Annotated in this window: 47 protein-coding genes (1 of these 47 running past the window's edge); 8 read left to right on the top strand and 39 right to left on the bottom strand. The window is 42.9% G+C overall.

Annotation, left to right across the window (positions count from 1 at the left end; translation table 11 throughout):
• Nucleotides 1-1,356, top strand: the 3' portion of a protein-coding gene (locus OHT75_RS00235) for an Ig-like domain-containing protein (protein ID WP_264724423.1). Its footprint begins 1,128 nt before the window's first position; the window shows 1,356 of its 2,484 coding nt (coding positions 1,129-2,484); its start codon lies beyond the left edge, outside the window; its stop codon occupies nt 1,354-1,356.
• Nucleotides 1,357-1,580: 224 nt separating this feature from the next.
• Here OHT75_RS00235 and OHT75_RS00230 read toward each other — a convergent pair whose 3' ends face one another.
• The 36 genes from OHT75_RS00230 to OHT75_RS00055 form a co-directional block, all read right to left on the bottom strand.
• A complete protein-coding gene (locus OHT75_RS00230; protein ID WP_264724422.1) occupies nt 1,581-2,738 on the bottom strand; it encodes an ABC transporter permease in 1,158 nt (385 codons plus the stop codon).
• Nucleotides 2,738-3,895, bottom strand: a complete 1,158-nt coding sequence (locus tag OHT75_RS00225; RefSeq protein WP_264724342.1) for an ABC transporter permease — start codon at nt 3,893-3,895, stop codon at nt 2,738-2,740. The genes OHT75_RS00230 and OHT75_RS00225 overlap by 1 nt, the downstream gene beginning before the upstream one ends.
• 8 nt (nt 3,896-3,903) lie before the next feature.
• On the bottom strand, nt 3,904-4,884 hold the full coding sequence (locus OHT75_RS00220; RefSeq protein ID WP_264724341.1) for an HlyD family secretion protein: 981 nt from the start codon (nt 4,882-4,884) through the stop codon (nt 3,904-3,906).
• The gene (locus tag OHT75_RS00215) at nt 4,871-6,367 is read right to left on the bottom strand and encodes a TolC family protein (protein ID WP_264724339.1); all 1,497 of its coding nucleotides are present in this window, start codon (nt 6,365-6,367) and stop codon (nt 4,871-4,873) included. The genes OHT75_RS00220 and OHT75_RS00215 overlap by 14 nt, the downstream gene beginning before the upstream one ends.
• Before the next feature lie 175 nt (nt 6,368-6,542).
• On the bottom strand, nt 6,543-7,991 hold the full coding sequence (tldD, locus tag OHT75_RS00210; RefSeq protein WP_264724338.1) for a metalloprotease TldD: 1,449 nt from the start codon (nt 7,989-7,991) through the stop codon (nt 6,543-6,545).
• Nucleotides 7,992-8,029: 38 nt separating this feature from the next.
• Nucleotides 8,030-8,863: a carbon-nitrogen hydrolase family protein gene (locus OHT75_RS00205; protein WP_264724337.1), complete on the bottom strand. Its 834-nt coding sequence runs from the start codon at nt 8,861-8,863 to the stop codon at nt 8,030-8,032.
• A complete protein-coding gene (locus OHT75_RS00200) occupies nt 8,787-12,992 on the bottom strand; it encodes a YhdP family protein (protein WP_264724336.1) in 4,206 nt (1,401 codons plus the stop codon). The genes OHT75_RS00205 and OHT75_RS00200 overlap by 77 nt, the downstream gene beginning before the upstream one ends.
• Entirely contained in the window at nt 12,992-14,482 is a 1,491-nt protein-coding gene (rng, locus tag OHT75_RS00195) for a ribonuclease G (RefSeq protein WP_264724335.1), read from the bottom strand. The genes OHT75_RS00200 and rng overlap by 1 nt, the downstream gene beginning before the upstream one ends.
• A gap of 86 nt (nt 14,483-14,568) precedes the next feature.
• Nucleotides 14,569-15,153 (bottom strand): Maf family protein, encoded by a 585-nt coding sequence (locus OHT75_RS00190; protein WP_264724334.1) that lies wholly within the window; start codon nt 15,151-15,153, stop codon nt 14,569-14,571.
• Between the two features lie 70 nt (nt 15,154-15,223).
• Nucleotides 15,224-15,715 carry a rod shape-determining protein MreD gene (mreD, locus tag OHT75_RS00185; RefSeq protein ID WP_264724333.1) on the bottom strand — a complete coding sequence of 164 codons (492 nt, stop codon included), beginning with the start codon at nt 15,713-15,715 and terminating at the stop codon, nt 15,224-15,226.
• Nucleotides 15,712-16,683, bottom strand: a complete 972-nt coding sequence (gene mreC / locus OHT75_RS00180; RefSeq protein ID WP_264724332.1) for a rod shape-determining protein MreC — start codon at nt 16,681-16,683, stop codon at nt 15,712-15,714. Before mreC ends, mreD begins: the two co-directional genes overlap by 4 nt.
• 78 nt (nt 16,684-16,761) lie before the next feature.
• Complete coding sequence (locus OHT75_RS00175) at nt 16,762-17,811, bottom strand: rod shape-determining protein (protein ID WP_261299007.1); 1,050 nt, start codon at nt 17,809-17,811, stop codon at nt 16,762-16,764.
• A 180-nt stretch (nt 17,812-17,991) separates the two neighbouring features.
• Nucleotides 17,992-22,509, bottom strand: a complete 4,518-nt coding sequence (locus OHT75_RS00170) for a DUF6701 domain-containing protein (protein WP_264724331.1) — start codon at nt 22,507-22,509, stop codon at nt 17,992-17,994.
• A gap of 58 nt (nt 22,510-22,567) precedes the next feature.
• A complete protein-coding gene (locus tag OHT75_RS00165; protein ID WP_264724329.1) occupies nt 22,568-23,017 on the bottom strand; it encodes an MSHA biogenesis protein MshP in 450 nt (149 codons plus the stop codon).
• The gene (locus OHT75_RS00160; RefSeq protein WP_264724328.1) at nt 23,007-23,846 is read right to left on the bottom strand and encodes a PilW family protein; all 840 of its coding nucleotides are present in this window, start codon (nt 23,844-23,846) and stop codon (nt 23,007-23,009) included. The genes OHT75_RS00165 and OHT75_RS00160 overlap by 11 nt, the downstream gene beginning before the upstream one ends.
• The gene (locus OHT75_RS00155; protein WP_264724327.1) at nt 23,846-24,406 is read right to left on the bottom strand and encodes a prepilin-type N-terminal cleavage/methylation domain-containing protein; all 561 of its coding nucleotides are present in this window, start codon (nt 24,404-24,406) and stop codon (nt 23,846-23,848) included. The genes OHT75_RS00160 and OHT75_RS00155 overlap by 1 nt, the downstream gene beginning before the upstream one ends.
• The gene (locus tag OHT75_RS00150) at nt 24,396-24,881 is read right to left on the bottom strand and encodes a prepilin-type N-terminal cleavage/methylation domain-containing protein (protein WP_264724326.1); all 486 of its coding nucleotides are present in this window, start codon (nt 24,879-24,881) and stop codon (nt 24,396-24,398) included. Before OHT75_RS00150 ends, OHT75_RS00155 begins: the two co-directional genes overlap by 11 nt.
• A gap of 205 nt (nt 24,882-25,086) precedes the next feature.
• Entirely contained in the window at nt 25,087-25,569 is a 483-nt protein-coding gene (locus OHT75_RS00145) for a type II secretion system protein (RefSeq protein WP_264724325.1), read from the bottom strand.
• Between the two features lie 375 nt (nt 25,570-25,944).
• On the bottom strand, nt 25,945-26,463 hold the full coding sequence (locus OHT75_RS00140; protein WP_264724324.1) for a type II secretion system protein: 519 nt from the start codon (nt 26,461-26,463) through the stop codon (nt 25,945-25,947).
• Nucleotides 26,464-26,588: 125 nt separating this feature from the next.
• Nucleotides 26,589-27,104: a type II secretion system protein gene (locus OHT75_RS00135; protein WP_264724421.1), complete on the bottom strand. Its 516-nt coding sequence runs from the start codon at nt 27,102-27,104 to the stop codon at nt 26,589-26,591.
• A gap of 88 nt (nt 27,105-27,192) precedes the next feature.
• On the bottom strand, nt 27,193-27,798 hold the full coding sequence (locus OHT75_RS00130; protein ID WP_264724323.1) for a prepilin-type N-terminal cleavage/methylation domain-containing protein: 606 nt from the start codon (nt 27,796-27,798) through the stop codon (nt 27,193-27,195).
• A 112-nt stretch (nt 27,799-27,910) separates the two neighbouring features.
• Complete coding sequence (locus tag OHT75_RS00125; protein WP_264724322.1) at nt 27,911-28,486, bottom strand: hypothetical protein; 576 nt, start codon at nt 28,484-28,486, stop codon at nt 27,911-27,913.
• 33 nt (nt 28,487-28,519) lie between these two features.
• Nucleotides 28,520-29,734 carry a type II secretion system F family protein gene (locus OHT75_RS00120; RefSeq protein ID WP_264724320.1) on the bottom strand — a complete coding sequence of 405 codons (1,215 nt, stop codon included), beginning with the start codon at nt 29,732-29,734 and terminating at the stop codon, nt 28,520-28,522.
• A 2-nt stretch (nt 29,735-29,736) separates the two neighbouring features.
• Nucleotides 29,737-31,497 carry a GspE/PulE family protein gene (locus OHT75_RS00115; protein ID WP_264724319.1) on the bottom strand — a complete coding sequence of 587 codons (1,761 nt, stop codon included), beginning with the start codon at nt 31,495-31,497 and terminating at the stop codon, nt 29,737-29,739.
• The gene (locus OHT75_RS00110; RefSeq protein WP_264724318.1) at nt 31,494-32,801 is read right to left on the bottom strand and encodes a tetratricopeptide repeat protein; all 1,308 of its coding nucleotides are present in this window, start codon (nt 32,799-32,801) and stop codon (nt 31,494-31,496) included. Before OHT75_RS00110 ends, OHT75_RS00115 begins: the two co-directional genes overlap by 4 nt.
• Nucleotides 32,798-33,751, bottom strand: a complete 954-nt coding sequence (locus OHT75_RS00105) for an ExeA family protein (RefSeq protein WP_264724317.1) — start codon at nt 33,749-33,751, stop codon at nt 32,798-32,800. Before OHT75_RS00105 ends, OHT75_RS00110 begins: the two co-directional genes overlap by 4 nt.
• Before the next feature lie 24 nt (nt 33,752-33,775).
• Nucleotides 33,776-35,452, bottom strand: a complete 1,677-nt coding sequence (mshL, locus tag OHT75_RS00100; protein WP_264724316.1) for a pilus (MSHA type) biogenesis protein MshL — start codon at nt 35,450-35,452, stop codon at nt 33,776-33,778.
• A gap of 13 nt (nt 35,453-35,465) precedes the next feature.
• The gene (locus OHT75_RS17970; RefSeq protein ID WP_319803619.1) at nt 35,466-35,660 is read right to left on the bottom strand and encodes a hypothetical protein; all 195 of its coding nucleotides are present in this window, start codon (nt 35,658-35,660) and stop codon (nt 35,466-35,468) included.
• Nucleotides 35,661-35,766: 106 nt separating this feature from the next.
• The gene (locus tag OHT75_RS00090; protein ID WP_264724315.1) at nt 35,767-36,429 is read right to left on the bottom strand and encodes a type II secretion system protein M; all 663 of its coding nucleotides are present in this window, start codon (nt 36,427-36,429) and stop codon (nt 35,767-35,769) included.
• The gene (locus OHT75_RS00085; RefSeq protein ID WP_264724314.1) at nt 36,426-37,031 is read right to left on the bottom strand and encodes a PilN domain-containing protein; all 606 of its coding nucleotides are present in this window, start codon (nt 37,029-37,031) and stop codon (nt 36,426-36,428) included. Before OHT75_RS00085 ends, OHT75_RS00090 begins: the two co-directional genes overlap by 4 nt.
• Nucleotides 37,028-37,909 carry a biogenesis protein MshI gene (locus OHT75_RS00080; protein ID WP_264724313.1) on the bottom strand — a complete coding sequence of 294 codons (882 nt, stop codon included), beginning with the start codon at nt 37,907-37,909 and terminating at the stop codon, nt 37,028-37,030. Before OHT75_RS00080 ends, OHT75_RS00085 begins: the two co-directional genes overlap by 4 nt.
• Before the next feature lie 213 nt (nt 37,910-38,122).
• Nucleotides 38,123-40,045, bottom strand: coding sequence for an RNase E specificity factor CsrD (gene csrD, locus OHT75_RS00075; RefSeq protein WP_264724312.1), 1,923 nt, complete (start codon nt 40,043-40,045; stop codon nt 38,123-38,125).
• Between the two features lie 342 nt (nt 40,046-40,387).
• Entirely contained in the window at nt 40,388-41,626 is a 1,239-nt protein-coding gene (locus OHT75_RS00070; RefSeq protein WP_264724310.1) for a malic enzyme-like NAD(P)-binding protein, read from the bottom strand.
• A gap of 729 nt (nt 41,627-42,355) precedes the next feature.
• Nucleotides 42,356-42,568 carry a 50S ribosomal protein L31 gene (rpmE, locus tag OHT75_RS00065; RefSeq protein WP_264724308.1) on the bottom strand — a complete coding sequence of 71 codons (213 nt, stop codon included), beginning with the start codon at nt 42,566-42,568 and terminating at the stop codon, nt 42,356-42,358.
• Between the two features lie 148 nt (nt 42,569-42,716).
• Nucleotides 42,717-43,997, bottom strand: coding sequence for a FimV/HubP family polar landmark protein (locus OHT75_RS00060; protein ID WP_264724307.1), 1,281 nt, complete (start codon nt 43,995-43,997; stop codon nt 42,717-42,719).
• A gap of 179 nt (nt 43,998-44,176) precedes the next feature.
• Nucleotides 44,177-44,962: a FimV/HubP family polar landmark protein gene (locus OHT75_RS00055; RefSeq protein WP_264724306.1), complete on the bottom strand. Its 786-nt coding sequence runs from the start codon at nt 44,960-44,962 to the stop codon at nt 44,177-44,179.
• Nucleotides 44,963-45,061: 99 nt separating this feature from the next.
• Here OHT75_RS00055 and priA point away from each other — a divergent pair, with 99 nt between their 5' ends.
• The 6 genes from priA (at nt 45,062) to OHT75_RS00025 (ending at nt 52,318) form a co-directional block, all read left to right on the top strand.
• Entirely contained in the window at nt 45,062-47,257 is a 2,196-nt protein-coding gene (priA, locus tag OHT75_RS00050) for a primosomal protein N' (RefSeq protein WP_264724305.1), read from the top strand.
• 146 nt (nt 47,258-47,403) lie between these two features.
• On the top strand, nt 47,404-49,149 hold the full coding sequence (argS, locus tag OHT75_RS00045; protein ID WP_264724304.1) for an arginine--tRNA ligase: 1,746 nt from the start codon (nt 47,404-47,406) through the stop codon (nt 49,147-49,149).
• A 2-nt stretch (nt 49,150-49,151) separates the two neighbouring features.
• The gene (locus OHT75_RS00040; RefSeq protein WP_264724303.1) at nt 49,152-49,751 is read left to right on the top strand and encodes an SPOR domain-containing protein; all 600 of its coding nucleotides are present in this window, start codon (nt 49,152-49,154) and stop codon (nt 49,749-49,751) included.
• Nucleotides 49,752-49,912: 161 nt separating this feature from the next.
• Nucleotides 49,913-50,437, top strand: a complete 525-nt coding sequence (hslV, locus tag OHT75_RS00035) for an ATP-dependent protease subunit HslV (RefSeq protein ID WP_188842477.1) — start codon at nt 49,913-49,915, stop codon at nt 50,435-50,437.
• Between the two features lie 20 nt (nt 50,438-50,457).
• Nucleotides 50,458-51,783 carry an HslU--HslV peptidase ATPase subunit gene (gene hslU, locus OHT75_RS00030; RefSeq protein WP_264724302.1) on the top strand — a complete coding sequence of 442 codons (1,326 nt, stop codon included), beginning with the start codon at nt 50,458-50,460 and terminating at the stop codon, nt 51,781-51,783.
• A 148-nt stretch (nt 51,784-51,931) separates the two neighbouring features.
• Nucleotides 51,932-52,318 (top strand): DUF971 domain-containing protein, encoded by a 387-nt coding sequence (locus OHT75_RS00025; RefSeq protein WP_264724301.1) that lies wholly within the window; start codon nt 51,932-51,934, stop codon nt 52,316-52,318.
• Between the two features lie 69 nt (nt 52,319-52,387).
• Here the strand turns inward: OHT75_RS00025 and OHT75_RS00020 are convergent, their stop codons facing one another.
• The 3 genes from OHT75_RS00020 to acnB all read right to left on the bottom strand — a co-directional run bounded on the left by OHT75_RS00020 (nt 52,388) and on the right by acnB (nt 56,480).
• A complete protein-coding gene (locus OHT75_RS00020; RefSeq protein ID WP_264724300.1) occupies nt 52,388-53,236 on the bottom strand; it encodes a hypothetical protein in 849 nt (282 codons plus the stop codon).
• 78 nt (nt 53,237-53,314) lie between these two features.
• On the bottom strand, nt 53,315-53,680 hold the full coding sequence (locus tag OHT75_RS00015) for a hypothetical protein (protein ID WP_264724299.1): 366 nt from the start codon (nt 53,678-53,680) through the stop codon (nt 53,315-53,317).
• 202 nt (nt 53,681-53,882) lie between these two features.
• Complete coding sequence (gene acnB, locus OHT75_RS00010) at nt 53,883-56,480, bottom strand: bifunctional aconitate hydratase 2/2-methylisocitrate dehydratase (protein WP_264724298.1); 2,598 nt, start codon at nt 56,478-56,480, stop codon at nt 53,883-53,885.
• 401 nt (nt 56,481-56,881) lie between these two features.
• Between acnB and hxpB the strand changes: the two genes are divergently transcribed.
• On the top strand, nt 56,882-57,571 hold the full coding sequence (gene hxpB, locus OHT75_RS00005) for a hexitol phosphatase HxpB (protein ID WP_264724297.1): 690 nt from the start codon (nt 56,882-56,884) through the stop codon (nt 57,569-57,571).
• Nucleotides 57,572-57,671: the final 100 nt, after the last annotated feature.

Below are 57,671 nucleotides of genomic sequence, written 5' to 3'. Positions count from 1 at the left end.
GCTAATTTAGCCTTCACCTTAAGCCGTCAAACCTTGGCAAGTTTAAGCTTTATCTCAGCCGAGCCGAATCAAATTCGCATTAAAGGCGCTGGCGGAACCGGCTCAAGTGAGTCCTCACTAGTGACTTTTAGGGTAACCAGTGCCAACGGTCAACCTACTGCACAGCAAACCGTTAACTTCACGCTGGACACGGTTATTGGAGGCTTAGCATTTGCCAACGGTAAACCAACAGATAGCAGCATCACCAATGCACAAGGGTTAGTCAGTGTGCGAGTGTTATCAGGTACGGTACCAACACCAGTAAGGGTGGTAGCAACAGCTACGGACAAAGATACCACGGATGTGATTACCAGCCAGTCGGAGCAATTGACCGTCAATACCGGATTGCCGCAACAATTAGGTTTTAGTATTTCACCTTCAACCTTCAATCCTGAAGCAGGAAATAAAAATGGCGAAACGGTCACGATTTCCATTTATGCTTCAGACAGTTTTGGTAATCCTGCACCGGATGACACTGTGGTTAACTTCACCGCTGAAGGCGGCCAAATACAACCTTCATGTACAACATTAAACGGCACCTGTAATGTCACCTGGACATCTGCTAATCCACGAGTATCAGACCACCGAGTAACCATTTTAGCTTACGCCCTAGGCCATGAAACCTTCTTTGATACCGATGGCGATAACATGTTTGGTGATGCCGACGGTAACGCTATCGCCTTAGGCTGTTTAGGCGCCAACAATACTCCTATTGCCTGTAGTGGCAACGGCATGGATATCGATACCTACCATCCTAATGGGTTTATCGATTTAGGCGATGCTTATAGAGATGATGATGAAACAGGCATTTATAGCACTGGAGAAAAGTTTTTTAGTGCCACGGCTGCTAATAGCTACGGTGGCCCCGACGCTAAATTTAATGGCCCACAATGTTCACGCAGCGACGGCAGCTGCGGTACGGGTCAAGCTAACAAAACCTATATTCGAAAAGCGTTTGTCCTCACTATGTCAGGCTCAACCGCGGTTATGCGGTTTAACCAGGACGGTACTGATTTAGTCACTGATTTTAGTAATGTCACCCCCATTGCTACCAATGATCGTTCAACGTTTGTTGTGCGCTTAACCGATGGCGCAAACCAAATATTACCCGCCAATAGTACTGTAACGGTAACTGCGACCGAGGGCAGTTTGTTATTTAATACTTACACGGTTCCGAATCGCACCCAGTCTGGCGGTACAAGCACGTCATTCACCTTAGAAAACACCGGCACTGCGGGTATAAGTACCGTAACAGTAACCGTCACTACACCAAGCGGCGTAAAAACTGAGACCCGCTTTAATGTGACACTGCTATAGATTAGCCCGATATAATGAAACGTTTATAAGGCAACTGAGACTTTAAAGCCCACTTTTGTGGGCTTTTTCTTGGCGGTGGTTTGATGCATGTAAATACATATGACTACCTATGCAGACGCAGGGCAAACCATTGCTGTCGACAAAACCTGAGTGCTCAATTGGCTATGCCCAACGACAAACAAACGTCAAATAATGGTCTTGGCAAAGTGTGTTGTTAATGCCAATTATTCGGTGAGATGGCGATTGGCTAATGATTGCTGTTGACGGTATTTAATCCCTACTAAAGCCAAGCCGCTAAACACCACAAACAAAGCCCAAAGCTGGAGCCATTGCGGCAAAACAGCCAACCAACCACTCCCCATTTGATTTAGATTTAACATGCCACTAATCGCCGGCACAGCTGGAATAATTTGTGACAACAGCACTAATGGCTCAGGAATTAATGCCAACGGCCATACAAACCCTGCCACAAACAATATTGGCATAGAAATCAATAAAAAGAACTGCGTGGGCAAGTCTCGACGCACAAACAGACTGCTGATGGCCGTGCCTAATGCGGCGGTGGCGAGAATAAACGGCAGCATAAATAAACTGACTTCAGAGATTGTCGCTAACACACTCACATCATAAAAATAATAACAATAACCTAGATAGAATGTCGCTAAAACCGCATAAATACTGCTAAAGGTCAGCACTCGTGCTGACACAAGTAAAAGCGGTGACACCGACTGCCAATAACCTGATTTTCGCCACTGACTGGCACCCAATATACAAATGCCTATCAGCATAGTTTGATGTAATATCAATAGGAATAACCCTGGTACCACATATGGCGTGTAACCTAAGCTGGGATTAAATGCAGGTACTGAGTTGATGGTGATTGAATCTAAAGACTTTTCAACTTGTGCAGCCGTTTGACCGCGCGCTAACAGCCCCACCATTTGAATTTGCTTACTGGCGTCCATACCCGCGCTAACTAAACCTTCAACGACAGCAGAATAAATTAAAAAATAACTGGCATCACCACCGTAACTTAATGTAGCTCCTTTACCTAATAACAAGTTACGTCGAAACCCTTCAGGAATAACCAGTAAACCGTGTGCTTCACCTGAGGTGATCCATAGCTGCGCTTCATCTACACTGGGCAGTACCGCCTGCACCCTGATTTTCGCACTGGCATCAGCATGGCGGATCACCCGCCGACTTAATGATGAATGGTCATGATCAACAACCACTATGTTCTGTTCGGTCGGCACCTGATGTAGGTATGGCAGTGGATATAACACTGAATAAAATAATACCGCACCAAAAATCGTCAGTACCAAGTCTTTATCAGAAAGTATCGATTTTAAATCACGCCACATTAGTTGCCATAACGTCATCATTGCCCTCCCTCAGGTTCAATGGAAGAACGCTCAACAGCAAAACGGCTGAATATAAAAATAAGTGGGATCAGTGGTAGAAAAATCCAATACGATCCTAGCTGAGTCAACAGTTGTGGTAAGGCTTCGCCATAACTGACAATACCCACATGGGAGTCGATGTAATGACTCGATGGCATAATTAAGCGCCACCACTGGGCTAATAATGGCATATCATTGACTGGAAAGGTGATCCCCATAAAGGCAAATGCGGGGGCGAACAAGGCCGTACAAATACTAATACAACTGGCTTTTTCTCTTATTATCAAAAAAATAAAACAGGCAATGACCCACAGTATTATCAACATCGCTAACTGAGCAATCAGCAATAAGCCCATCGAGCCTGCTATTGGTAAAGCTAAATAAAGGTATAACCACACCAAAATAAAGCTGCCATGCACTAACATTATTGGGGTGAGTACGAGTACTTTTGCTATTACGGATTGCCAAAAATCAGCGGCTAACTTGGGCTTACCCTCAGCGGGCTTTAACTCGGCATTCAGTGAGTTCATAAACACAAATACCGAGAGTATTTGCCATAAGGCTATCAATACTGGTGGGACTAAAAATCCTACGTAGTTGTTGTTGCGATTAAACAGCGCAGTGGTTTGACTGGTGACTGGGGATAAACTGGCAGCAAGACTTTCGCTATGGGTGCCGCTAAGCAAGAGTTTTTTGGCACCGAGTGTGACTAAACCATTGCCTAAACTCAGCTGAATTTGACTAGATAACAGCTTGCCCACTAATAAAAACTGACTGTTATAACGGATATCTATCAAAGGTTTATTGGCGGTAATTAAGTCTTTATTCATGCCAACAGGAAACACCACTAAGGCGTACACCTTTGCCTGACGCATATCGGCTTCAGCTGTGGCCAAATTGGCGTAAGATTGCGGCGAAATCACCGAGTTTGCTTGTAAGTTTCGCGTCAACATACGCGACACCTGGCTGTTGTCCTGATCGACCACGGCAACTGGAAGTTGTCTTGGTAAACCTGCACTGAACAACCACCACAAACACAGCATGCTTATTAAAGGAATATAGCTCACCATAGCAAGTTGCCATGGTGAACGCCAAAGTTGAGTTAGCTCAGAGAGACAGCGCTGTTTGACAGTCATCGTTGCACTTATGCTGCATCTGGAAGATACAATACCGACATACCAACACGTAAATCGGCAATGGGTTGATTAGGATGCAATAACACCTCAAAGGTGCGCATATCAAAATCATGACCACTTTCGGTTGAGCGCCAAGTGGCAAAGTTTCCCATCACACTAACGTGCTCCACGGTAAACTCTGCGGTTTGATCTAATGCAGGTAAGCGTAACGTTACCACAGTACCTTGTTTAAACTGCGCTAATTGATCTTCACGCACTTGCATCACCGCCCAAGCATCTGACATATCAATCAGGCTAACCACAGGAAAACCACTGGGCGCCAGTTCACCTGCTTGCAATAGCACTTCACTGACTTCCGCATTTTTAGGTGAGCGCATTTGGCTATCGGCTAAAATCGCACTGACCTCTTTTACAGCACCTTCTGCCATTCTGGCATTGCCTTCGGCTGCTGCTTTGGTTTCAACTCGGGCGCCTTCTTGTGCCATTTGGTACATAGCAAAAGCAGCTTGATCAGTATATTTTGCCGCTTGCCATTGGGTGTAAACCTCATCACGCTTTTGGCGCGGCACCACACCTTCATTAAACAAATTTTCAATACGTTGATAGGTTTTTTGCATTAAATCGGTAGCGGCTTTCGCTTTTAACCATTGTTCTTTCGAGGCGGTGATTTGCTGTTGTCTGGCGCCATTATCAGCTTCCTGCTGCAACGCTTTCGCAGCATCACGGCCGCCCTCTGCCTGCATCAGTTTGGCGTCTAGCTCAGGGCTATTTATAACAAATAAAATGTCATCAACGGCCACTTTATCGCCTTTACGCACCATCACCTGCTCAATGCGACCAGGCACTTTAGATGAAATATTGTATTCACGGGCTTCAATCTGTCCCTGTAAAAATACCGGTTTAGGTGTAAACGCTAAATTAACACCATAAGCTAAAACCATAGCCAAAATGATTACCGCTAACACGGCTAAGATTTTATTCGCTTGCATGTAAATTCTCCTGCTGTGTTCGTCCAATAAACTCATCTAACTGACCACTGATTGCCATTAACTTGGCATAGGCTTGTAAATAACGGTACTGAGCACCCAATTGCTGCGTTTTAACGGCGTTTAGCTTTAACTCGGCATCCACGCGATCAACTGAGGTAGATAAGCCTTGATTAAAAGCTAATTCACGCAAGCGTAAATTCTCAGTTGCTAACGCTAATGAAGTATTCAATGCTGCTACTTCTTCATGGGCTTGTAACAGTTGTCGATAACTTTGCTCAACTAACAAGCCTAAATCTTGCTGGGTTTGCGCCTTAGTATGACGCGCCTGAAGTAAGGCACTTTTAGCCGCTTTGACTTTACCACTATGACCATCTCGACTGAGTAATGGCACTTTTACCCCAACACCTACCATCCAATTTGGCTCAATTTGAGAAAACAAACTGTCATCTTCATATAAGGTGTAATTACCGTATAAAAACACAGTTGGGTAATGCCCACCCTTTTCTAAATCAACCAGTCCTTTAGCTTGTAACTCTTTTGCTTCCAACAGTTTTAAGGCGGGATGTTGTGTCATAGTCAACTGGCTTAATGGCCCTAATGCTGGCTGGTGTTCTAACATGAATAACGGAGATAAGGGCTCTACATGACTTGCTTGTAACATGCGGCTTAACGCAAGGGATGCCATTTCGAATTGGCGGCTGGCACTGCGTTGTGAAACCTTGGCATTTTCTAATGCCACTTGTGCATTTAAACGCTCAACGGTTGCGATTTGGCCTTCACGCTCTAGTTTTTCGGCATGACTGGCATGAACGGTCAATGAATCAACCAGTTGCTGCTGAGTCTCGGTTAACACTCGTGTAACGGTTACCGCATAGTATCTATCGACTAATAAGGTGAATAAATCTCGTTGTACTAAAGCAAGCTCTTGCTGTTTTTCAGCCACTTGCGCGGCTTTTATCCCTTGAGCTGCCGATATTCTGCCGCCAGTGTAAATAGGCCACATGGCTTGTAAACTCGCGCGAAAAACATCTTGTTCCGTAAAAGGCGTCACAAACATTGAGCCTGGAATTGCAGCAAGCGCTTGACCTAATTGAGGCGGCAAGGCGCTAGGATCTATCGCAGCTAACGGGTTTAAATCACGTAAATCAAGTTCAATGGGCTTTTCAAGGTGCGTATAACTGCCTGCAATATCAAGCGCAGGGTAGCTTAGCGAATGACTGGCCTCTTGCTCTGCTTGAGCACGATTAACTTGCTGAGTTTCCGCTTTGAATTTATCACTAACCTGTTGTAACTGTTGCCAAGCTTGAGCAAAGGTCAACGAAGAAGCGGGTTGGCTATATTGTGCAGTTTGCGTGTCAGCATACACAGTGGGCGCAATGAACACACAACAGAGTGATATTGGCGCAATTAAACAGCGTATTAATGCCTGTTTGGTTTGCTGTAACGTTAGATTTAAACCTTGTCGATTAAACGATATTTCCATGCCACCACCGTAAATAGAGTTTTAACTCTAATGTTGTCTGAAGTATAAATGACTTACGTTTAATTACCCAGACAATATATCAGACTCAAATCAATATTAGCCTTGATCAAGGGGGTCTGTTATCACAAAATTTTTTCAGCTTAGGCTCTATTGGCCTAAGCTGAATGTCGATCACTTATGCTGTGCCGCCCACGGTGAGTTTATCAATTTTCAACGTTGGCTGGCCGACACCCACAGGGACGCTTTGGCCATCTTTACCGCAAACACCCACGCCTTTATCTAAAGCCAGATCATTACCAACCATAGATATTTGGCTCATTGCTTCTGGACCATTGCCAATTAACGTGGCGCCTTTGATGGCTTGGGTAACTTCACCGTTTTCAATTAAATACGCTTCAGATGCCGAAAAAACAAATTTCCCAGAGGTAATATCCACTTGCCCGCCACCAAAGTTTGGCGCATAAATGCCTTTTTTCACTGACTTGATGATTTCGCCAGGGTCTGATTGGCCAGCCTCCATGTAGGTATTGGTCATTCGCGGCATAGGTAAATGGGCATAGGATTCACGGCGACCGTTACCGGTTGATGCCTGCCCCATTAAACGCGCATTGAGTTTGTCTTGCATATAGCCTTTTAAAATGCCGTTTTCAATTAAGGTCGTCTTTTGCGCAGGCACGCCTTCATCATCAATACTGAGTGAGCCGCGACGATTTGGCATGGTGCCATCATCAACCACTGTCACTAGGCTTGAAGCCACAGATTGCCCCACTTTACCACTGAATGCACTGCTGCCTTTGCGGTTAAAGTCACCTTCTAAACCATGGCCTACTGCTTCATGTAACAGTACCCCAGGCCATCCATGACCTAACACCACGGTCATTTCACCAGCAGGCGCATCTACCGCATGAATATTCACTTGTGCTTGGCGAACCGCTTCACGGGCAAACTCAAAACTGTGCGGTAAACCGCTATCATCCGTGGTTAAAAAGAAGCTGTAGTCATGACGTCCGCCACCACCAGCACTGCCACGTTCTCGCTTGCCATTTTCTTCTAAAATAACACTGCAATTAAAACGGACTAAAGGCCGCACATCTGCCGCCAAGGTACCATCGCTAGCAGCGACAAGAATTTCTTCATGTACGCCTGATAAGCTGACGACCACTTGAATCACTCGGCTATCTAAGCTTCGAATATAAGCATCAGTTTGTTTTAATAGCTCGATTTTTTTCACTTCATCCATTGCTGCAATCGGATCGGCGCTGTCATATAACGGACTGTTTTTTGTCCGACTAAACGCTTTAACTTTATGTTGCTCACCCGCTAACGCAATACCTCTGGCTGCTCTGGCCGCTGCGTCTAACGCCGCAGGCGTAATTTCATCTGCGTAGGCAAAGCCGGTTTTTTCACCTGTAATCGCACGTACGCCGACACCGCGTTCAATGTGGAAGCTACCTTCTTTGATAATGCCATCTTCCAGCACCCAGGACTCATGGCGGCTACCTTGAAAATACAGATCAGAGAAGTCAATTTGATGTTGGTGGATAATGGCTAAATAATCTTGCAGGCCATCTAATGTTAATCCACCTTGAAATAAGCTTTGCTCAACTTGCGATAAAAAAGGCATTAATATTCTCTTTATTCAATCTAATCAGCCCACAGTTACTAGTTTGCAAGCATGGGTTCAATAAAACGATTATGCCCTAACACGGGCATTTGTTGGCGAATTTTTGCAATTTGTTGTAAATCTATTTCTGCTTGTACCCAACCTAATCCTTCAGGGCGTTCAGCAATTACCTTGCCCCATGGGTCGACAATCATACTGTGTCCCCAAGTTTCACGGCTGCCTTGATTATGTTGTCCCCACTGTCCAGCGCCGAGAACATAACATTGAGTTTCAATCGCTCTGGCCTGTAATAACACCTGCCAATGCGCCTCGCCTGTCACTTTGGTAAAGGCGGATGGTAAGGCAATGATCTCAGCTCCAGCAAGGCGTAGCGCCCGAAATAAATCTGGAAAACGAATATCATAACAAATCGCTAAACCCACTTTACCAAACGGGGTATCCACTACCGTGATACGCAAACCGGGGTGGAAAGTATCACTTTCTCGATAGGTTTTTGTGCCATCTGCCACATCTACATCAAATAGGTGTAATTTATCGTAAGACCCAAGCGTTACCCCTGTATCGCTGAACAAGTAACTACGACTAAATACCCTATGGTCATCCGCGCGCATCGGAATAGTCCCTGCTACCATATACACTTGGTAACGCTGTGCTAACGTGGCTAAAGCGTGTTTCAGCTCACCTTCGTCCTCAATGCCAGCATATTGCAACTGTTGCGATTCATGACCACCAAACAGCAAACAGCATTCAGGAAGCACCACCATTTGCGCCTGATTAATTTGTCTGGGTAATTGTTTAAGCTGCGTTTCGATATACGCTAAATTCGCCTGAACGTCGCGACTGCTTTGGCACTGTAACAAACTGACTTGCATGACGGTCCTTTTTCACGTGTTGTAGATAACTCAGGTTAATATTGCCCGTTTCCTGTGGAGTTGCTGATGACTTTTGAGGTTCACCTTTGGTCGATGGCGGTGAGTCATTTGGCTTATTATCTTGGCCATCTGTTGCGGGTAAAACCCCTTTTTCACGAAGAATTGATTCAGGAATTTCAATCTCTTTGCTTTTACGTTCCAATTCTTGAATTTCAGGGTTAGCCATGGTGCCCGTAATTCTAAAACGAATTTCAGAGATAACTTCAATCACTGGCTCTAATACTTTTGTCAGCGCAAACGCTCCAATCCCTAGGGTCCACGCACTGGTACTTAAAAACACCACAGTTGGCACACTCGACGCAAGTTGCGGCAGAAAACGTACATCATAATTTAAACTCTGGGTGGTTAAGTCGGTATAACCTCGCACTTTCATATCGCCTGCTACGGTATCCATTTCCGTGTCGGTGGTTTTGACCACACCGTTTGTAATCTGCAAATTACCCTGAAAACTGTCAAAATATAAACCTGAACCAAACACATCCGAAAAATCAAAGGACAATTTTCGCAAAATAGAATCTAAGCTGAATAAAGAAAAGATTCGCGCACCTTTATCGCTAATTTCAGATAAATGCCCTTTACCAAAATCAAATTTTAACTTGCCATCAAGGGTTTTTAGCGAAAAATTATAGGGGGCGCCTTGCCATGATAAATCCCCATCGAGCTTCAGCGGAGCATCTTTTAAACCAGGGTTAATTCCCAACATGTTAGCTAACTCATCGAATTTATCCGCTTTTAAACTGACATCAAACTGGGTCAGGGTGTTATCGTCAGTCTTACGCCATACGCCTTTTGCTTGTGCGCTAACATTTGACGAAGGATGTGATAAAGAGATTGTTTGGAAACGATATCCTTCAGCATAAGGCGTTGCTTGCATTTCTAGATGCCCCAACTGCATGTCATATACTTTAAAATCATCCACATCTATCGCTAAAGGCGGCATGCTATCTATCAGGGAGTCTGGACTAATATCCTCATTGGAATCTGAGTTTACTTGAGGCGATAAATGCAGTTTATCTGCCACAATTTTCAGCCCCTGTTCACGCCAGCTTTTATAGAAGTCGACTCTTCCAACAAATTGATCGGCGTTAACATTAAAGCGCCAAATATCGTTTTTGGGCGCGGCATCAAGCTTAAATTGAGTCAAGTTTTGCGCCAATAGATTAAATTGACTGATGTTGGCTTTTATCTTTACCAACGGAGGGAGTACTGATGCAGGCTGATTTTCCTCCGCGATGGAAGTATCTGCTTTGGTTTCTGTAAAACGGGTAATTATAGGTAGCCATTCAGCAAACATGGCTTGATTCATATCGATAGTGATACGCCCATCTTGCTTCACTAAGCTATCGCCTGATTTAAACTTACGCCCCAGCATTAACTCATAAAACTGCAGGTGGTTTGCATCATTATTGCCAAAGCCACCCCAAAATTCGGCCTGTTCTGCAAGCTTTACGCTCAATGAAGCTTGCTTATTATCACCCATCACCTCGACTGAAAGCGGTTTAATTTCATCCACTGATTTAGTGTATGGCACAGGAAGAGAAAAACTGACCCCCCGCAAATCACTCTCCGCTTGGGCGCGAAAACTATAACCTTGTTCACCGAACATCATCATTAAATGTCCTTGCCAGTCAAAGTTACCTTGGTAATAGTCACTCAAAGGTGTGCTGAATGCTGGCGGTAACTGACCAATATCAAAGTGACCAGCCAAATCGACATCTAACACCTGCTGCTGGCTGCGCTCTTTGGTGGCAAAACTGAATGTAAAATCTTGATCGAATAATTTGGCATGTAATTTTTGCCCAGAAACCAAATGATTATTAAAGCTAATTGCCCCTTTCACGCGACTAAGTTGAATACCGGGTTTGGTAATGTAGACGGGATTGTTATCAAAATTCACTGTGCCTTTAATCACAGGTTTCTCGTCGTAATAAAGTGGAATGGTTAAATCTAGCTGAGTGCTAATGTCTTTACTGACTTGTACTACAGCTAAGGTGTCACCGACACTTTGGCGCAATGGCGATGCATTGATCACTTGGGTGGCGGCCTTAGCATCGGTGTTCAAATCGGCCGTCACCCTTAATAAAGATTTTGCGCCTAATTCGGGGATCCAAACCCTTGCGCCATCGACCTTCACACGGTCTAAATTGCCGCTGTTGATGGTTAAGTCCATCAGTTTATTTTCAAACAAGGCGTGCAAGTCCAGTTGCTTCACCGCGGGCCAATCAGGTTGGAACTTAAACAGTCCTTGCTCAATCGTAAACTCTGCCTGAAAAACGCCATCAAAATCGGTGTAGGGATAACGGTTAAATGCTCCTCGCCAAAGGATATTAGCCTGATGAATGCTACCTGCCTGTAAGCCTAAGGTTAAGTAATCAACTAAGCCTGGAGACATCGCCATGAGTGGAAAGTAATTACGGGCTTTAGCCACATTATAGATATCCATATTAGCCGCAAGGGCCATATCGGGTTGATCGACAAAGTGCATATTTAAGGCCGCTTGCAAATTAATGTCTTGGTTGAAAAAATGAATATTAGGGGCCAATAGCCGCATGTCGTTAAAGTCAAAACGGGCTAATAATGCTTCTCCTGTCAGTTGTAATGGCTGATTAAATCCCCCCGCAAAGTCAATGTTATATTGCTGCTCAGGTAACGCTACTAGCAAGATGTTATCCACCCATGACAACTGAATGTCGATAGGGCTCAATCCCGGCACTTGTGCAATCGGTTGCCACTGAAGTTGATTCAATTGAGCGGTTGCTACCCAAGGTTGATGTTGTGCTTTGTAAACTTTAATGGGGCCAATATCTCCCTGTAGATTGACGTCACGCCACAGGGCCACATGATCACGCCCAAGATTGGGGATCAGCGGTAATAATGGTGCCAGCATTTGCGTATTAATCTGATTGATCTGCCCAAAAAATTGCTCATTTTGGTAGGCTAATGATAACGATAATTCCGGCCATGCTTGATGATTAGATTCAATAACAACATCATGACTTTTAAGCTGCCAGCCTGCTTGGCTTGTTTGCCAAGTAAATACTCCCGATTGAATACTAAACCGCTGCATGTCAGTGGCGGGAAGTGGGGTTGTTTTTGTCGCATCATTCACTGACGTATTCGGCAAGGCTGATGATGAGCTTAATGCATTTTTGGCGGCGGCAGTCGTGTCGCGCCATTGCAACCAACTGGGCTTAAAGGTCAGCAAGCCATCTTGAATGCTTCGGTGTTCAAATTTAAGCCATGCCTCTAAATTAACCACACCTTCAAAGGCGATTTTATCTTGGTTAATCAATGGATTTTTTCGTCTTGATGCCCACTCACCTAAATCTAAATCATCTGCAACGACATAAATATCACCACGAATTGTGTCCGCCTGATAACCATTGCCAGTTAAAGCAATTTGTAATGATAACGACTCTTTCGCTGACACTTTTTGGTCGATAAACACAGAACCTTGCCCCTGATGCTTACCCTCTTGATTAAGCCAAACAAAGTTTTCTAAATAGATGGGGTGAAAGTCATGTTGCGAGCTAAACAATTGCACTGAAACATCATTGATAGAAAAATGTTCCAGTTGCTCCAATAGTAAGGCGTATAACCAGTCGACATTTTTTTTCGAGGGCGAAGAACCGTTGGCATCGGCTATGGCTTCAACCTCCTCTTCAACCGCGTTTTTATTGGGCAATTGATCTAAATTAATCGCTAAATGCACCTTATCGAAACTGACGGTTTCGATTTGTGGTGATAGCGCTAGCAACGATTGCCAGAAGTCGAGTTTGACATGCACTTGTTCGCTAATCAGCGTCACTGGCAAATGTGTTTGAGGCGGTAAAACTAAATTTTTGACGGTTAACGATGGACCGTAAGCCTGCCATTTTGCCGATATTTCGCCAATTTCTAAGGTCACCCCATATCGGTTTTCTACATAAGCTAATATATCATGCCTGATCTCTGGCATGTGGGGTAATAAGCCCCTGATTAAACTGACGCCAAGCGCAAAAAGCACCAACAAAATTGCAAGTGCTTGTAACAAGATGCGACCTATCGTTGTCAGCCGTTTTGAGGACACTACATCATCACCACATCGTATTTATTTTGTGCATACATGGTTTCGTTTTGTAATCGAATTCGCTTACCAATATACACTTCTAACTCCGCGAGTAAGTGGCTTTCATCACCACTTAAACTCATGTATACCGCAGGAGAGCAATATAATAAAAACTCATCGGCTTTATAGGCGCGATTTAAACGAATAATCTCACGAAAAATCTCATAGGACACGGTTTCAATGGTTTTCATTGTACCCGTACCTAAACAGGCTGGACATTCACCACACACAACATGTTCTAAGCTTTCACGGGTGCGCTTTCGGGTCATTTCGACTAAACCAAGCCCAGAGAAACCGCTCACGCTGGTTTTAACTCTGTCTAATGCTAATGCGCCGTTGAGGCTTTCTAGCACACGCGCTTTATGATCGCTTTCGAGCATATCTATAAAGTCGATAATGATAATCCCGCCAAGATTACGTAACCTTAACTGTCTTGCGATGGCTTGAGTGGCTTCAAGATTGGTATTAAAAATGGTTTCTTCAAGATTGCGATGGCCGACAAATGCCCCAGTATTGATATCGACCGTGGTCATGGCTTCGGTTTGATCAATAATCAGATAACCACCTGATTTTAATTCAACTTTACGCCCAAGAGCCCGTTGAATTTCATTCTCAACATCATAAAGTTCGAAAATGGGAGCTGGGCCGCCATAGTGCTCTATCTTATCCGCAATCTCTGGCATGAATTCTTGTGCAAATTGTTGTAATTCAGCAAAAGTGCGACGGGAATCAACTTGAATATGATCAAGTTCAGTGCCGACAAAATCTCGGATAATTCTGACGGGTAATGCCAGATCTTGGTACAGCAAACTGGCGCCTTTGCGCTTACGACGCTCGCTGACTTTGGCCCATACACGGCGTAAAAATGCGGCATCTTGAGCTAATTCATCTTCACCGACATTTTCAGCAGCGGTACGAATAATAAAACCACCATCTTCATCAACATAAGGCAGGGTGATCTTTTTCAGCCGTGCACGCTCTTCTTCTAATTCAATCCGTTGGGATACGCCAACATGGCTTGAGCCCGGCATAAAGACTAAATAACGCGATGGCAGGGTAATGTCTGTGGTTAATCTTGCCCCTTTAGTTCCAAGAGGATCTTTAACCACTTGCACCATGATATCTTGGCCTTGACGAACCAGCTCTGCGATATCGCGCACGACGAAGTTGCCTTTTTCGATATCGGCAACGCACTCAGTGTGAGGCACAATATCCGAAGCATGTAAAAAAGCCGCCTTATCTAAACCAATATCAACAAATGCGGCCTGCATCCCCGGTAAAACCCGACTGATTTTACCTTTATAGATATTACCGACTAAGCCTCGCTTCATGCGGCGCTCAATATGCACCTCTTGTAAAACACCGTGCTCTACTAAGGCAACTCTGGCCTCTGTAGGAGTAACATTGATCAGTAATTCCGAGCCTTTTTTACGCTGTGCTTTGATATTCATAAGCCACCAGTATTCAGGTCACATAGACGCTCACTTCACCCTATTGATAAAGAGGACTATGAAAATTTAAAATAATTAATTCGTTTTTACGTATTAGCCATTAACTGCATTAACTGTCTGGTCTCGACTAACGGCAAACCAACAACTGCAGAATAACTTCCATTAATCGACTCAACAAAGCAGCCACCTAGCGCCTGAATGCCATAAGCTCCCGCTTTATCCATGGGCTCTTGCGTGGCGATATAGGCTTCAATTTCAGCGTCGCTTATCTGACAAAAAGTGACATCGGTAACGCATAAACGAGTAAAAGAGCGAGTTCCATCCGTCACCGCCACTGCGGTCATCACTTGATGAGTATGCCCTGAAAGTTGTTGTAAAATGTGTTTCGCATCGGCAGCATCTTGCGGCTTGCCTAAAATCTTGCCGTTTAACACCACTGAGGTATCTGAACCTAACACTTTAGCGTGTGTGAATGGCGCCGCCAAGACCAAACCAGCTTGGGCTTTTTGTAACGCAAGCCGCACGACATAATCCGCAGCGGGTTCGCCTTCAAAGGGGGTTTCATCGATATCAGGGGAAACTTGCTCAAAAGAAAAATGGGCAATTGAAAATCCAGCCTGGGCAAACAGCTGCTTACGTCGAGGAGAAGTTGAAGCTAACACCCAAGTCATTTAAATTGTACTCTCTTTAACAACATGCTGAATTAATTAGATCTCTCAATCTAAATTGTCATTTATTATCCTAACGCACTTTATAACGTCGACGAATATTGCGTAAAAACCAGAATATCCACCACCAAATGATGATGCTTGAAAAAGCAGGTAAAAACATATCGGTATTAAAAGGAGTACCGCCTACAATGGCAAACTCAGTCCAATAAATCACCAGATGATAAATACACACAAAAACCGACACTGAAATGGTTTGCTGCCACCGAGGGAAATTGCGTAATCGTTGAAAATGCAACACGACGATGTAAATGGTTAAGGCAAATGCGAGCCCCCTTACCCCTAATGTCGCCCCTAAGAGCACATCTAACATGACGCCTAACACCCATGCCGTCAAAATACTGTATCGATGCGGCAACGCGACTGCCCAATAAATCATCACCATGAGCAACCAGTCAGGTCGCCATGCTGCAACAATATGTGGTAACGGCATAATTTGGAACATCATCCCAATGAATAACGTCACCCAAACAACAAATCGGCCATTGGCTATGTGAGCACTCATTGACTCACCTCTTGGGTTGATTGATTTTCAGCGTTCGAGGCATCCAAAGGTGCATCGATGACGGGTATATCCGTGGTTGTCTGCTCTGCTGGCAAAATAGAGTTTTCTGCTGGCTCATTCGCGTCAGGCAAGATTGGCATGACAGGGATATCATCCACTTCATCGGGCCAAATTAACAACACATAACGAATACGATCTAATGCCGCCAGTGGCTGTGCATTAATCACCGCATAACTTTGGCCATCATCACGCGAAACCGACATCACTCGCGCAACGGGGTAACCTTCAGGGAAACGATCTCCTAAACCTGAGGTCACTAATAAATCACCAGCAACAATGTCGGTACTCTTGGCCACATGTCGTAGCTCAATTTCATCAATATCGCCGGTTCCGTTAGCGATAGCTCTGACATCATTGCGTGTTACCCGCACGGGTATCCCGTGGGAAGTGTCTGACACCAATAATACCCGACTGGTCAACTCGCTGACTTCCACAACTTGACCCACTACGCCTTTGGCATCCACCACTGGCTGTCCCACATAAACACCTGTGCGTTCGCCATGATTAAGTACCACAAGCTGACGAAAAGGATCACTGGCGACTTCCATCACTTCAGCAACCACTTTACGCGAATCCATGTGCACTGGCGAGCCAAGTAGGGCTCTTAATCTTTCGTTTTCTTGGCGCAGATGCTCAAATCGTTGCAAGCGCTCAGACATCAATAGCTGTTGATCCATCAACACTTTATTCTGCGCAGCTAGCATATTGCGGGTTGCAAAGGCTTCAGCGGTCCAGTCAAGCATCACACCGGGGACATTGGCTAAATATTGCAGAGGACTTAATACAGAAGACAGGGATTGACGCACAGGTTCGAGGCGATCATTAGCGATAAACAACACCACCGACAATATGATTGCCAGTGTTAAACGAAATTGATGTGAGATACCACGTACAAAAATTGGTTTCATATAAAATTACGCGGTGAGCCTGATAGTCGTACTTGCCTATGGCAACGTGCTAACAAACATCACCGCCTAATGGGTTGATTAGTTCTCTTCAGAGAACAAATCACCGCCGTGCATATCGATCATTTCTAATGCTTTACCACCACCACGCGCCACGCACGTTAATGGGTCATCAGCAACCATGACTGGAATACCGGTTTCTTGCATTAATAAACGGTCTAGATCGCGCAGTAATGCGCCACCACCCGTTAACACCATTCCGCGCTCGGAGATATCTGAGGCGAGCTCAGGTGGCGATTGCTCTAATGCCACCATAACTGCACTTACAATGCCTGATAAAGGCTCTTGCAGGGCTTCTAAAATTTCATTGCTATTAAGTGTAAAGCTTCTCGGTACACCTTCAGCTAAATTACGGCCGCGCACTTCAATCTCAAGCACTTCGTCACCCGGATAAGCCGTACCAATAGTATGCTTAATACGCTCAGCAGTCGCTTCTCCAATCAGCGAACCGTAATTACGACGAACATAGTTGATAATCGCATCATCAAACTTGTCACCACCGATACGCACAGATGATGAATACACTACGCCATTTAATGAAATGATGGCCACTTCGGTAGTACCACCACCGATATCAACAACCATAGAACCGGTGGCTTCTGACACAGGTAAACCTGCACCAATTGCCGCTGCCATAGGCTCTTCAATTAAATACACCTCACGCGCGCCTGCACCCATTGCCGATTCGCGGATTGCACGACGTTCAACTTGCGTTGCACCAACGGGAACACACACTAATACGCGCGGGCTTGGACGAAAGAAACTGTTATTATGCACTTGCTTGATAAAGTGCTGTAACATTTTTTCGGTGACATAAAAGTCAGCGATCACACCGTCTTTCATCGGACGGATGGCTTGAATATTACCTGGTGTTCTGCCAAGCATTTGCTTAGCTTCGGTGCCCACTGCTGCCACTGATTTTGGGCCGTTACCATTTCGCTCACCGCGAATAGCAACTACAGAGGGTTCGTTTAGCACGATACCTTCATCGCGAACATAAATAAGAGTGTTTGCCGTACCTAAATCGATCGATAGGTCGTTAGAAAAAATGCCGCGCAGCTTTTTGAACATGTATCAGGCCTGTATTCTGTGAAGTCAGAAGAAAGAAAAATCAGCTAACTTTATCAATCACACCCACAATCTACAAGACCGAGAAGGTTAACTATTGCTAATCTGGCTATATTTTTTTAAAAACACCCTATAAAAGCCCAAAATCTTCCGTGGGAAAAACATTAATCAGAAAATATCTGCTTAATTACGCACCTCTTGCCAATAAATAATCCGGTCATGACCACGATATCGACCAAAAAATGCGCTCGCTTGAGGATTAACGAGTAAATTAGGCAAGCTGGTGTCGTAGTTCCAGTACCACTGTAACCAACTGTCGACGATTAAAGGGGCGTTAACTTGACCGCGATACTTTTGCACACCGGTATTTTGCCACAATAATAATCCCTTTCCAGCGAATACTGTCGAGCTATTACTTGTTCGCGTGACCGTTTCTGCGGTTGCTTTTGCAGGAGTATAAGTTTCAGTGCCGCTTAGGCTACCATTAATCACGCTGCAATTATCACTTGGGTTTAACAACCACTGACTCCCATTCCAATATTGTGCATAGGTTGGCATGCGTAATATTTCATTTTCAGGCCCGTAGGTATTGTCCATTAGCACACGACCATGGCGCAGATCTTGAGTCGATATTCGCTTGGCCGTACAGGTATTGGTTGGCGTTGTACAATTGCCCGTAGTGTCTGCGCGCATGTCTGGATCGGCCACAAATGCAATGTTAGTGTCGTTATCGAAAACCTTTACGCCAATATCTAACATATTAAAAGGACCATCAACATTAGGCGCGATACTTCTGGCAAATTTAGCCCGGTAACTGGCATCAACACTTGCTACACCCGCAACCCATGAGGCGGCATTAACAGGCAAGCTACTGAGGCGATTTGATAACTCAACACCATTATTACTATTTTCAGCCACTAACTGCGCTGTGCCTTTGGCAAAGCTATTTTGATAATTTTGAGTAACACTGCTAAAGGTATTAAAAGCGCTGATGTTCATTGCCAGAGGAAACGGTTGATCCATATAACTGAACACACCACAGGCGGGTAGCACACTCACGCCACTGACCACAAAACGATCGGGAACAAATCGCCCCATATTGGCAGATTGCGCCAGTGGAATGTTATAAAAACTTGAGCCTAAATAACTGGCAGGTGGTTTGGCACTAAACTTAAATACTCCCACTTCACTAATGGATTGCGGCACAGTATTGGTGTTAGTGCTATTGGAGATATGATTGTAACTGGTATTAGAAATGACGCCTGCTGCACCACCTGAGGGAGCCACTAGGGTACTTCCTAACGCGATGCCACTATGAACATAATTAGGCGTATTGAGATTGTCACAATAATTGGTATCACCGTCCACTTGCCATGCTTTACCTTGAATCAATAAGTTAAATGACTCACCCGCTTTTTTATATACATTACAAGTGCTATTGCCCGCAGTGCATTGAGCAGCGGCATCTTGCGGCGTGATACATAGCCCGACAGGAAAACTCACAAAGGCATCATTTCCTAACATGGTTAAGCCTTGCTCATTACCCGTACCTGTATATCTCGCATCAAGCTGAACCTGGCCAGCATCAGGGTAATTAACGGCAATTTTAGCTTTACCCAGAGCATCAAAAGCCAATGCTATCGTGGTCGATGTGGCACTTGTTTTACCCACACTGGTGTTATTTACCGATACGCTTTGACCATTTATCGGCGCTGATGGACTGGTATAAGTGCTCCAAAAATCCACGTTTTTAGACACATTGGCAAAACTAGGCACACATTGACGCGTAATATCATCCTTTTTAACGGCACTCACAACAATGTCGGTTGCAGGCTTATTGGCTAGTTTATCGGGTACATCAAAGATAAAGCCGCTATCGGAAAAATTAAGCGTGCAGTTAGCAGCAGATGCTGAACCACCCGCAATACGACACAAAGTTTGGCTAAAAGGTTTAGCACCGGGAGTGGAACCAGTTACCCCAACCGTGACTGGGCCTGCGGTATTTCGGTTCAACTGAACCGTGGTTGCTCCACCACTAAAGCTTACCGTATTCCCCCCAATCCATCCTCCGCCGCCAGTCACTGTAGCCGGGCTTAATGTCGCGGTAACAAAATCAGGCACAGTTTGAGTACAATCAGGATTAGCACACGCTTTGAGGGTTAATGTTTCTGGGCCGCAGGTTAATCCACTGCCGCTGTGGGTATATTCAAAATGATCAATCACCACGCCAATAGGTCGTGAATCTAATGCACAAATTTCAACATTATCGATTTCATGGTTATTGGTGGCGCCACCTGTTGAGCCAGTAAGGGATAGTAAAAAGTCAGCTGGCACTGGTGCCTGAGTCCCGATAGCTGCAGCATCAAATGCTGGAATGATTTCAACAAAACCAGCACCACTGTTACGCTCCACTTTAACAATAGACTGGCCAGCAACTTTTGAGTCAATTGTAATTCGATAACGATGTGCTGGAGTCACATTGTTATTATCTACCGTTGGCGAGAGGCAGTTGCCGCTTGTATTCGTAGTGCCATTATTACAAGCTCCTCGCAAATAAGGATAACCACTTGTGCCTGAACCCGATCCTCTTACAGCAACCGATTGTTGACGACGTCCAGGACCACTCGGCCCGCCTTCAGTGGAGAAGTTACCGTATTCATCGATACCAAATCCTAACCAACCACCCGCAAAACCATTCACAGTTGAACGCGCACCATAGCCTAGAGGACCACCATAGGCCCCCGCCTGCGGAGTCACCTTAGCATCCGAAAGCACAAAGGCAATACCATCTGCACCACTGCCGCCATAGGCATAGTGATCAAACTCAATTTCGACGAGGTTATTTGCTGCAGGAAATAAACGTTGATAGGTGGATGATGTCGCTTGATCACCACTAGCCTCTGTTACCCGTAAGCGGTTATTCACAATAGCTGGAGTAAAGTTTCCTCGGCTCTTAGACACCACCCAATCATTACCGATATCGGTACGCTGAAAGTTATCGGTAAAACATTGCTTAACTTTGGTGAGTTTCTCAATAGCTACAAAGCTATAATTTTCCCAAATATGTGCTCTGTCTGCGTCACGATACGTGTCCTCGTCAACGACCATGCTGACCAAACTGTTGGTTAACTGACAACGACGCAACCAACCACCGTCTCCGCCACGGCGACTGGTTTTTCCAGAGACAAAAACTGGGGTATTAGCAAAACCCACTAACGAGGTAGTGTAATTACATTGATAGCTAAGATCTTGTACGCCACCCGCATTAAAAGTTTGCCCATTACCAAAATGATAATTGGTATTCTCACCCGCCAACACCATAGCACCGCTACCAGATGCTACTGATAAGTAGCCTATCGTCTCATTTTGTATTTGCGAATTATTTAAATTTCCTGGTTGGCATTGGTTATTATTACTTCTCACTTCGGAGGTATCTAACGCCAGTTCAATACCTGTGGAGGTAAATTGAGAAGTACTGGTAAACCAGCAATTATTATTGCGAGTTTGCAGTTGATTCAATAACACGTCTTGACTAGCAGGTAAGGTTACCTGGGTATAGGGTGAGTTAGAACCAAACAACGCTTGATTATAATTAACAGAACCCGCGATTAATTTGCTGCCATTAGATAAATCATGAGTCCCCGGTGTGACCGCAATCCAATGGATCTCAGGCATATTGTTAGATGGCGTGTAACGGTTACTGGGATCTGTAGGTTCTTGTTTGCCCCAAGTAAAACCCTGCGTATTCACACTGTCCAAAAATACTGAGGCGGGGCCATCATTATTACTATTAGTTTGCGAAATCGTTGGCATCAAAAACACCAAAGGCTTCACCCCACTAGGAAAAGCCTTGGTAAATGTGACGCTGGTAGAGGTCGCTTTGCCGTATTGGATATGGAAAGGTGCAACAATAGGTAATGAAGGATTAATTGAATTATTGTTAAACATTTTTAAATAACGAGCTGTAACACTGCCATTAATGACAGAGCCATTATTCATGACAACATCTTGATCGCTATATACATTACCGTTAATTAATGACGCAGAGGTTAATGCAAAATTATTATAAGAAATGAACTGTAACTTAAAATTGTTCTTTCTATTAATTGCTGCGCCATCCATACTCGAATTATTGTTGTTAACAAAAATACGAACATTACCTAGCAATTCAATTTCGGTGTTATTGTCAATAAAGAAATCGTCAATCCAGTAATCGCCTGCAGGAAAAAACACTTTCGCACCCGACCCCAAATGTAATTTCTTAAATCGATATTCTGATTGTGAAGAAGACAGGGTTAATGTACATGTCGCATAAAGCTCGATGGTTGAAAACTGATTTTTACCATCGCCACCTAGTGTCAGGTTTTGACCTGCACTACAAAAACCTATGCCACCGTCATTACCTGTACTGGTTTGAAAAGCTTGATTGCCATTCATTTTTAACCCAACAATTTTATTGTTGGTAATAGTACATTTACGAGTTCCGCCGAAACCATCATCGCAACTATCGCTTGGCATCCCAGAGTTAGCATTACTCGTACAAAAGTTAAGCGCTTGACCTAATGTTCCGTTAATTCTTGAACCGCTCTGCATGGATAATTGTGGGGAACTTAACGAGTTACAATTTGCATTGTTGCTTCCAGAGTGCCCTTGAGCCACTTTAGGCCAAATTGCAGTCTCATCAATCACATCAAACGCCATAGCAGAACTGCTAATACACAATAGCAAGCTTATAAAGGCCCATTTACAAGAGATTGATCTAATTTCCACGAGCTTCTACCTCAACTTGTCTTTGCACCCTCAAACAGTTACTGCTGCTATCGCTGCCACATCCTCCTGTTTCACAAACCGCTTTACTGTTTATTCGATACTGCGTGAGCGTGCTAACCGTTGCACTGCTACAGGTAATATTGACACGACAGCCATGAAACCCAATTTCATTCGCAGGAGGTGTCCATGTGGGGCTAACATTGGCGCACGTTGCTGCGCCACCATTTAACGGGAACAACTGCGCCAAAGCGGCATCTGCACCGCTATTGGCACTGTTTAATGCCCTTGCGCCCCACACTTCCATAGAAATAGCCTCATCGCCATCTGCGACAATGCGGATCAAACTGCCTGCTAGCATAAACATCACGATCAGCACAAAGATACCAATCACTAGTGCGCTTCCGTTTTGTGAACTTTTCATCGACGATTTAAGGAACATTGATCACCTGCACCTGATGTTGATACTTAAATGATTCGCCATTCACACTAAAACGAGGTTCAATATGCACTATCGCATTTGTTATTAAACTTGAAGGCGTTAACACTATTGCCGGTTCAACAAGCAAGTTGTTAATAATGTTTTGCGCCATAATTACCCCACTCGCCATGATAGAAGGCGCGGGCTGTGCAGTGCGATAGCCATAGTTAGCATATCGAGTTAAGTCTGAAGTGCCATTGGCTCGTTTTTCAACACAATAGCTGATTGGCTGAGCAACAAAAAATAGCCGTTTTAGCGGTGAGTCTTCCGTAAAACGCACAGAGGCGGCTAAAGTCAGATTCACTTGATTGCCGATTGTGGCAACGTTTGCTATCAAAAATCGTTTGGCAATACTGCCTGTTGGGTTATAAATTTCAGCTGCTGTTAATGGATAAATCATCGCCCATTGTCCGGCGATAATGGACTGATTGGTTGCAATGGCACTAACACTATTACTTGCAACAGCCGGTGCTATCGGCGCACTGACATACGAGGTACTTGCCACAATAGGCACAAACTCTATACATTGATAACTTCCATCTGTAGCCGTGATTAATCTTGTTGAATTAGGCAAGGCGCTGCGAATATCCCTTGTCATCCGCTCAACCCCAAATCGACTTTGGCTCAACACTTGATCCACCGCACTGGACTCAACAAAAATACGCGTGCCAAAAATCACAAAGCTGCTAACGCCCACCACAATAATACCGAGAATAAGAATCACAGTGACCATTTCAACTAAGGTAAAACCTTGCGATCGCTTGCCACTTTTTCCACTCTTATAAGGCATCAGTAATTGCTCCTTACAGACTGGTAAGTAATCACTTCGTTACTAGGTGTTGTTACAGATACGGTAATGAGCTTCGCCGCCTGAGTGGTTGCATCAACATAGCTGACGTTAACATTTAAGTTGAAGTTTTTGTAAACCGCAGCATAAGTTTGGCTTGAGTTGAACATGAACGAATTAATTGTGAGCCCGTGATAATCGTCAATGTCATTATAATCATCACGCTCTTCGCCGGCATCTGGGCCTAGGGAGGCTGTGGTTGAACAAGGCAAACCTAATGGACTATTACAGGCAGGCACACCGCCATTGGGATTAGTTTGTTGATCGAAGCGTTTACCCCAAACCTCATTCATCACTGAGTGGGCTAATTCCGCCGAACGCATACGATAAAGCGACTCAACCGATCTATCTGCTTGAGGGAAAAACATTGATGTTAGCATCACAATCGCGATACTGATCACCAACATGCCAATCACAAGCTCAATTAATGAAAAACCCAATTGCTGCCGAGCGACGCGCACTGATTTACACCGATAACATGAAGTGTTTGGCTTAAAGGGCATAAATATACCCCTCGGACTCAACACCAACTTGCAAGGTTTCGTCTGCATTGATATTGAAACAAATACCGGCACAACTGGGTGATAACACCCTACCTAAACTGTCGAATGTAATAGTAAAAGATTGGCTAGCTGATGCCGTCAAACTCACTGATGCCCCACCACTATAAGTTTGCAAGGCTTCTGCACGAATTAGATTAGTACAACTGGTGCCTGCACGGGCTGAATAATGGCGTAATTGATAGCCTGTAGCGGTGACGTTCACATCAAAGCATTGATCAGTATTATTGAGGGCTCTTAATTGAGCTTGACGTAATTCAGAAATAAATTCATTGCGCAGTGAATAAGCGCTGTAGCTGGAGTCAGAAAAAAAACGCGGTAAAACAACAACCGCAATAATGCCGATAACAATAATTGTGGTAACAAGTTCAACTAAACTGAACCCATTTAGCTTTAATGATGAGCGATTAAAATTCATGTCATCCTTTTAATTAATTCATCGTAATCTCGGCGGTTAACTCCTGATAGTATGGCAAATTTTTTAACCTTTTGTCTGCTTATTTGTTCATTTATGTGAAAGCCACTTTCACCCCAAACCAGCTTATTTTAAGTGGTGCTAAATCAATCAAGGCCTTTAAAAGGCCTTGATTGGTTTAATAAGTCACTTATTAGTAACGGGTTAATTAGCAGTCTTCTGGCTCAGGAAATGCTTTAGCTGCTCCAGCAGGTAAGTCATAACTATAAGTAGGCAGCTTGCCTTCATCTTCAGCAGCTTTATAAATGAAGTAACAGGTATCGGGTGCACCATTTTGGCTAATTTTCACTTCGCCTGTAGCTTCCACCAACGTCCATTCTGTCAGTGAAATATCGGTTGCTTCAACAATCGCGTCACTGGTTGCAGCAATATAACCGTAAACAATATCAATATTTTGGCCTGTCCCTATATTAATATCTGTAGCTGCTTGTTTCTCTTCTCCGGCCAATGCCGCTTTGGAATACACTAAGGTATTTGCACCTTGAATAGCAGCTTTAATGCCCTGCAATGTTGATACACGGGCATCGCCCTGTAAATTGATAAATTTAGGCGCTGCGGTAACCGCTAAAATACCTAAAATAATAATCACCACAACTAATTCGATTAAGGTAAAACCTTGTTGTTTTTGCATAAATACGACCTATAGATACGACAATATAAAATATGGATGCCTATGTATTCCAAACTTGCTGCATTTTAGTAAAGCAAGGTAAGTGGCTAAGCAATGTTCTCGCGTTAATCCTTAACGGCGAGATTTGTTAAATAAACAACCTTTACCTAACAAGGGCGTCAATTATCTCACTTAGTCAATTTTCTGTCTTGCATAACTCGGTATCAGTTTGTATCAACCATAATTAAAACAGATATTTAACAACATATTGTTCGCTAAAAATTAGCTGTTCTGAGCTTCTAGCTAAGGTTATTTGTAAAGAGTGGCAGATAAGAGCTTAATCACGAAAAAGCCTGCAAGATGCAGGCTTAGATGAAAATGACTGGTTAATGATTATTAACACTTACTTGGGTCTGTCTCTATATCATAGGAGGGTAGCTCACCCACAGCTAAAGCACTTGTGTAAAACAATATACAAGAGTCGGCTAGACCAACATCCAGTGGCGATGGAGCACCGCGCTGCCAAATGACAACAGTCCCTCCTGGTGGGGCGCCAAACTGCGCAATAAGCCAATCGCCATTACCTGTTGGATTAGTAATATCATCAAATTCAGCCTCCAATGCATCAGTCAAAGATTGAATATCTGCACTTAAATATCCATATTCAATGCGTACATCATTTGCAGCACCAATGTCTAACGTTGTGTCATCAGCTTTTTCTTTACCTGCAATTGCTGCTTTAGAATAAACCAGTGAATTGGCACCTTTCAGTGCTGCCTGCATCCCTGCTAGTGCAGATACTCTTGCATCACCTTGAAGGTTAATAAATTTGGGGGCAGCAGTAACAGCTAAAATGCCTAAAATAATTATCACCACAACCAATTCAATTAAGGTAAAGCCTTGTTGAGTTTTCATAAATACCCCCAATTAATTCGACCAGCTACCCTTTACATCATCAAAAGCAGAATTTACTTAACGTTATTACAATATTGCAAACATAAAAAAGCCTGCGAAATGCAGGCTTTTGTTAAAATTTAAAATTAACACTTAGTTGCATCTGCTTCTGCAACGTATTTTGGAAGCACTGTTGCAGTCGCTTCTGTATAGGTTAATTTACATGCCGCTGGTGCACCTTTTTGCCAAATATCAACAGTCTTAGGTGTACCTGCATTTTCCTGAATAATCCACTCAGCAGTGCCTGCTGCATTTGTTGGCGCACCATTTGTGCCAGCATCAAAAACAACGTCTAATGCTTTCTCTAAATCTACTTTAAGCGCATTAGTATAACCGTACTGAGTTGTAATAGTGACTGGAGCGGCTGTTGTACCACCAATCGTTACAGTTTGAGAGGCCGCTTTTTCTTTACCCGCCAAAGCGGCTTTAGAATAAACCAGCGTATTGGCACCTTGAATTGCTGCTTTCATACCCGCTAGAGCAGACACGCGCGCATCACCTTGTAAATTAATAAACTTAGGCGCAGCCGTTACCGCTAAAATACCCAGAATAATGATCACAACCACTAATTCAATTAGGGTAAAACCTTGTTGTTTTTGCATAACTTTTTGCATATAAACCTCTTTTAAAAAATAAACATCCGCTTAACTGCTGTTAGATTGAAAATATAAAACAACAGTCAAAATTGAATTAGTTGTTAGTGAATGACAGAACTTGTCCTGTCCCTGGGTTATAGGTCACGCCTTTGGCCCCACTTGTGGTTAAATCAGGCGCCGGTGTGGCTATTCCTGAAGTCTGATCGACAGTTAACGATGCGATTTGATGGTAAACACACAAGTCTATACCCGTTACATTCACGCCGTTAATTCCCGTAGCAGAACCACCGACATTATCTAGTACCCTAACAGTATAACGTTGGTCACGAGCATCCTGAGTATAAAGTACATTACGGGGTGCACTTTGCAATACACTGTTGAATACTTCCTGACATGTTAGATCTGTCATAGCGGTCACATCGGTATTGCTCACACCCGTTGGGAAACCGAAACGAGTATCGAGCGAAACACTGGTACCGTCTAATATCACCGAGGTATTACGGCGACCATCAACTTCCCATTGTGCTCTTACAAAACCTACTGCTGTGGCTAAACCACCTGAAACACCATCTACACTGGCGTTTTCAGCATCATCAGTTACGTTTAAAAAACGTGGAATCGCGGTTGCGGCAAGTAATCCGAGGATCACAATTACGATCACCAGCTCGATTAAAGAAAAGCCTTTTTGATTCAACTTCATAAGTTATGCACTCTTTCAATTGTCCCACTATTTCACCTGAAAATTAGCATCGCACTAATTTTCGTATATATCTACTAATATTAGCAGCTTATTGGTATTTGCTAAAATTTATTTAGCCTTTTATATTATCGGCTTGGAAAAAAAGTATCCTTCCCGTAGAAAATTGATAACTGATACTGGTGGAATCCTCTGCCAAGTAACGGCAGACACTGGTGTCAGCATCGTAACTTACATCAATATCATTAAGTTGTGTGGCCAGTAATTGATACCATAAGCGCTTACAACCACTGACATCTAAACTGTTAATCAACGGCCAACCTTTATCAGATAAGCTAATCCAGTTACCGGTTGCCACCAACTGAGCATCTAGCTCATCTGTTGCTTGTAATAGTAACTGCCCAGAATCTGACGTTTCTGCCTGATTGTTGGTATGCACATCTGGTGCCATACTCTCCCAATTAAGCAGTAAGCGCTTTGGTCTGCCCGTAGACAACCATTGGCTTTTTATCATGGCGGTTATATTCAACAGTCGATTATGTTCAAGCGCTAAACTTTTACCTGTCATACTGGGAATTGAATTAAAATGCCTCAAACCCAACATCGCCAAAATTAATAAAAAAACACCAATGGCGATCATCCGTCCATAGACCTTAATCAGATCACCTTCTGCCTGTTGTTGCTTTAGCATAATGGGGCCTTAAGGCATAATGTGTTCAACAATCTACCCCTTGACCACATTTAACATATCCCACATCGGAAGATAAATGCCTAACGCCAAAATCAGCACAATACAAGCGACAAAGCCAATCAGAATCGGTTCTAACTTGGCAGTAAGATTTTTCAAATCATAATCGACCTCACCTTCGTAAAAATCTGCAGCATCCGTTAATAATTGATCAATTTGTCCTGTTTCTTCACCTACTGCCACCATTTGTAAAACTAACGGGGTAAATAATTTGCTTTGATTAGAGACCCTTAACATTGACTCACCAGACTCAATACCACGGCGCATCGCCACAATTTTGTCATGCATGTAAGCATTGTCTACTGCGTCAGCCACTAAGCTTAATGCCTGCGTCATAGGAACACCCGCACTTAACATCATTGAAAAGCTGCGGCAATAACGTGATAGGGTTGAACGCTCAATAATTGAGCCTACTGCAGGAATATGTAATTTCCAGCGATCCCAGGTCTTTTCACCTTTTTCACTGTGCAACCAATAACGAATACCCACAATCATACCGATAAGTCCCACCAGCATATGCGGCCAAAAATTAACAAACAGATCTGAGGTAGCAATCAGGATTTTAGTGGCCCAGGGAAGCTCGGCACCAAAACGGGAAAACATCGCGGCAAACTTAGGGATCACCATAATATTCAAAATCACCATGGCAAGGGCGATCGCTATTAACACAAAAATCGGGTATCGCATGGCCGACTTAATCCGGCGGCGGGTTTCTTGCTCCCTTTCAATATAGCCAGACAACTGAATAAAAGCATCTTCCAATTTACCGGTATTTTCCCCCACATGCACCATAGAGATAAATAACGAATCAAACACATCAGGATGTTGGTTCATTGCTGATGACAGCGGTCTACCCGCTGTTAACTGGGTTGAAATATCATCCAGCGCCTGCTTCATTCTCATTGAATGGGTTGTTTCAGACAGGCCTGCAATCGCCCGAAGAATAGGAATACCTGAGCGGGTTAATGAATACATTTGCCGGCTAAATATCTGTAATTCTTCTAACGACACTTTGCTGCCAAACAAGCTCCCCCATGAAAACGTTTTTGCCGGTTTAACTTCTCTTAATTCAAGCGGAATAATGCCACGGCTCATCAAGGCATCGGCAGCGGAGTTTTCATCCGCAGCATCTAGTTGCGCGGTCACAGCCTGACCTTGCGCATTTCGACCTCGATAATAATAAATGGGCATAGTTACGCCTCAATCGTTTGTTGACTTATCACATCTTGTGATAAAGGAATGGAAGATTCAGTGACATCTTCTACTAGCCTAGACACTTCTTCAATGGTTGTTGTGCCCTGGAACAGGTATTCCATTGCCGATTTTGCTAATGGCACAAAATTAGGACTTTTTAGGGCTGCACGGGCAAAGTCTTGTGGGTTGCCAGTGCGCATAGCATCAATCATGCTTTCATCAAGTTCTAATATTTCAAAGATACCAATTCGGCCACGATAACCTGAACCATTACAGCTCTGACACCCCGTACCAATTTTAAATGTAGCTTGGGAAAAGTCTTCTTTTGAAACACTTTTTAACCAACCGGTTTCGGCCGCGGTTAATTGGTAATCAACGCTGCAATTATGACAAACACGACGCACTAGACGCTGGGCAATGATCACGCGCAGCGCACTGGCAACCAGATAACTGGCTGCACCCATATCCAGCAACCGCAGTGCACTGGTTACCGCATCGTTGGTGTGCAAGGTCGATAATACAAAGTGACCCGTTAACGCACCTCGTAAACCAATCTCTACGGTTTCCTGATCGCGCATTTCCCCTACCATGATAATGTCGGGGTCTTGACGCAAGGTGGTGCGTAAAACGTTGGAAAAGTTTAAGCCAATTTTATGGTTTACTTGCACTTGGTTAATGCGGGGTAACTGATATTCAACCGGGTCTTCAACGGTAATAATTTTGCGATCAGCGGTATTTAACTCACTTAAAATACCGTACAAGGTCGTGGTTTTACCACTACCTGTTGGACCTGTTACCAGCAACATGCCATGGGGACGCTTAATCTGTTTACGAATGCGGGCAACGATATGCGGCGGCATGCCCGTTTCATCTAAGGTACGTAAACCTGCGGTTTGATCTAACAAACGCATTACCACTGACTCACCATGATAAATGGGCATTGTCGACATACGCACATCAATTTTATGGCCTTTAACTTCAATATGAAAACGGCCATCCTGGGGTAAACGCTTTTCTGAAATATCTAAACCGGACATTAACTTCAAGCGCAACACTAAAGCCGAAGCAATATTGACTTCATTCAAGGTGTTTTCATGCAATTGGCCATCAACACGTTGCCTGATACGTAACACTTTTTCACCGGGTTCAATATGAATATCCGATGCGCGCATTTGTACGGCATCTTCAAAAATAGATTGCAGTAACTTGACCACTGTTGTTTCGTTATCGCTGTCACCTTGGGTCAAATTCGCCAAATCAAACATATCGTCTGCGGCGTATTCTTCTTCTAATTTACCGGCGATTTGAGCTATTTGATCGGTACGGCGGTACAGATTATCAAAAGCGTCTAATAACTGTTGCTCTGGGGCGACCGCAATTTTTAACTGCTTAGGTGCAACAAGTACTTCTAAGTTATCAATGGCCTGCAAGTCTGCAGGATCACTCATGGCCACCAGCACACTATCGTTATCGCTTTCTACCACTAAGGCCCGATGTCTGCGTGCTTGCACTTCAGGTAATATGTTGACGACCTCAGGGGTAATCGGACGACGGCTAATATCTAAAAATGGCAAATTTAGCTGTTGCGATAAAAACTTCAATAACTGATTTTCACTGATACTATGTAAATCAATTAACGTACGGCCGAGCTTTTTACCTGTATTACGCTGTTCAGACAGTGCCTGCTGCAGTTGCTGTTCTGAAATAATCTGTTCTTGAACTAAAAGATCACCTAAACGCATCTTTAACTTGGGTTTCATTGGTTTTCTCCTAGTTGTTCTAAACGCTGCTTCACAAACTCAGTCGCGGCATTGGATAAGCCTGAATAATTTAATGCTGAACGGTAAGCTGCAGCAGCTTTAATATATTCCTGTTGAGAATCTAACGCATAAGCCAGTCCAAGCCACCATCTTGCTTGAGTCGATTCGATTTTTAACAATGAACGATAGGCGGCTTCAGACACGCTGTATTGCGCATTTTTTTGCGCAATATCGCCTTGAAATACCCATTTATCTCTAGCGAACTCAGTATTATCATCAATATAACTTAATGACATTAGCGCCGAGTTATATTCTTGCAGCGCATTTTCTAAATTGGCTTTCATTAAATAAAACTCCCAATGCGTTGGGAACAGGCTAATGCCACTTTCTAATAGCTGTAATGCGGTGTCAGCATTATTGCGGCCATAATAAATATTCACCAACTGCTTGCGAGCGCTGTGTAAGCTTGGGTCTAAAATAATAGCGTCTAAATATAAACCCGCAGCCTCATCAAGACGTTTGTCATTTTCCGCTGTTTGCGCTTTTTTAAATTGCACTTGCGCCAGTTGCGTTTTCGTCAACTGAACCTCTGTGACTTTCATGCTGCTATTGGCATTGCTATCCTGCATACGCGAAATGACAGCAGGTTTGGCTTCTTTTGTATTATCGGCTTTAGCGATGATAGTTGGCGTATTTTTAGCCGGGGCAGCAACGTTTTTGGTCACAGAGTCCACTGCTGGCTCAGATGTTTTTAACTGACCATTTGGGGCGTTTTCGGCCATAGCGGTTATGTCTTCATCCGTTTTAGATGCCAAAAACTGGTTGTCATCTGGCGGAGTGATCGCTAACGACTCTGCATCATCACTCAAAGCAATTGGTGTCAATTGTTCATCAGAAATACCATGTATTTGGTCATTATGAGCCACGGATAAATCACTACTTTGAGGGGGTAACAACGTATTTTCCGATATGTCGGTCGGCGGCGTTGATCCTGCTGGTACATTAGATGTTGTATATGCGGTTTCAGCCACAATCTTATCATCTAATAATGGCTGCGATGATGGAGACACTTCTAAGTTATTGACCATCTGATCAGCTTGATTAAACAGACTAAAGCCAATCCATGCCATTGGCATTAGTACCATTAATGTTAGCAAGACTAAACGCGTTTTGTTAGGTGTAGTGACCTGACTTGTAAACTCAAGTGTAGGACGAATAAACTGGTTATTTTCAACCTTAGATATGCCATCTTCATTTTGCTGACGCTGCTCTAAATCCTGCAGCATTTTATTTATAACGCTCATAACCACTCACCTAATTGAGCAAACCAATGACTGCAACACGCTGCCGAACTTAACTGCATTACAGCAAAAATACTGAGTGTAAAACCAAGACAAACCAGTAACCATTTCAGTGAAACCAAACTTGGCTTGTTGATAGGTTCACTCGCATCATCGGTGTCTTTTATCGCTGCTCGGCAATGCGATAATGAGACGTTTTTAGCTCCTTCCCCAAAGGCCAGCAACAATGTTTTGTGAGCTAAGATATTCACCAAACGAGGAATTCCTCTAGCTGCGTTGGCAATCAATTTCGATTCTTTCATCTTAAAAATCGCTTTGCCTTGAAAGCCAGCAATACTGAGTCTGTGATTCATATAAGCTTGCACTTCATCCCAATTTAACGGCCTGAGATGATAACTAAAGGTAATACGTTGTCTGAGCTGACGAAACTTAGGTTGGCGTAACCTTTCATCTAATTCTTGCTGGCCAAACAGCACAACCTGCAACAATTTACGGCTTTCAGTTTCTAGGTTGGTGAACAAACGTAATGCTTCAAGACTGTCATCGGGAAGAGCCTGAGCTTCATCAATCACCAACACCACTTGAAAACCTTGCTCATTTAGCGCCAATAATCGCTCATGTATCAAACGGGTTAATTGTTGTTGATCAAGCCTTGCTTCAACATCAATGCCCAGATCAGCTGCAACAGCCCAACGTAATTCCGCAGGGGTTAAGTAGGGATTTGGAATATAAGCACATTGAAAATGAGACGGTAACTCATTTAGCAACTTACGACAAACTAAGGTTTTACCCGTGCCCACCTCGCCGGTGACCTTAATAAAACCTTCACCGGTTTCAAGAGCCATTTGCAAAACTTGTAACGCTTCTACATGCGGCGTTAAGCCGAAAAAAAATCCAGTATTAGGCGTCAGTGTAAAAGGCAGCTGCCGTAAACCAAAGTGTTGCAGATACATAACTGCTAAGTTCCTTTGGCAATATTACTGTTGCTGGGTAGGATACCAACGCTCAATTAAGTCTTGTGAACGCTTCAACTCATTTTTCCATGTATCTTCACCCACCACGGTTGGCTTTAACATGATAATTAACTCAGTTTTTCTATTCGAACGACTCCGATTAGTGAATGCTTCACCAATAAAAGGAATATCGCCAAGCAGTGGTACTTTTGAAACGATTTCTAAGTTATCGCTCTTCATCAAACCACCTATCACCACAACATCACCTGATGCTGCTTTAATCACAGTATCAGACTCACGAATTTCACTTTGGGCTAATGGCAGCTCTAATGTTGACTCACTGATTTTAATAGATTTAGTTTGCTCTTTAACATCAATAACAGAAGGGTGAACATGCAGTAACACATTGCCATCTTCATCTATTTGCGGGGTCACATCCAAGGCAATACCAGAGAAAAATGGAGTTAATTCGACTTGCGGAGTCGTTACAGGAGTCGTACCTGCCACTGTGGTAGATGATACATCGGTGACAAAATATTCATCATTACCCACTTTAATAACCGCCTTTTGATTATTGGATGCGGTCACTCTTGGGCTTGAAAGCACATCGACATCGCCTTGGGTATCTAGCAAACTGATCATAGTCGAAAAATCAGTACCTTTAACATTGATAGTCGTCACGCCGCCAATGACACTGGTAATCTGATTGCTCAACCCCTGGCCTGCACCTGTGCCAAAATCAATATTAGTGCTGCCTATATGACCCACAACACTGTCCCACTGAATGCCTTGTTGATATGCATCAGATAAAGTCACTTCAATAATTTTTGCTTCAAGAATAACTTGGCGATGTAAGTGTGATTCAGCCTTTTCAATAAAGTAGCGCACTTGACGTAGTTCATTTGGGAAGGCACGGATAGTCACTAAACCCGCTTGCGGAGTCACAACAACCTGACGCCCACCGCCGGTTTCACCAATAATAGCAGTTAAGGTTGCTTGTAACTCTCCCCAAAAATCCGTTTTGGTTTTAGAGCGAATAAAGGTGCCGTTAGTATTGTCGCTGCTATTGTTGCTATTACTGTCACTATTACTGTTGCTGGAATTATTGTTATTAGAATTAGAGTTATTATTGCTATTCGAATTAGAGTTATTGTTGTTATCCGAAATGCGTCCAGAGCTAACCGATGTTAAAGATAAGCCCTCTCGCTCCATGTACAGATAATTTAATGGGAATGTTTCAGTGCGCATACCGGCAGGAAATATGCGTAATACACGCCCTTCACGGCTAACCTCATAACCATAAATATCTTCCACAACTTGGATTGCTTCACCTAAGGTAACGCTTTTTAGTGACAACGAAATAGTGCCCTGAACCTCAGGATGCACCGCGACACTTAATGGTGTGCCTTCCACTAATGAAGGAAAAAACACCCGGGCGTCCACATTATGAGCTGACACATCAAAACGTCGTTCAGCTGGCAAAGGCGGCATACTTGCACCCATGCTATTTTGACTATTTAATTCACGTTGAACATCCGCAGGCATCATTGCTGGCGGAGGTGTTACCGCTTTAGGAGCCTGTGCTTGTAATAAAGATTCATTAATCGCACCTTTTGAATCTTTCGGCTCTGGACGATTAGTCGTTTGACATGCCATCAAACTGAGCATCAACAGAGGGGTAATATAGTTTATCGTTTTCATTGTAGTTATTGTCCTATCTCTGCGTTACCGACTGGAATAATTGGAGTTTACGGCCATCAGATAAGCTCACATGGCTTTTACCAATCGACACAATGCGCACACCTTGTACTCTATCACCTACTTTCATAATTTTATTATTGATTACCGCATAGGATGACGCGCCATGAATGACACTATTGAGCACCAAACTTTGTTGTGTATTTGTCACAGCCTCACTTTGGTAATTTTTGCTCGGCAATGTGGGATCTCGCAGCGTCTGTCCATGCGCAGCAAAAACCAGCGACAAAGAAAGAAAGCCTAATGAGAGGTAAGAATTAATCTTGTTTAGCAACACTGATAAAGTCCCTATTAATGCTTAATGTGTATAATTCTAATTCGACCTTGGCTTTTGGATGCGTTTCAACTTGATAATCTAATCGCTTCCAATAAAGTTTGTCAGGCATAGATTCAATGGCTTTCACAAAATCTAACACCGCAAAATAATCCCCTTCAACGGCCAACTTTATGCCATGACTATAAAGGTTCATTTTCTGTTGTTCATCTTCCCCGACTTGCAACAAAGCGACTGGTGCAATCGAATTAAATGAAATCAGTTTAATCCCTTTATCATTAGATAATAGATTAGCCAGCACAGTAGGCATATAATCTGCGGGGACCATATCCACCATTTGCGCATTAAGTTCAGCATCAACCTCAGCCATTTGGGTATTAATCAATGTGAGCCTTTGCTGATAATCGGCATTGGGATCTAATGTCAGTCGCTGTTGATACAACGCAATTTGTTGCTCAGTAATCCCGCTTTCTTGTTGAAGGATTTGCAAGCGTTTTTCAGCCTTGCTGATATCAAGCCACTTAGCTTCAAGTGACATAAACGCGACCATACCCACCACCACAACGGTAGCTATGCCTATTAATAAACGCTCACGCTGACTTAACCCATTAAACTTTTGTGCCAGTTGCTGCCATTGTTGCTTCATTTAGCAGCCTCCTGATTTGCTTGTACGCTGGTTAATTTAAAGGCCAAAGGTTGATCTTCACCTCTATCCATTGTCATTGCAGCAAAGGCAAAACCTTTTAAGGTATCTGCTGTTTTTAATCGTTCAATCCAACGAGGAATACTCGAAGGTTGCTGACCAAATCCTTCAAATTCAATTTGCTGTTCATTGAAATGAATTCGACTTAACCACACATTGGTATCCGCAACAGTAGCCAAGTCAGTCAACATAGGTGAATAGCCCTGACTTATCAGTGCGGTGCGGTTTTCCAATTCAGATTTAAGTAAACGTTTTAAGGTGAGCCTTTGCTCCTCTAACTCCACCCTAGATACTAAGTCTTGATCTGGCGCACGTTGCGCGACTTGGGCTTCTAAATTGTCTTTTTGCTCAACTAAGCGGTTATTATTCTGCTCAACTTGGGCAACCTGATGTTGAACATCATAAAGCAGATAACTGCCCACTAGGTGCAACAATACTGTTAAACCTAACAAAGCCACGACAGAAACCGATAACACCAAAAAGTTTAAACGCTGCTTTGGCGGTAATAGTGTGGTGCTGTAGAGATTAACGTTAGTTTTAATCACACCTCACCTCTTGCAAGCTCGTTAAAAGCCAATTGGGCTAAATAAGCAGATACACCATGATGCGTAACGGCTTCAACCTGTTGATTAAAGTTGGCGGCAACTAATTTAACTAAGGTTTGTTGTTGGCCTTCTACCAATAAATTGATGGTCGACACTGGTGCTTGGCGTAACTGACTCTCAAAATAATCCATCGAACGTTGGATCTCTAAACTCAGGTTGTCAGCAAGACCGTAACTTAATTCTTCATTACTGGCCTTATGCAATTGATTAAACCCACGAACTCGTCGCTGCATAAGCAATTCACCCGCTTTTATCACAGTAAATAAAACCTCTTGTTCGGGTAGGTGAGTCACTAGCATATGCGCCATGTTATCTGCATCAAATAACGGAGTTAAGGCCAACTCTTCAATATTAATTCCCGCAATGGTAAAGCCAAGTTCATCACACGCTGTGGCAAGTGATACCAATTTATCTCTGGGTGCAACCACCACATTCACTTTTGAATTGATTGATACGCTTGATTCAAAATAATCGAGATGAATATTGGCAACAGGTTGACCCACCATATCTTTAATAGCCCAAATGAGTGCTTGGCAAACTTCAGCGGGGTCAACACTAGGTTTATCGGCTTGCAATAATTCGTAATGTGAACTGGACAAAACAATTTGCAGCTTGGCAGCGCCAAATTGATTTTTGATTTCATTAAACGTGGATAGAAAGTCATCTTTAACTAAATCGAATTCCGTAAATGACTCTGATTGTTCTAATTTTGCAGCTTGATAGACCCACACAGCGTTCACGCCAACATACACTCCCAGCTCTGCGGAGTGGGCAGCTTTACGCCAAAAAGCTAATTTATTAAAAAAACCATTATTCATTTGAAAGCCTTTTACGAACTAAATGCTGCGCATTATAAAAATAAGCGTCATTTCACATCCATCTTGTGATGCGTCTTGTCAATAATCAAAAAATGACTTTGGCAGGTCAGCAACATATTTACCAGTTTAACCGCTAATATTTTAATTTTATAGAAAAATACTAAAATTAGGTTGTTTAAATAAGATAGATTGCTCTACTAAGATAAACAAGTTTTAAACATCATTTGCTATGAGGGCAATATCCCCCAAAAATGGACCTTGAGCAGCACTGACGCCCAATATCTTCAATGTTTGCCACTCTTCAAGTATTTCAACACCTTCAGCAATCACTTGCGCTTTAGAACGTAAAAGCCCCCCAATAAGGCTACGAATGTATAGCTGATTCTCAGGCCGCTCATGCACCTGACGAATGATCGAACGGTCTAACTTCACAAAATCAAAATCATAGGTTTGAATATAATGCGTCCCGACCACTTGCTTACCCACATGATCGACACTTAACTTGGCGCCCATCTTAGATAGCATGGTCAATGTTTTGGCTAACTGAGGATGCTGTTGATGTTTGATAAAGAGATCTTCTGATACTTCGAAAATAAGCCTAGTTGCTAAAGGGCGATGCTCAAGCAATGTCGATTGAATCCAACGAGTAAAAGCTCGGCTTGTTAGGGTATCCATACTTAAATTAACGCAATAAATGGCATCATTTTTAGGCATGACATTAAATAAAACTTGCTCAACTATCAGCCTTTCTACCTGTGGCATTAATCCACATTTATTGGCCATAGGAATAAACAGTGTCGCACGAATTTCATTATTTTGGTTGTCTCTTACTCGGCTAAAAATCTCACAATGCAGCAAGCTATTGTCGCTTTCTAGCACCGGCTGTTGTAGCAGAAAAAAACGCTTATTAACCAGTGCATATTCTAAAAAGCTGCGCCATCTGACAGACCCTTTTGCCATTTCTTTATCGACAGCGCCTTTGTCATACATAAACCAGGTATTAAGTCGTTGCAGTTGAGCTGCACGCAAGGCCATTTCGGCTTCTTCAATAATTTGTGAAGGCTGGTCGCCCGCTTTATAAAATGCGGCACCAAGGTGCAAGTAATTATCATGATTGGCAATTTGATGGTGCTTAACTAACAAACAGCGGCGAATTAACCTGTCGGCTAACAAATCGGCCTCTGCAAGTGATAATTGTGGGACAACGATTGCAAGTTGTAATCTGCTGCGTCTGGCAAAAATTACATCGGTATATTCGCTTACTAACGGGGGGATAATCGCCACAATTTGGGTAATAAATGCTTTATTAGCTTCAATATCCGTTTGAACATTCATTAATGCATCATCATCAAATTCAAGTAAAAAAACCACGCCATAGGCCACCATTTTGTTGTCATGGCTGAGTGCAGTAAGACGATTTTCAAAAAAGAGACGGTTACCGATTTCTGTCACAGGATCAAGAAAGGTATTTGCACGAATAAACTGATCTAGGCGTCCACGTTCTTGTTGAGCATCTTCAAGATCATTGATGAGTTTTGAAATTGCACGATTAATTAATCTAGGACGTCCTTTTGCTGTAGATAGCTTGGCACCTTGTATATCGCCCTCGATGATCATTTTACTGCGCAATGCCAGTAACTCAACGCCATCTAGCTCATGGGTAATCCACTTTAATCCATAACGCACAAATACGCTTATGGCGCCAAAGCCAATGAATAAAATTAACAATTCATACCAGCTAAATTGATAATTGTTGAGGGGCGATGTTAATTCAAACCTCACGCTTAAAGCAGTTTGGGGCTCAATAATACGTTGATAAAGGGTTACGCCTGATTCACCCCTGTCAACATCAGACTGATAGGAATATAAAGCTTGTTGGTCTAACAACAATTGAAATTGCACCACATGATAAGCTTTTAATACTGCAGGGAGCCAAGTATCTAATTGAGCGATCCCCTGCTGTTGATAGTGCGTGACTATCATAGACTCAAGTTCAGCTACTTTATTTTGTTGAAATCGATAAGTGAGTTGAACAAAGCTCATTAGCGCACATAATAAAAAAACAAAGGCGACTGCCGCCAGAGAGACTAACCAAAAACTGGTTAACTTTTTTGTGAGGATTTTAGTCAGCTTCATCTATCCGCTTTCCTGCTGGACGTTATTAATGACAACTCAAGTGATACAGAAGGAACGAGTCAGCGCGATGGTTATCAAAGTTGCTACACCTTAGCATTGCGAATCAACGACGTCATACTAGACACTCAGTAAATTCATCTTATTCAGGTGTAATCATGGTGCTTTGATAGGCTGTGATCATTCCATATTGAGGTTTATTATTATTGTTGCCCTTAGTATACCTAACTCTGACGTTATTAATGTGCTTTAAACACTATCACATTGTTAATAAAAATTAAAAAGGGGCCGAAGCCCCTTTTAACACGATGTTATTTACATACGCTACATTTTGTAATCGCGCAATTAATATACTGGTAAAGTGGTGACTTTAGCCACACCGGAGTCGATTGCAGCTTGTGCAACAGCACGTGCAACATTGACTAATAATCTTGGGTCCATTGGCTTAGGTAAGACATATTCAGCACCAAAACTTAATTCGCTTACGTTCGGATAAGCCGCTAACACATCTTCTGGAACAGGCTCTTTGGCTAAATCTGCTATGGCATACACCGCCGCTAATTTCATTTCATCATTAATCACCGATGCTCTAACGTCCAGCGCCCCGCGGAAAATGAACGGGAAACAAAGCACATTATTGACCTGATTAGGATAATCACTGCGTCCTGTTCCCATGATGAGATCCTTACGGATGCTATGGGCTAAATCGGGTTTAATTTCAGGATCAGGATTTGAACATGCAAAAATAACCGGATTAGGCGCCATTAATTTGATGTCATCCTCGGTGAGTAAATTAGCACCAGATAAGCCTAAAAATGCATCCGCACCTTCAATCACATCTTGTAGGGTGCGCTTATCAGTGTTGTTGGCAAATAACGCTTTGTATTCATTCAAATCATCACGGCGAGTATGAATCACGCCCTGACGATCGAGCATATAAATGTTTTCACGTAAAGCACCACATTTAACGATCATTGTCATGCAGGCGATTGCTGCAGCGCCAGCACCTAAACAAACGAACACTGCATCTTTGATATCCTTACCCTGAATCTCAAGCGCATTTAACATACCCGCTGCAGTCACAATCGCAGTGCCATGTTGATCATCATGAAACACAGGTATGTTACAACGTGCGATGAGCTCTTTTTCTATCTGGAAGCATTCGGGCGCTTTAATATCTTCAAGATTAATGCCGCCAAACGTATCGGCAATTGCTTCAACAGTATTAATAAACTCTTCTGATGTGCGGTGCTTTACTTCGATATCAATAGAGTCAATATTTGCGAAACGCTTAAACAGTAATGACTTGCCTTCCATCACTGGCTTTGATGCCAAAGGACCTAAATTACCTAGGCCGAGGATAGCCGTACCATTAGAAATAACGGCAACCGTATTACCTTTGTTGGTATAGCGATATGCGGTTTCAGGATCTGCCGCTATCTCACGCACAGGTTCGGCAACGCCAGGACTATATGCGAGTGCGAGATCATGACTAGATTGAGCGGGTTTAGTTAAACAGACAGCAGTTTTACCTGGTACGGGAAATTCATGATAGTCGAGAGCTTGTTGGCGAAAATCTGACATTTTATCAATCCTGAGTGCGCTATATGGTGAACAACATCTAAACTGCTGATTTAAGCAGCAGTGGAAAATGTTAACAATACGCTAAAAATAACAGGATATAAATCAAAAACTCAAACTTTACCCACCGATCCGACCATTGAAAGGCATAAGCAACGTAATAGTAACTTATCACTTACGAGTTATTTAAAATCAATAAGTTAAAAATGTAGTAAAATAACAAACATTTTCAAAATTAAACCCTAATAAGCCAATTTTACGACATAAATGTTAGTAAAAATAACAACAATCTTAGCTAAGTACACAAGACTATTATTTATAACTAAAAAGTCAGTTTTCATCTTTGCAGAAAGTAAAAGATCAACCTTCTGAAGAAGGTGGCTTTGATATCACTACCTAAAAGTGAGCTTTCCTACCGTGCGTTAACAAGACGCCGTAGATATATCCCTTAAGGCTTTTCTAAATCATCCCTAATTTAGAAGCTTGTACCGCACCATTAGCAAAGCTTACATATCAATTGAGTGTATAAGCTATGTTCAACTGAACTGATAAGCCTCCATGCAGGCAACCCTGGCATGTTAATAAGTCGTTAAACATTGCCTGACTCCTCCATAGCATTGAACGTACTTCAGGCAGAGCCTAATTGATGATAACCACCTATTGAAGTCGGTGGTTTAGGGGCTGAAAACAAAAAAGGCGCCTAAGGCGCCTTTAATATCATTGCGGAAGCAATTATTTTTTACCAAGCATGCCGAAACGCTTGTTGAACTTGTCAATACGTCCACCGGTATCAACGATCTTCTGAGTACCTGTGTAGAATGGGTGACATGCACCACATACGTCCAAGTGCAAATCTTTATTTGCAGTTGAATTTACTTTGATTACGTTACCACAAGTACAAGTTGCGGTTATTTCTGCGTACTCTGGGTGAATACCTGGTTTCATTGGGTTACCTCAAATTGAAGGCCATGTCGCTATCACAACCCGAAGTTGGACACCACATGCAGTTAATAAGAATATGTTTTAGGCGCGAGATAATACAGCGTCTTTAATGCTTACACAAGCGGTTATTTTCACCACTTGGCGACAGTTTTCAGCTTGCACTTTGCAAAGCAACGAGATCATCAAACTTCTTTTTATCCGCTTGCACATCTTGATATTGATCGAGTATCCCCTGAGAAGGACAATTTAACTTGGCGTCGGCCATAAGCATATTAATTTTTTGCTGAGCAAAGGCATTTGGATTCGCATCATAGATGGCTAGCATGGCACCAAAAATATTGGTATGCCAGGACTTATGCTGAGCGGCCGCCACTCGCCACAAGCTGTCTTCAGGCTGCCTATCAATTGAGCATTCCGCTGGAATAACTGGGTTTGAAACCAATTCTCCGGTGTCTGTGTCTGTGTCTGTGTCTGTGTCTGTGTCTGTGTCTGTGTCTGTGTCTGTGGGCCGAGTAAACTCATTGTTTATAGCTTGCGCTAATTCATTTTTTGCCATCAATTGTGTTTCATCTTCTTTCAGTGCAATTTCGACTGCAGATTCAAATTCACTATTTGGCTGAGCAATACCAGTCTTAACGAGTTCATCAAATGTTTTTTTATCTTGATTAGAATTTGTAAATTGCGCCAAGGTCTCGTCGGATGGGCAAATTAACTCACGATCTGCTTTTAGCTTTTTTATATTTTGATTGATAAAAGCCTCAGGGTTAGTTTGATAGATGGCCAACATCGCCCCAAATACGTTAGTTCCCCATGATTTTGCATGGTTAGAGGCCACGGTCCAAAGGGTATCTGCAGAGGTTTTGTTGATCATACAGTCAGATTGTGAGCGCGCGAACAATGCAGTATTTTTTGTAGAGGTTGAAGCCGCTGAGGCAGAGCTGTATTCAGGCTTTGCCAAACTTTCTTTAGCAACGGCCTGATAGCGCTGCTTGTATGCATCTGACGACTTCATGGTTTTAATTGCAACGGGCTTCTCGGCTTCTGGGCTTGCTGATAAGTTGTTTATCTCGTTACTGAACAAAGCAACTGGTGAGTATTGCTGCCATTTACCGTCACGATATTCAGACACAATCAGTGACGAGTTGGGATCAACAATTTTTTCTTCCCCATGCAAAACAAAGGTATTTTGCTTATGTTCATCCACAAGCAATTTTTCTAGCACGACGGTATTATTGTATTTTTGACGAATATAAAAAGTTAACAGGGAAGCATCATTATGGTCACTGACGACATTGACGTTCAGTTTAGGTAGTTCACCAGCCTCAAACCCCATTGCTTCAATACCAATATGACTCACATCAGCAATAACAGATTGGCTTAACGAGCCAATTGCTAACCCCGCTAACGTGAAACATATCTGAGAGATTTTCATGTATTAATCCTTTAACGTTTTTATCTTGGCATACGATTTTTTTAATTATACTATCGATGCTGAACTGCCTATTGATTGCTATCAAAGATAGATATCACGCATTATGTAACCCAGCACAACTATATAGAATTTATCTCTGTAGCCGCAACAAAATACTGATTAATTCAACATCTAAATCTTTAAAAACCAGCATGTTTGGCCTGCAACACTTCAAAAGTATGCCGGTCAACTGACACATCATGGTATTGCGCCAAAATATGTGCTGCTGGACAATTTAATGACGCATCTTGACGTAATAAATGTATACGTTGTTTAGAAAAGGCTTTTTGATTCGCTTCAAATAGGGCAAGCATTGCGCCATAAACATTGGTATTCCATTGTGCTTTATACCTATTAGCAATTTTCCATAAGGTTTCAGTGTCCGAGCGTTCCACATAGCAATTGGGGATCATTGCGGGTAATTGCATTATGTCTACAAGCGGGCTAGTCTCTTTGACCAATGGATGCATAGCGTTATTTGTTTCAACAGCCTTTTTGGACTTTAATTGTGTCTGATGTTGCTGCAAACTGGATGTTAATGCAGCCGAATTATTCGATTTTGGGGCATCAAATATTGGCAAAGTTGCTATTTGAACCCAATCGGCATTACGAAATATAGATACACTTAATGTAGCATGATTGTCGGTTACCTTAGTGTCTCCATGTAAGTGGATTAAATAGGGGTTTATTCTACTAGCGGCAAGTGTTAACTCGACAGCATGTTGGCCACTACCTTGCTTAATAGTAAAATAAAACTGGTTTAAATCTTTGTGCTTTGAAATAAAATTCACTTTTAATGACGGGACTTGGTTTAAATCAAACTGACGACTATTAATACTGACATGTGAGACTTCAGCAAATAACATGCTGCAATAAAAAGTCATAATTAATATTAGGCTGTTAATCATTAACCCAAGTTTATGCATTTTTCACCCTATTTAAAGTTCGGATTATTATATTTATCTGATAACGTTACACTAATTACCCCTTAGAATGAACATCCTTAATTGCCTTTTTGGAAATCTATGCCTGTGTATGTTGAAGTTGCCTTACCTGTCCCCCTGCGAACAAACTTCAGTTATCGTGTTGCAGAAAAACACCTTTCTGCCATAGCTGTGGGTTTGCGGGTGAAAGTCCCTTTCGGACGTCAGCAACTTATTGGCTTAATCACTGCGATAACCGACAAATGCGATTTAGCCGAAAACCAAATAAAAAACATCACTCAGGTTCTCGATACCCAAGCAATATTGCCAGAGGCTTTATATAAGTTAACATTGTGGGCTGCACGCTATTACTTTACCAGCCAGGGTCAAATGCTCAGTCAAGCATTACCTGTGGCATTGCGAAAAGGGGCCGATACTGCCCCGCAAGAAATCACCCAATATTGCTTAACCCACCAAGGACAAACCGCACAAGCGAGTCTGCTAAATCGTGCCCCCGCACAAAAAAAATTATTTGATGCACTCTCAGAAAATTCATTAACCCATGACGAATTTATCAGCCTTGAATACAGTAAAGCAGCATTAAAAGCATTGGAGGACAAAGGCTGGGTTGAACGTAAAGCACAAACAATTGCAATTGATTTAAGCTGGCGTCAGCAACTCGATATCACTGAAAAACCGCATAAATTGAACAAGCAGCAAGCGGTTGCGGTATCAATACTCAATCAGCAACAGGGTTTTAATTGCACCCTGCTTGAAGGCGTAACGGGGTCAGGGAAAACGGAAGTTTATTTATCAGTGCTTGAAGCCATCTTAAAACAAGGTAAGCAAGCGCTTATTTTGGTGCCTGAAATCGGCTTAACCCCCCAAACCATCAATCGATTTAAACGACGATTTGCGGTCAATCTTGCGGTGATCCACTCAGGTTTAACCGACAACCAACGCCTCGACGCTTGGCGTCAAGCAAGAAGCGGCCAAGCCGCTATTATTATTGGCACCCGTTCGGCTTTGTTTACGCCCATGTTGTTTCCAGGAATAATTATTTTAGATGAAGAGCATGATGCCAGCTTTAAACAGCAAGAAGGAGTGCGCTACCACGCAAGAGACCTCGCGGTTATGCGCGGTCACTATGAAGACATTCCTATCATATTAGGCACTGCAACCCCTTCGTTAGAATCATTACAAAATGCCATATCAGGACGTTATCATCACTTAACATTAAGTGAGCGCGCCGGTGCTGCGCAAAAGGTTAAACAAGGCATTATTGATATCACCAATCAGCCACTTAAAAGCGGCATGTCATCATCGTTAATTAATGAAATGCGCATGCACCTCGATGCGGGTAATCAGGTGCTGTTATTTTTAAATCGCCGCGGTTTTGCTCCAGCCTTGTTATGCCATGAATGTGGTCACTTGCATGAATGTGATCGCTGCGATGCATTTTTTACCGTACATCAGGGCTTAAATGAAATTTGCTGCCACCATTGTGGTAACCAATATGCGATCCCTAAGCAATGCCATCAATGCGGTAGCACCATGTTGATGGGGCATGGTTTGGGTACTGAACAGCTGGAGCAAGCGCTTACGTCCTTATTTCCAAATTACCCTGTAGTGCGTATCGATCGCGATACCACTCGGCGCAAAGGCTCACTAGAAAAACAACTGCATGGTATTCACAAAGGCGAATACAAAATACTGGTCGGCACCCAAATGCTCGCTAAAGGGCACCATTTTCCAGACGTCACTTTAGTGGGTTTATTAGATGTAGACGGGGCATTATTCAGCGCAGACTTTCGTGCCCCAGAACGCTTTGGTCAGCTATACACCCAAGTGTCAGGGCGTGCTGGCCGCGCTGACAAACCCGGAAAAGTGCTGTTACAAACCCACCAAAGCGACAATGTTTTATTACGCAGTTTATTACGACAAGGGTACGGCGATTTTGCCCGCGAACAACTTAAAGAAAGGCAGTTGGCGCAGCTGCCACCTGCTTGGCACATGGTACTTATTCGCGCTGAAGCGCATTCAGCGGCTGACGCGGATGAGTTTCTCACCAAAGTCAGTCAGCTGCTCCCCCAAGACAAAGCCTTTGAAATCATTGGCCCGATTCCTGCACCATTGGATCGCAAAGCGGGTAAATATCGTCGACAATTGATGTTTCAAGCTAAAACACGTCAAAGACTTCAGGTCGAGTTTGAAAAAATCCTTAACGTAATCGAGCAACTACCTGAAACCAAAAAATGCCGTTGGAGTATCGATCGTGACCCACAAGATTTAATGTAATTCAATGGAATTAGGGCTGTTAACGGGCTAAGAATGATGAATCATAAAAAATTCCATCAAGTACATAGCAATTTACCCCCAGAAGCGGCTAAAATATGCGGTTCTGTCGTGTCATTCATTAACGAATTTAGTGCAAGCAAAGGCCCATGAAATCACATATTGAATCTTTACTACAACAAACCATCGCCTCGTTCCAACAACAAGGTATTGTGCCAGCTGATTTTCAAGCGCGTATTCAGGTAGACCGCACTAAAGATAAAAGCCATGGTGACCTAGCCACCAACCTTGCAATGATGCTGACTAAAGTGGTCGGTAAGCCACCACGTGAAGTCGCTCAACTTATAATCGACACGCTCCCCAAGTCTTCACATGTGGCTAAGGTGGATATTGCCGGCCCAGGTTTTATTAACTTTTTCATTGATGACAATGCACTCGCCAACCAATTGCAACAAGCGCTTAATGATGACCACTTAGGTGTCGCATTACCGGCCAAGCAAAATATCGTGGTTGACTACTCTTCTCCTAACCTCGCAAAAGAAATGCACGTAGGTCATTTACGCTCCACCATTATTGGCGACAGCGTTGTACGTGCGTTGGCGTTTTTAGGCCATAACGTTATTCGTCAAAATCATGTTGGCGACTGGGGTACCCAGTTCGGCATGCTGCTAGCTTATATGGAAGAATTACGAGCTGCCCAAGGCGAACAAGCCACCTTAGAATTATCTGATTTAGAAAACTTTTACCGTGCGGCCAAAGTTCGCTTTGATGAATCAACCGAGTTCGCAACGCGCGCGCGTCAGTTAGTGGTAAAACTGCAATCGGGTGATGCTTACTGCAACAAATTATGGCGTGAGTTTAATGATATCTCACTCAGCCATTGTTTAGACGTATACCAACGTTTAGGTGTGAGCTTAACTCGTGAAGATGTGCATGGCGAAAGTGCTTATAATGCCGATTTAGATCAGGTAGTTGCCGACTTAGATGCCCAAGGTTTATTAACCGAAAGCAACGGCGCAAAAGTGGTATTCCAAAACGAATTTAAAACCAAAGAGGGTGAGCCTCTTCCAGTCATCATTCAAAAAGCCGATGGCGGTTATTTATATGCCACTACCGACTTAGCCGCTATGCGTTATCGTTCAAATGTACTTAAAGCGGACCGTGCATTATATTTTGTTGATTTACGTCAAGCACTGCATTTCCAACAGGTGTTTAACCTTGCCCGTCTGGCAAAATTTGTTCGCCCAGAAATGACGTTAGAACACATGGGTTTTGGCACCATGAATGGTGAAGATGGTCGTCCATTCAAAACCCGTAGCGGTGGTGTTGTAAAGCTAGTTGATTTACTCGATGAAGCTAACGTTCGCGCGCTTGAGTTAGTGCGTAGTAAAAACCCTGATATGGATGAACAAACATTAACTGAAATAGCCCGCGTAGTAGGGATTAGCGCAGTGAAATACGCTGACTTATCTAAAAACCGCACGAGTGATTATGTTTTCAGTTTCGAACAAATGCTCAGTTTTGAAGGTAATACCGCACCTTACCTTCTTTACGCCTACACTCGTGTAGCGGGTATTTTCAAGCGTGCTGAAGACATCGACTTAAGTCAGGCTAAAATTGTGCTTGAGCATGAAAAGGAAAAAGATTTAGGCACTAAACTGGCTCAGTTTAATGAAGTACTTATTCGCATGACAGACAAAGGTCAGCCGCATGTGTTATGCGCCTACCTCTATGAGCTAGCCAGTGAATTTTCTAGCTTCTACGAAGCTTGCCCAGTTCTCGCCGCTGACACTGACGCGCAAAAACAAAGTCGTCTTTTACTGGCAAAATTAACGGCTAACACCTTAAAAACCGGTTTATCGTTATTAGGCATTGAAACCCTAGAGCGCATGTAAATATGAGCCGAGATTATGCTAATCGCAAACCTAAATCGGCCGCAAAGGCCGGCAAAGGGGCGCGTTCGTCAAAACGAAAAACCTCATCAAGCAATATGCCCTTGATACCCTGGTTACTAGCCATAGTATTGGTATCTGGGTTTGGTTACTTTTTGTGGACCATTAAAGGCAGCTCAGAAGATGTCGCTCCTGCGGTGAATACTGCTGCAAAGTCGACAACCACAGACAAGCAAACAACCAAAGCCGCCGTGGCCCCAAAAGATCCCAACGAGTTACCGCCAAAACCTCAAGAAGAGTGGACTTATCTTGAAGAGTTGGAAAATAAACGTGTCGAAGTCGATGTGCCTAATTCTGGTGTGGTTTCTAGCGGTTTATATCAAATGCAATGTGGCTCGTTCCGCCAAGAAAGCCAGGCAAATGAAATGAAAGCGCGCATCGCCTTTATGGGAATGGAAGCGCAAGTTAAACGCTCTGAAGGCACTAATGGTGTTTGGTATCGTGTGGTTTTAGGACCATTCGAAAGCAAGCGTGATGGTGAGCGTGGCCGCCATAAAATGCAAAAAGCAGGCATCAACACCTGCCAGATCTGGCTATGGCAATAAGGTTATTTTACGCCTAAAAATGGAAGCCCGAGACATCGGGCTTTTTCATAAACGAATGTTAACCTTTCTAACTTGAAAAACGCCAATCACTCCCCAATATCCTTTATATCAATTAGCAGAAGGCTGTTTAACCCTGCTAAATTTAGTGAAGAGGATTTACTGTGACTACCATCGTATCTGTACGCCGTAATAACCAAGTTGTCATCGCTGGTGATGGCCAAGTGTCTTTGGGCAACACTGTCATGAAAGGCAATGCACGCAAAGTTCGCCGCCTTTATAACAACCAAGTATTAGCAGGTTTTGCTGGCGGCACAGCTGATGCATTTACCTTATTTGAACGTTTCGAAACCAAGCTTGAAATGCATCAAGGCCACTTACTTAAGTCAGCCGTTGAACTGGCTAAAGATTGGCGTACCGACAAAATGCTGCGTAAGTTAGAAGCGATGTTAGTGGTTGCAGATACCAAAGAATCATTAATTATTACGGGTAATGGTGATGTGGTTCAGCCTGAACACGACTTAATTGCCATTGGTTCTGGCGGAAATTATGCTCATGCCTCTGCCCTTGCATTACTGCAAAATACCGAATTAAGCGCCCGTGACATTGCTGAAAAGTCACTGACCATTGCTGGCGACATTTGTGTATTCACCAATCAATTCAAAACCGTTGAAGAGCTGAATTATTAATTCGAGCGAAAGGAAAAACTATGTCTGAAATGACCCCTCGCGAAATTGTCCATGAACTCGATTCGCACATTATTGGCCAAAAAAATGCCAAACGCTCGGTTGCGGTAGCCCTTCGTAATCGCTGGCGTCGTATGCAGCTAGAAGCTTCATTGCGTCAAGAAGTCACCCCAAAAAATATTCTTATGATCGGCCCTACGGGGGTCGGTAAAACTGAAATCGCTCGCCGCTTAGCTAAATTGGCTAATGCCCCTTTTATCAAGGTAGAAGCCACTAAATTTACCGAAGTGGGTTATGTCGGCAAGGAAGTTGAGCAAATCATTCGTGATTTAACTGACTCAGCAGTGAAAATGACCCGCGAACAGCAAATGAAAAAATGCCGTTTTCGTGCCGAAGAATTGGCCGAAGAACGTATTTTAGATGCACTACTACCTAAACCTAAAGAAGATTGGGAAGCCGAGAAAAAAGACGACTCAAATACGCGTCAAATCTTCCGCAAAAAGCTACGTGAAGGTCAGTTAGACGATAAAGAAATTGAAATTGATGTTGCTGCGCCACAAATTGGTGTTGAAATCATGTCGCCACCTGGCATGGAAGAAATGACCAATCAACTACAGGGCTTATTCCAAAATTTAGGCCAGAACACTTCAAAGCGTAAAAAGATGAAAATCAAAGACGCTTATAAACAATTAATTGAAGATGAAGCGGCGAAGCTAGTTAATCAGGAAGATTTAAAAGAACAAGCTATCGAGTTAGTTGAACAACATGGCATAGTATTCTTAGATGAAATTGACAAAATTTGTAAACGTGGTGAAACCTCAGGTCCAGATGTATCTCGTGAAGGTGTGCAGCGCGACCTCCTGCCTTTAGTGGAAGGTTGCACGGTAACCACCAAGCACGGGATGGTAAAAACAGACCATATTTTGTTTATCGCATCAGGCGCATTCCAGATGTCAAAACCATCTGATTTAATTCCTGAATTACAAGGCCGTTTACCTATTCGTGTAGAGTTAGATGCGTTATCTGCTAACGATTTCAAACGCATTTTAACGGAGCCACATGCCTCACTGACCGAACAATACGTGGCCTTGATGGGCACTGAAGGTGTAACGGTAGAGTTTGTTGAATCCGGTATTGAGCGTATCGCTGAAGCTGCCTGGCAAGTGAATGAGCGCACAGAGAACATCGGCGCGCGTCGTTTACATACGGTAATGGAAAAGTTGATGGAAGAGATATCTTATGATGCCTCAGAAAAATCCGGTTCAACTTTTGTGATTGACGCTGAGTATGTGAATAAGCACTTAGATACCTTTGTACAAGATGAAGATCTAAGCCGCTTTATTCTGTAGTCACGGGATCACTACCTGATTAAAAATATGCCTTAACATGTCACATTAAGGCATGATAAAAATGGGATTAACGCCGAAATCGAGTATGATGAAAATCTTCGATTTCTCGTTAATCCTTTTTATTACGACCACTTTTATAGGTAATAACATGTCAGAAGCCACCCCAAACGTGATTGGCATTAAATTAAAGCGTAAATCTAAGCTATTAGAAGTCAGCTTTGACAACGGTGAAATGTTTAACATCACTTGTGAAATGCTCCGCGTACACTCACCATCGGCTGAGGTTCAGCAGCATGGTAATCCTATTTTGGTGACCCATAAGAAAGAAGTGAATATCACGGCCATTGAACCTGTGGGCAATTATGCGGTAAAAATTGTATTTGACGATGGCCATGATACAGGGCTATTTTCTTGGAAAATCCTTTATAAATTAGGCAGTCATCAAGTGGAAATTTGGGAGCGGTATTTGGCACGTTTACGTACAGAGAAAGGCTCACGTGAAGCGTTGATTGCGATGAATATTAAATATTCGTAATCACATGCTAGAAGCAGAATATTGTAGTCTTGCCTCTAGCACAGCGCGATTCATTGTGATGGATTACCGTTAATTGGTTTGGTAATAATAAGCTTTAGGGGCTAGCTCGATCACATCTTCATACTCAAAACCTAACGTATTTCGTTGTCCCACCTTTGGCTTATCGGCGGATTGTTCAATGACCATTACACCCCAATGGTTATTACTTATCCCGCCAAAGATGACGTTCACTCCCATATTTGTCCCGCGAACAATAGCAGCAATATTATATTGAGCCATAACCTTTCTCACTGCAATTGACCGAGCAGAACATGTATTGCAACTTGTTAATTCTTCATTGCTTTTATGTTCTGACCAATTGGCTGAAGGCACAAATCCTGCTATTGCAGAAGGCTGATATTGAATAATGCCCGCAGGGGTATAAAAAGCATTATTAATTCGATAAACATCATCGGTTGTTCTTTGTAAAATGAGAATATCTGCATTCTGATGGAAAAACTCACTCACTTTAAACTGTTCATTAATGAATTGATTAATATGAGCCAATCTATTTTTTCTGCATATCGAATTTTGGCACAATACCCTGTTAGGCAAATCGATCAAAAACTGTTCTTTAGCTTTAAATATAGCCTGCCCCATTACTCCTAAATTAAAATTAGCGAACTTATTTTTATCGGTTAATGAATTAAATTTTGTTGGCTGCACATCTAACACACTGAAGGGTGATGCTAAACCCATTAAAATTTCTGGATCACCATTTTTAGGCAATAAGCTACGTAAGCTATCAATGGTTGCAATGTATTCTTTATCTGTATCAACGGACAAAAAACTCGGTAAGTTATTTGCTTTAGCAAATATCGGCAAGAGCAATAGTAAATATATAGCCTTCATGAACGACAAAAATCCTTTTAAATTCATAGTAAAAAGATAAATCTAAGTAGTCAAACACAACCAAATGACTTAACTGTTATATTATTGCCACATCAGTAATGAATGCTACTCAATAATCTTATTGGTGGCTTTTTTTATCAACTTTTTATCATCTTTATCTTTTTGTAATTTATCGGGCACAACAGCATCTACAGCTTTCTCTTTGACAGTTTCATCCTTGCCTGTTGCTTTATCCACCAACTTTGCAGTAGCGCCATCTTGAGGTAATGCATTTTCTACCGCTTTACCTGCGGTATCTTTCACGGCTTCTGCAGGATCACAGCGCCCACTGACACCCACTGTTGCTTTCACCGCTGCATTTTTAACGGCTTTTTGAGCTGTACAATCAGGATTAATCACCCCAGCATTAGCAACTTGCGCATAGGTCATACCTACTAACATCAGCATGGTTAATATACTTATTTTGATCATTTTTCATATGCCCTAATCTGGATGGTGTTAATAATTAAATATAGCACACGCTAATGAGATTGATATTCTTGATAAAAAACTAAAACCACTTTTTAGCTGGTGCATAGAAACGGTTGAAAAGTACAAAAAGTGATTAAATATCAAAACAAAAATGCCAGCACTGCTGCTGGCATTTTTAATTCAACACTTAACTAGTTCAAGCTTACACAGCTGATTGAATTATCACGCTGCCCGCTTTCTTAGTGTAAGAGTCGATTTGATCGAAGTTCAAGTAACGGTAAGTATCCGCTGCTGTAGCGTCTAATTCTTTCGCGTATTCTTGATACTCTGCAACCGAAGGTAAACGACCTAATAACGCGGCTACTGCTGCTAACTCAGCAGATGCTAAGTAAACGTTTGCGCCAGTACCTAAACGGTTCGGGAAGTTACGTGTAGAGGTTGATACTACTGTAGCACCTTCAGCAACACGTGCTTGGTTACCCATACATAGAGAACAACCAGGGATCTCAATACGTGCACCAACACGACCAAAGATTGAGTAGTAACCTTCTTCAGTTAACTGATCTTTGTCCATTTTAGTTGGTGGCGCAATCCATAAACGTGTAGGTAGTGTTTTAGCAAACTTGTCTAACATCTTACCGGTAGCACGGAAGTGACCGATGTTTGTCATACAAGAACCCACGAACACTTCGTCAATTTTAGTTTGTGCAACACTTGATAACAGTACAGCATCATCAGGATCGTTTGGTGCACAAAGGATTGGCTCTTTGATGTCGTTTAGGTCGATTTCGATAATTTCAGCATATTCTGCATCAGCATCCGCCTCCATTAATACTGGGTTAGCTAACCAATCTTGCATTGCGGTAATACGACGCTCAATGGTACGACGATCGCCATAACCTTCGCTGATCATCCACTTTAACATCACGATGTTAGAGTTTAAGTATTCGATGATTGGCTCTTTGTCTAGCTTGATTGTACAACCTGCAGCACTACGCTCAGCTGAAGCGTCAGACAATTCGAATGCTTGTTCAACTTTAAGTTTTTCAAGACCTTCGATCTCTAATACACGGCCAGAGAAAGCGTTGATTTTGCCTTTCTTCTCAACCGTTAGTAGACCCATTTCAATCGCCTTTAATGGGATAGCATGTACTAGATCACGCAAAGTAATACCAGGCTGCATTTCACCTTTAAAGCGAACTAATACTGATTCAGGCATATCAAGTGGCATTACGCCCGTTGCCGCAGCAAACGCTACTAGACCAGAACCTGCAGGGAAAGACACACCGATAGGGAAACGCGTATGCGAGTCACCACCCGTACCTACGGTATCAGGTAATAGCATACGGTTTAACCACGAGTGAATTACACCATCACCAGGACGCAATGAAACGCCGCCACGGTTCATGATGAAATCAGGAAGCGTGTGATGAGTATCAACGTCAACTGGCTTTGGATAAGCCGCTGTGTGACAGAATGACTGCATGGTTAAATCAGCACTGAAACCTAAACAAGCTAAATCTTTTAGCTCATCACGGGTCATTGGGCCTGTAGTATCTTGCGAACCAACAGAGGTCATTTTCGGCTCACAGTATTGGCCAGGGCGAACGCCGGCAACACCACAAGCTTTACCTACCATCTTCTGTACTAAGGTGTAACCTTTACCTGTATCAGCAACATCTTGTGGGCGAACGAATACTTTAGAGGCATCTAAACCTAACGTTTCGCGAGCACGGTCAGTTAAACCACGGCCAATGATCAACGGAATACGGCCACCGGCGCGCACTTCGTCTAATAGCACTTCCGTTTTTAATTCGAACGTAGAGATGACTTCATCAGTGCCACTGCGTTTAACAACGCCTTCGTATGGATAAATGTCGATGACATCGCCAGTTTCCATTTTATCTACGTTAAGCTCGATAGGTAATGCGCCAGCATCTTCCATGGTGTTGAAGAAGATTGGAGCAATTTTGTTACCTAAACAGAAACCACCAGCACGCTTATTTGGGACATAAGGGATATCGTCACCCATGAACCATAACACTGAGTTAGTGGCTGATTTACGTGAAGACCCCGTACCCACAACATCACCCACATAAACCAGTGGATGACCTTTGCCTTTAAGGGCTTCGATTTCTTTAATTGGACCGACAACACCTGGTTGATCAGGCACGATACCGTCACGGGCGTTTTTCAACATCGCTAATGCGTGCAGTGGGATATCTGGACGTGACCATGCGTCTGGCGCTGGAGACAGGTCATCAGTGTTGGTTTCACCCGCCACTTTAAATACCGTTAATGTCACTTTGTCGGCTAGCTTTGGACGATTTAAGAACCAATCGGCATTGGCCCATGATTCAACAACTTGCTTGGCAAAAGCGTTACCAGCTTGCATTTTCTCTACCACATCATGGTATGCATCAAACATTAACAATGTGTTTGATAATGCGGTAACAGCGATAGGGGCTAATGCAGGATTATCTAATTGAGCGATCAACGGCTCAATGTTGTATCCGCCTTGCATCGTACCCAGTAATTCGGTAGCGCGCTCTGCTGATAGAATTGGCGATTTAACAGTGCCTTTGGCAACGGCATCTAAAAAAGCCGCTTTAACATAGGCTGCTTCATCCACGCCAGGTGGAATACGATTTTCTAATAAGTCGAGGATCACGGCCTCTTCACCAGCAGGTGGAGTCTCAACTAACTTCACTAACTCAGCCACTTGTTGAGCATCTAATGGCTTAGGGACAACACCCTCTGCAGCACGCTCTGCGACGTGTTTACGATATGCTTCTAGCACGGCAACATTCCTCTTTGTTTGACGCCTTACGGCAAAACTCAACGTCAGTTTTAGTCACGCTGAAATTCCACAGGTTCGGGCTTGAAATCCGACCCCCAGTATACTACAGCTTTAAAAAAGTATGAATCAGCTCACACTATTACGCAGATGAAATCTACTGGATTTTTTTGTCCAACTGGCAATGTAAAGTGATATTAAAACAAAGAAAATTAGACAATAGTTTGAAACAGTAAAAAAACAATATTCTTTCATACACTTAAATAAAACCTTTTGATTTAAATAAACCCAACAAACGCAGCAACATTGGCTAAAAATAATTTCAAATATTTGTATTTTTACTGAATAATCTTGTAGATAACGATAATCTACACGTCAAAGTGAGTCACTAAATAAGGTTAACAATGGCAAATATCAATGTGAAGGCCGTGATTTTTGATATGGATGGGGTACTAATTGATTCTGAACCCGCATGGCAAACAGCCGAAATAGCAGTATTGAATCGGCTTGGGCTCAAACTCACTTTCGAAGATGTAGAAAGTACAACTGGCTATCGCATTGATCAAGTTGTGGATTATTGGCATCAACGCTTCCCATGGACTAACTATAATAATGCCGAAACAGCAAGCCACATTATTGCAGCGGTCGCTGAACACATTAGGCTTAATGGCGAGCCCATGGCCGGAGTGATTGACACTTTAAAAGATTGTCGTCAAAAAGGGCTTAAAGTCGGTTTAGCTACCTCATCACCTTCCCTGATTATTGAGGCGGTATTAACCAAACTGGGTATTAGCGAGTATTTCGATGCTATTTGCTCTGCAGAGCATTTAGCATTGGGTAAACCTCACCCTGAAGTGTACTTAAATTGCGCTAAAAAATTAGCGGTTGATGCAGTGAATTGTTTGGCTATTGAAGACTCGTTTAATGGCTTAATTGCCGCGAGAGCTGCCAATATGCAAACCATCGCCATACCGGCCCCCCAAGTGGCACAGCAAACAAAATGGATTATTGGCCACCATCAAATCAGCCACTTATCCGCGGTTGCCCCCATATTATCAGCCTACTTACAAGAGAATACCAAGCATACTCAATAACTCTTGATTCTAGCTTGATAACAGTAAGCGTCTGGGCAACTACACCTATCGTTTAAAATTCCAGGGTAACAAGCTGTCGATATTCGGTGCTGGTTGGCAT

The organism is Shewanella subflava, assembly GCF_025971955.1.
GTDB classification, from domain to species: Bacteria; Pseudomonadota; Gammaproteobacteria; order Enterobacterales; family Shewanellaceae; genus Shewanella; species Shewanella subflava.
This window is presented reverse-complemented; position numbering and strand designations above follow the sequence as displayed.

Bases quoted from the DNA above. Each gene is read 5' to 3' on its own strand.
- OHT75_RS00015 (WP_264724299.1), bottom strand. From the start codon at position 53,680: ATGATCAAAATAAGTATATTAACCATGCTGATGTTAGTAGGTATGACC.
- mreD (WP_264724333.1), bottom strand. From the start codon at position 15,715: ATGAGTGCTCACATAGCCAATGGCCGATTTGTTGTTTGGGTGACGTTA.
- OHT75_RS00155 (WP_264724327.1), bottom strand. From the start codon at position 24,406: ATGCCCTTTAAGCCAAACACTTCATGTTATCGGTGTAAATCAGTGCGC.
- OHT75_RS00170 (WP_264724331.1), bottom strand. From the start codon at position 22,509: ATGGCGTTTGATGTGATTGATGAGACTGCAATTTGGCCTAAAGTGGCT.
- OHT75_RS00190 (WP_264724334.1), bottom strand. From the start codon at position 15,153: ATGACTTGGGTGTTAGCTTCAACTTCTCCTCGACGTAAGCAGCTGTTT.
- OHT75_RS00105 (WP_264724317.1), bottom strand. From the start codon at position 33,751: ATGTATCTGCAACACTTTGGTTTACGGCAGCTGCCTTTTACACTGACG.
- OHT75_RS00125 (WP_264724322.1), bottom strand. From the start codon at position 28,486: ATGCTAAAGCAACAACAGGCAGAAGGTGATCTGATTAAGGTCTATGGA.
- OHT75_RS00070 (WP_264724310.1), bottom strand. From the start codon at position 41,626: ATGTCAGATTTTCGCCAACAAGCTCTCGACTATCATGAATTTCCCGTA.
- OHT75_RS00160 (WP_264724328.1), bottom strand. From the start codon at position 23,846: ATGCCTTATAAGAGTGGAAAAAGTGGCAAGCGATCGCAAGGTTTTACC.
- OHT75_RS00225 (WP_264724342.1), bottom strand. From the start codon at position 3,895: ATGACTGTCAAACAGCGCTGTCTCTCTGAGCTAACTCAACTTTGGCGT.
- rpmE (WP_264724308.1), bottom strand. From the start codon at position 42,568: ATGAAACCAGGTATTCACCCAGAGTACGCAGAAATAACCGCAACTTGT.
- OHT75_RS00115 (WP_264724319.1), bottom strand. From the start codon at position 31,497: ATGAAACCCAAGTTAAAGATGCGTTTAGGTGATCTTTTAGTTCAAGAA.
- OHT75_RS00220 (WP_264724341.1), bottom strand. From the start codon at position 4,884: ATGCAAGCGAATAAAATCTTAGCCGTGTTAGCGGTAATCATTTTGGCT.
- OHT75_RS00090 (WP_264724315.1), bottom strand. From the start codon at position 36,429: ATGAAGCAACAATGGCAGCAACTGGCACAAAAGTTTAATGGGTTAAGT.
- mreC (WP_264724332.1), bottom strand. From the start codon at position 16,683: ATGAAACCAATTTTTGTACGTGGTATCTCACATCAATTTCGTTTAACA.
- mshL (WP_264724316.1), bottom strand. From the start codon at position 35,452: ATGAAAACGATAAACTATATTACCCCTCTGTTGATGCTCAGTTTGATG.
- OHT75_RS00175 (WP_261299007.1), bottom strand. From the start codon at position 17,811: ATGTTCAAAAAGCTGCGCGGCATTTTTTCTAACGACCTATCGATCGAT.
- OHT75_RS00150 (WP_264724326.1), bottom strand. From the start codon at position 24,881: ATGAATTTTAATCGCTCATCATTAAAGCTAAATGGGTTCAGTTTAGTT.
- hslU (WP_264724302.1), top strand. From the start codon at position 50,458: ATGTCTGAAATGACCCCTCGCGAAATTGTCCATGAACTCGATTCGCAC.
- rng (WP_264724335.1), bottom strand. From the start codon at position 14,482: ATGAATATCAAAGCACAGCGTAAAAAAGGCTCGGAATTACTGATCAAT.
- OHT75_RS00130 (WP_264724323.1), bottom strand. From the start codon at position 27,798: ATGAAGTTGAATCAAAAAGGCTTTTCTTTAATCGAGCTGGTGATCGTA.
- OHT75_RS00120 (WP_264724320.1), bottom strand. From the start codon at position 29,734: ATGCCCATTTATTATTATCGAGGTCGAAATGCGCAAGGTCAGGCTGTG.
- OHT75_RS00135 (WP_264724421.1), bottom strand. From the start codon at position 27,104: ATGCAAAAACAACAAGGTTTTACCCTAATTGAATTAGTGGTTGTGATC.
- priA (WP_264724305.1), top strand. From the start codon at position 45,062: ATGCCTGTGTATGTTGAAGTTGCCTTACCTGTCCCCCTGCGAACAAAC.
- OHT75_RS00215 (WP_264724339.1), bottom strand. From the start codon at position 6,367: ATGGAAATATCGTTTAATCGACAAGGTTTAAATCTAACGTTACAGCAA.
- OHT75_RS00025 (WP_264724301.1), top strand. From the start codon at position 51,932: ATGTCAGAAGCCACCCCAAACGTGATTGGCATTAAATTAAAGCGTAAA.
- OHT75_RS00140 (WP_264724324.1), bottom strand. From the start codon at position 26,463: ATGAAAACTCAACAAGGCTTTACCTTAATTGAATTGGTTGTGGTGATA.
- OHT75_RS00060 (WP_264724307.1), bottom strand. From the start codon at position 43,997: ATGAAAATCTCTCAGATATGTTTCACGTTAGCGGGGTTAGCAATTGGC.
- OHT75_RS00145 (WP_264724325.1), bottom strand. From the start codon at position 25,569: ATGCAAAAACAACAAGGTTTTACCTTAATCGAATTAGTTGTGGTGATT.
- argS (WP_264724304.1), top strand. From the start codon at position 47,404: ATGAAATCACATATTGAATCTTTACTACAACAAACCATCGCCTCGTTC.
- OHT75_RS00080 (WP_264724313.1), bottom strand. From the start codon at position 37,909: ATGAATAATGGTTTTTTTAATAAATTAGCTTTTTGGCGTAAAGCTGCC.
- OHT75_RS00110 (WP_264724318.1), bottom strand. From the start codon at position 32,801: ATGAGCGTTATAAATAAAATGCTGCAGGATTTAGAGCAGCGTCAGCAA.
- OHT75_RS00230 (WP_264724422.1), bottom strand. From the start codon at position 2,738: ATGACGTTATGGCAACTAATGTGGCGTGATTTAAAATCGATACTTTCT.
- OHT75_RS00020 (WP_264724300.1), bottom strand. From the start codon at position 53,236: ATGAATTTAAAAGGATTTTTGTCGTTCATGAAGGCTATATATTTACTA.
- hxpB (WP_264724297.1), top strand. From the start codon at position 56,882: ATGGCAAATATCAATGTGAAGGCCGTGATTTTTGATATGGATGGGGTA.
- OHT75_RS00055 (WP_264724306.1), bottom strand. From the start codon at position 44,962: ATGCATAAACTTGGGTTAATGATTAACAGCCTAATATTAATTATGACT.
- OHT75_RS00165 (WP_264724329.1), bottom strand. From the start codon at position 23,017: ATGTTCCTTAAATCGTCGATGAAAAGTTCACAAAACGGAAGCGCACTA.
- OHT75_RS00040 (WP_264724303.1), top strand. From the start codon at position 49,152: ATGAGCCGAGATTATGCTAATCGCAAACCTAAATCGGCCGCAAAGGCC.
- tldD (WP_264724338.1), bottom strand. From the start codon at position 7,991: ATGCCTTTTTTATCGCAAGTTGAGCAAAGCTTATTTCAAGGTGGATTA.
- OHT75_RS00205 (WP_264724337.1), bottom strand. From the start codon at position 8,863: ATGCAAGTCAGTTTGTTACAGTGCCAAAGCAGTCGCGACGTTCAGGCG.
- csrD (WP_264724312.1), bottom strand. From the start codon at position 40,045: ATGAAGCTGACTAAAATCCTCACAAAAAAGTTAACCAGTTTTTGGTTA.